Genomic DNA, 56,672 nt, shown 5'->3' on the forward strand with positions numbered 1-56,672 from the left:
CCCACACGGGGGTATGAGGAGCCGGAACCAAATAAAACATTTGGCACTGACATTCATCGACACACTATTGAGTTCTCAAAGAACACACGCACACACATTCACTCCGGCGTAAATCCGGGGCTTCAGTGAGGCAACTTGGTGAAGCTTAGCTCAGCTGACTCCCGACACAAAATCAGGAACCTTCCGAACCAGTGTGATCGTCAGGCGCTCCTCGTACTACCTCGTTTCCCAGGCCGCTGTGCTCAACGTTTCCGCTGCGCTTTGGGCTCCGGGTCGGTGTCCGTGTCGCTCTGACTTGAATAAAGTTACTTACCGCCGTGCACGATGTCAAATCGCCTGGCCAGCGGGTGTTTACAGCGAGTTCACCCAATTGCGGAGCAGCTGCGCCCCGGCATCACCGGACTTTTCGGGATGAAACTGCGTCGCCGACAGCGGACCGTTCTCTACGGCCGCCAGGAATGGGACTCCGTGTTCGGCCCAAGTGAGCTTCGGCGCGGCGAAGTGTTCACTCGGTGGCAGGTCCCATGTTTGTGCGGCATAGGAGTGCACGAAATAGAAACGGGTATCGCTCGCCATTCCGGCGAACAAGACACTGTCGGTAGGAGCCGACACCGTGTTCCAGCCCATGTGCGGGAGCACAGGTGCGGACAGGCGCTCGACCACGCCCGGCCATTCCGCACATCCTTCGGTTTCCACCCCGAACTCCACGCCGCGCTCGAACAGGATCTGCATGCCGACGCAGATACCGAGCACCGGACGACCACCGGCCAGCCGCTGACCGATGATGCGTTCCCCTTTCACTTCGCGCAGCCCCGCCATGCACGCGGCGAACGCGCCGACGCCGGGGACGACGAGTCCATCGGCGGCCAGCGCGATACCGGCGTCGGCGGTCACCTCGACATTCGCCCCGGCCCGGATCAGCGCGCGGTGCGCGGAGTGCAGATTGCCGGAGCCGTAGTCGAGCAGAGCGACGGATTTCGTTGTCACAGTGTCCCCTTCGTCGACGGCACACCGCTCACCCGCGGATCCAGCTCGACGGCGGCGCGCAGTGCCCGAGCCACCGCCTTGAACTCGGCCTCGGTGATGTGGTGCTGGTCGCGGCCGTACAGCACGCGCACGTGCAGGGCGATGCGGGCGTTCAGCGCGATCGACTCGAAAACATGCCGGTTGAGCACGGTGGAATACGGCGCACCGGGTCCGGACCCGGGAATCAGCGCGTGCAGCAGGTGATCGGGTTCACCGGTGTGCACGCAATACGGGCGACCGGAGACGTCCACCGCGGCGTGCGCCATGGTCTCGTCCATCGGAATGAATGCATCGCCGAAGCGACGGATGCCGGACTTGTCGCCCAGTGCCTTACCCAGTGCCTGGCCGAAGACGATGGCGGTGTCCTCGACGGTGTGGTGCGCCTCGATCTCGATATCGCCCTCGGCGCGGACCGTCAGATCGAAGCTGGCGTGCGCGCCGAGCGCGGTCAGCATGTGGTCGTAGAACGGGACGCCGGTGGCGATATCGGTCTTGCCGGTGCCGTCGAGGTCCAGTTCGACGACGATATTCGATTCCTTGGTGACGCGCTCCACCCGCGCGGTGCGATTCATCTTTGCTTCCTCCACAGGCGGATTCATCGGATAGTGAGGTCGGTATCGGCCAAGGTGCCGCTGACGCGCAGGAATTCGTCGTTCTCGGCGGCCAGACCGATGGTGGCGCGCAGATATCCCGGAATGCCGACGTCGCGGATCAGCACCCCACGGTCCAGGTAGTGCTGCCAGGCGCGGGGGGCGTCGGTGAAACGACCGAAGAGCAGGAAGTTGGCGTCACTGGGGATCACCTCGAAACCCATGGCGGCCAGCGCTTCCGCGACCCGGTCGCGCTGTGCCGCCAGTTCGGCGACGCTGGCGAGGGTTTCATCGGCGTGGCGCAGGGCCGCGCGGGCAGCAGCCTGGGTGACCACCGACAGGTGGTACGGCAGCCGCACCAGCAGCATCGCGTCGATCACCGCGGGGGCGGCGACCAGATAGCCGAGGCGGCCGCCAGCGAAGGCGAAGGCCTTGCTCATGGTGCGGCTGACCACGAGTTTCGTCGGGTATCGATCGATAAGGGCGATCGCGCTGGGCTCGGCGGAGAATTCGCCGTATGCCTCGTCGACGACCACAATGCCCGGTGCGGTGGACAGGATCCGGGCCAGGTCGGCCTGCGGAATGCTGTGTCCGGTCGGATTATTGGGGCTGGTCACGAAGACCACATCGGGTCGTCGCTCGGCGATGACGGTGAGCGCGTAGTCGATATCGAGGGAGAAGTCGGCATTGCGCTTGGCCTCGACCCATTCGGTATCGATGCCCTCGGAGATGATCGGGTGCATCGAATACGACGGCACGAAACCCAGTGCGCTGCGACCGGGTCCGCCGAAGGCCTGCAGCAGCTGCTGCAGGATTTCGTTGGAGCCGTTGGCCGCCCACACGTTGGCGGTGTTCACCGCGATGCCGGTTTGGCGGGTTAGGTACTCGGCCAGGTCGGTGCGCAGCGCGACGGCGTCGCGATCCGGGTAGCGGTGCAGGTCGACGGCGGCGGCGCGAATGGATTCGGCGACGTCGTCGACGAGAGCTCGGCTCGGCGGGTGCGGGTTCTCATTGGTGTTCAGTTGCACCGGCACCGTCAATTGCGGTGCGCCGTAAGGCTTCTTGCCGCGCAGGTTCTCGCGCAGCGGCAGGTCGTCCAGACCGATGTCGGAGCCGGGCACCATGATCTCGGGGGTCATGCCAGTGCCTCGAATCGTGCTTGTACGGCCTGGCCGTGTGCGGGCAGGTCCTCGGCATTGGCCAGGGCGACCACGTGACCGGCGACGTCTTTGAGTGCGGCCTCGGTGTATTCGACGACGTGGATACCGCGTAGGAAGGTCTGCACGCTCAGGCCCGAGGAGTGCCGCGCACATCCCGCCGTCGGGAGTACGTGATTGGAGCCCGCGCAGTAGTCGCCCAGGCTGACCGGTGCGTAGGCACCGACGAAGATCGCGCCGGCGCTGCGCACTCGGGCCGCGACGCCGGACGCATCGACGGTCTGGATCTCCAGGTGTTCGGCGGCGTAGGCATTCACCACCCGGAGCCCCTGCTCGATATCGTCGACGAGCACGGTGCCGGATTGCTTGCCGGACAATGCCTCCCGCACCCGGTGCGCGTGCTTGACCACCGTCATCTGGGTGGTGAGCACGGCGTCCACCGCATCGGCGAGTTCGACGCTGTCGGTGACCAGCACGCTGGCGGCGAGCACATCGTGTTCGGCCTGGCTGATCAGATCGGCGGCCACGTGGACCGGATCGGCGGTGGCATCGGCCAGGATCGCGATCTCGGTGGGGCCCGCCTCGGCATCGATGCCGACCAAGCCGCGGCACAGACGCTTGGCGGCGGTCACGAAGATATTGCCGGGACCGGTGATCAGGTCGACCGGCTCGAGCTGCGCGCCATCGGTATCGAGACCGCCATAGGACAGCAGCGCGATGGCCTGTGCACCGCCGACGGCCCACACTTCCTCGACCCCGAGCAGCTTCGCGGCCGCCAGGATGGTCGGGTGCGGCAGCCCACCGTGCTGCGCCTGCGGCGGCGACGCCACCACCAGCGAGTCGACACCGGCCGCCTGCGCGGGCACCACATTCATCACGACGCTGGACGGGTAGACGGCATTGCCGCCGGGCACGTAGAGCCCGACCCGCTCGACCGGCACCCACCGCTCGGTGACCGTGCCACCCGGGACGACCTCGGTGGTGGTATCGGTGCGTCGCTGATCGGCGTGCACCTTGCGGGTTCGCTCGATCGCGACCTCGAGCGCGGTGCGCACGGCCGGATCCAACGTCTCCAATGCGGCCTCGAGTTCGGCCGCCGGTACCCGCACGCTCGCTGGAATCACACCGTCGAACTGTTCGCTGAACTCCAGCGCCGCCGCGACCCCGCGGTCTCGGATCGCCTCCACCACCGGTCGCACCTGATGCAGCACCGAGTCCACGTCGACTCCCCCGCGCGGCAGCGCGGTGCGCAGCTCGGCAACGGAGGGAGTACGGCCGCGCAGATCAACGCGGGCGAGCTCGAGGCGGGATGTCATGAGGTCTGCGATCCTGTCTGTCCTGATCCTTGGACGCCGTGCCCGACGCCGAGCGGTCGGTATTTTCCGCCCCGCTCCAGTTACCAGCCTATCGGTCCGGCGCCGCCCGCTATCCGCTGCGGTCGCCGGATGTGTCGCGGAGTACGGCCGCCTGCCCCGGTCCGATAGTGGACCGGGGCGCGGCGGTTGTCAGGCCGAGACGAGCCGCTTGATGATCATCGGTTCGGCGAGGATCTGGTCGAGTACGTCGCGCACGTGGAAGAAGTGTGGCGTCGTGAAATGTTCGTCAAGGGCTTCGGGGGTTATCCACTCCTCCACGAGGACCATGTGGGAAGGGTCGTTGGGATCGGTGTAGGGGTGGTAGGTCAGGCAGCCGGGCTCGGCTAGGGACGGTTCGATCATTGCTTCCAGTGCCGTGCGCAGGCGGTCTTCGCGACCCGTGCTTGCGCGGAATTCGGCGACGACATGCAGTGTCATGGTGGTTCCTCGGACGTTATGCGCGGGCGGGGCCAGTGCCCGCGCCGGTTGTGGTGATGGCGGTCTCGATTGCGGCGAGGTCGTCGGTGGTGAGCGTCAGGTCACGGGCGCCGAGCCAGCCGTCGATCTGAGTGGCGTTACGCGCGCCGACAATCGCGCCGGTGATGCCGGGCCATGCGGTTACCCAGGCCAGGGCCACCTCGGCGACGGTCACATCATGGCGGGCCGCGATCGGGCGCATGGCTTCGACGAGGGCGAGCTTGGCGGACAGGCCGGTGGTGAAGTCCGGATGCGAACCGCGCCAGTCCTCGTCGGGCAGGTTACGCAGGCGCTCCTCGGTGAAGGTGCCGGTGAGCAGGCCCGATTGCAGTGGTGAGTAGACGATCACGCCGGTTCCGTTCTCATGTGCCCAGGCGATATCGGCCGCGGCCGAGCGGTTGATCGCCGAGAACGGCGGCTGGATCGCATCGACATGGGCAATGGATTCGGCAACCGCCAGTTGGGCCGCGTCGTGGTTGGACAGGCCGATGGCGCGGACCTTGCCTTCCTTCTTCAGATCGGCCATGACCTGCCAGTACTCCTCGAGCGGAGTCGCCTGGTCGTTGGCCTCGCCCTCGGCGCCGTAGACGAAGGCCGCGCCGGTATCCGGCCAGTGCACCAAATACAGATCGATGTGGTCGGTCCGCAGCCGACGCAGCGAATCCTCGATTTCCTTGCGCACCACGTCGGGCCGCATGATCCGGCGCGGCGGGCCGGAACGGTCGTCGCCTTCTTCCCAGATCAAACCGGTTTTGGTGAACAGGTAGGGCCGCTCGGCCTCCGGGATGTCGGCGAGCGCACGACCGACCACCTCCTCGGCATGGCCCACGCCATAGGCGGCTGCGGTATCGATCCAGTTGATTCCGGCGTGCACCGCGTGTCGAATCGCGGCGATCGAGTCAGCGTCATCGGTGGCGCCCCACGAGTACTCCCAACCGGATCCGCCGAAGACCCAGGTGCCGAAGCCGAGCGGGGTGATGTCCATGCCGGTGTCGCCGAGGGGGCGGGTGTTGCTCATTGTGTCCGTCTCCGTTCACCGCCGGAACCGTTCCGGCGGTGATCACTACTTTCGTCGCGGCCAGTGGCGGTAAACAGCGCCGCGCGAGCCTGGGCACGGCATGACCAGGATGCGGCCGGGCAACCGCCTGGATACTGGATGACGTGAGTCTGGATCGACGTGCCGAACTCGGCGAATTCCTGCGTTCCCGGCGGGCCCGGCTGAGCCCGGAGGAGGTCGGCCTGCCCGATTACGGCAGCCGCCGCCGGGTGCCCGGCCTGCGCCGCGAGGAGTTGGCCATGGTGGCGGGGGTCAGCGTCGATCACTATGTGCGTCTGGAACAAGGCCGCACCCTGCATTTTTCGGAGTCGGTGCTGGATGCCGTCGCGCAGGCGCTGCGATTGAATCCGGTGGAGCGCGAGCATCTCTATCGGCTGGCGCGGCCGTGGTCCGGCGAGGAGCCACCGGCCGAGCAGGAAGTCCGCCCCGGACTGCGCAGACTGCTCGACACCGCCGCCGATGTGCCCGCCTACATCGTGGGCCGTGGCACCAATGTGCTCGCCTGGAATTCCCTTGCCGCCGCGCTCATTACCGATTTCGGTGCACTACCGCCCCACGAACGCAATCTGGCCCGGCTGGTATTCCTCGATGAGGGGATGCGCGAACTGTATGAGGACTGGGCGGCCAAGGGCGCCGATGTCGTGGCGTATCTGCGCCTGGATATGGCGCGCAATCCCGGCGATGGGGCAATCGCCTCGCTCATCGAGGAATTGAGCGCGAACTCCGCCGACTTCGCCGCCATGTGGCAGCGTCACGAACTCAAGGACAAGACGCACGGACGATACACATACCTGCACCCGGTGGTCGGCCGACTCGAGCTGGGCTTCGAAACGCTGCGCCTGCCCGATGATCCGGATCAGGCGCTGATCATGCACACCACCGAACCGGATTCTCCGAGCGCGACGGCTTTGCAGTTGCTGGCGACTTGGGCGCGGACGTCGGTGCGATCCGGATCGCGCTAGGCGCTACCCGTTGCGGGACAACTCGTTCAGCGAGCGTCGCCGCTGCGGGTGTCGCTGTCAATGAGTGGGGCCCCGCTGCCAGGGTTGATCAACCGCAGCGTCACCGACCTGTTCTGGCCCGCGTAGGTCACGCTGGCCACGTTCACGTCCACCGAACCGTCTGAGTTGGTGCCCGTACCACCATCGGCGGCATCAACAGTGTTGAAGCCCGTGACCCGATTCTGCGTCCAGTAATCCTGGAAGGCCGACTGACTGCCGTAGACCCGCTGGGCAGCGGGAGTCAACTGTTTCCACGCAGCCGCGAACCTCAGATAGATGAGGTTGTTGTAGAAGTCCACCACTTGATCGATGGATTGCCGCGAGTCTGCCTGGCCGACGCTCTTCGTCTGCCCCGGCGCGCCAGCGGCGACCGTGGAACTGGTTCCCTTGGACGCGGAGGACGAAGGCGGACTCGCTTGCACCGACGGCGTATTGGTGCCCGACTGATTCAGCGCACCGATCAGGATGGCCACGACAGCCACCACCGCACCGACGGTCGCACCGACCAATACGGCCTTGCGCTTGCCACCGGACTTGCGCAGTGCCGGACGCGGCTGCGTCGCGGTCTGCGGATGCGCGGCGGTCCGCGGACGCGACGCACCCGAGTTGTTGGGACGGGCGGAATTTCGCGGCGGCGGTGCCGGACGTGGCTGCCGCGCGGTCGGCTGATGTTCCGGCGTCGGATTCGCGGGTGGGCGCAGCGCACGCGTCGCGGATTCACCGTGCCGACCGAAAGCCTCACTAGCGGGTACGAATCCGGCGTGCACCGGTGCGGAACCGGAATCGGCGAGCGCGGAAAGATGTTCGCGGGCCGCACGCATGGTCGGCCGCTCGGTGGGGTCCGGGCTCAGCAGATCCAGTAGGAAGTCGGTCGCGGGGCCCGCATGCCGCGGTTCGCTCACCTGGCCGTTCGCCGCGGCGTAGAGCACGGCGAGCGGGTTGGCGCTGGAACCGTACGGCGGTTCGCCCTCGAGTGCGTGAAAAAGCGTTGCCCCCAAGGCGAATACGTCGGCAGCGGGCGTCGGGTCGGCGCCGCGCGCCACCTCCGGTGCGAGATAGGCGGCGGTACCGCAGATCAGGCCGGTCTCGGTGAGGGTGACGTCGCCGGTGGCGCGGGAGATGCCGAAGTCGGTGATCTTCACCGTGCCGGTGTCGTCGAGCAGGATATTGCCCGGTTTGACATCGCGGTGCACGATTCCGGCGTGATGCGCGGCGATGAGCGCCGAGGCGACCTGTTCGCCGATCCGCGCGACCTGGGTCAGCGGCAGCATGCCCTGCGCGGAGATCACGCCGGCCAGGCTCTTCGACTTCAGATACTCCATCACCAGGCACGGATCGCCGTTGTGCTCGGTGATATCGAAGACCACGATCGCATTCGGATGCTGGAAGCGCGCCGCATTGCGGGCCTCACGGAACGCGCGCTGACGCACCACATCGCGCTCTGCTTCGGGCAGGCTCGGCTTGATGTGGATCTGCTTCACCGCGACCGAGCGCTGCAGGCGTTCGTCGATGGCACGCCAAACAACACCTGTGCCGCCGCTACCAATCCGCTCGACCAGGCGGTAGTGCTCCGCGATCAATTGACCGGTATCGATGGCGCCTACTCCGAACCTTCTCGAAATCGTGACATCACGCGTATTGACCATCAACGCGTTCCGCACGAGTGTAGCGGGGCGCAATCCTCGGCACGCGGCAGCGGGGGTATATTCGCCGCCCACAACACACCGAATGCTAATGCAGTGCCGATTCGACAGTGTTGCTCAATGTCGTGCACGCAGCATACGGCCTGCGGCCTCCACGGCCGGACCCGAGCTGTTCGCATCGCTGACGAATACGGCGAAGGCCAGGTCACCGTCGATGCCGACGAACCAGCCGTGCGCGTGCTTGTCATCGAGGTACTCGGCGGTGCCGGTCTTGCCGATCAGGCCCGAAATATCGCGCAGAGCGGTGGCGGTGCCGCCGGTAATGGTTTCGCGCATCATGGTTTTCAGCTGCTCTTCGGTAGTCGGCGGCAGTGCCGCCGGGGTGTGATCGGCCACACCGGGCTGTCCGTTGACGACCATCGGCAGCGGCACCGATCCACGCGCGATGGATGCGGCGACCAGCGCCATCCCGAACGGTGAGGCCGTCACCTTGCCCTGACCGATCCCGGATTCCACGCGCAGCGCCGGGGTGTCCGCGGTCGGCACCTTGCCGGTGACTGTGGTCAGACCGGGTGTGACGAAGTCGATGCCGAGGCCCAGTTGTGCCGCGGCATCGGTCAGGCCGTTCGGTGCGAGATTCACCGCGAGTTGACCCATGGTGGTATTGCAGGACTGGGCGAAGGCGGTGTGCAGCGGCACGTTGCCGAGGTCGAAGTTGTTGTCGTTGGGGATGCTGCGGCCCTCGATATTCGCGGTCGCCGGGCACGGCAGCACGGTGTCGGGTGTCACCGCGCCAGATTGCAGTGCGGCCGAGACCGTGACGGTCTTGAAGGTCGAACCCGGCGGATACAGGCCGGTGAGCGCGATCGGTCCTTGTGCGTCGGCGGCGGCGTTCTGCGCGACGGCGAGCACCTTTCCGGTGGAGGGTTGCAGTGCCACGATCGCGGCGGGCTGGGTGATCGGCGTCAACGCGCTCTCCGCGTAGCGCAGCAGATCGGTGTCGAGTGTGGTCACGATATCCGGGGTGGGTGCGGGATCCTGACCGGCGACGCGTTCGGTGCCGTCCGCGGTCTGTGCCCGCACCGCCCAGCCTGCTGCCGCGTCGGCGGAACTCTGCCAGAGTTCGGCGAGGCCGGACAGCACCGGTGATGCGAGGGATTTGTCGGTCGTGAGCAGGCGGGTCTGCGGTGCCAGGGTGACGCCCGGAACGGCGGCCAGCGCCGTCTGGATCGGGGCGATATCGGCGTCGCGCAAGGTGACCGCGGTGATCGGCTTGCCCTGTGCCGCAGCCAGATCCGATTGCAATGACTGTGTCGTGATATCGGGGGCGATGGGGGCGAGCAGGGCCGCGAGCGCGGCGGTGTCGGCACTCGGGGCGACGTTCACCAGGGTGACCATCTGCTCGGTCATCAACTCACCGCCGGATGCCTCGAGCACACGCGCGGGCTTCGGATTGGTGGTGGCGTAGTTCAGCGGGCCGCGCGCGAGACCGGGTGCGACGGTATCGGGATCCCATTTGATCTTCCAGACGCCGCCGGACTCACGGGCGGACCCGTTGGTGGTGTAGCTCCACGTGTTCTTGCCGGCCTTGCCGAACTTCCAGGTGGCGGCGAGGGCGAAGGAGTTCTTATCCGCGCTGCGGACCTCGAATTTCACATCCTTGCCGAGCCCGTCGTAAAGCTTGCCCAGCGCATCCGACGCTTTGGCCGGATCATCGGTGAGTGCGGCGGCCGCGGCGACGTCATCGCGACTGAGCGCATCGGCGAACTGCCCGGCGACGGTGTCGGGCTGGTCCGGCCCAGAGCTGCAACCAAGGGCCAGGACGGTGGCTGCGAACAGAACGAGAAGATTCCGGTTGGCACGCACCCCGCCGACTCTAGTGGCCGATCGTGACCAACTCGGGTAGCCCGCACGGAGGAAGCCGCACTTCTGTCGCGATCCGGGTGGACCGCAACAGGTGCGAATGTACGGACTTCAGGCGAGCCAAGGCCCCTGGGCGAGCGCTGTGGCGTCGGGTTCGGACAGGTCGATATCGAAGACCTCGGTGAGGACTTTCGGAAGTTCGGTGAGTTCGAGTTCGCGGGTTTCGCTGGAGCCGTTCGGATATTCGGTGATGAGGGTGAGGTTGTCCAGTACGTGGTGGACGTCCGGGAGGAAGCGCTGCACGAACGGCCGGGCGGTGAACGGTGAGCGCGGGGCGGTGGAGACGAAGTGGTTACCGACCGCGAAATCGATGCGGTACTGCGGGTTCAACGTGAAGGTATAGCGGTCGATCCAGCCGTCGCGGCCGAATTGGTGCAGCACCCACAGGTCGCTATCGAGTTCGCCGGTGGTGTGTTCGAGCCGGAAGCGCCAGTCGCCGAGTGCGAATTCGCCGCCCTCGACCAGTTCGTAGGGCGCGAGCGGGCCCGAGCCGAAGCCGACATCGCAGATCCACACGCGATCGTCATCGCCGGTGGTGACGCGCAGCAGGGCGTGGGTGGCCGGGCGCAGGCCGTCGGCTACGCCCATGGTGACCCGGCCGCTGAGACCGGTCACCCCGAAGCCGAGCCGTTCCAGCGCGGCGGCGAACAGGCCGACGTTCTCGTAGCAGTACCCGCCGCGTCGATGCCGGATCATCTTGTCCTGCAACGATTCCAGATCCAGCGGGACGGGGCGGCCGAGAATGGACTCCAGGTTCTCGAACGGGATCGTGGTGGTGTGCGCGTGGACGAGGGCGCGCAGGGCGGCCAGTGTCGGGGTGCGGTCGCCGGTGTAGCCGATGCGGGCCAAGTACGCGTCGAGGTCCAATTCCGCGCCGTTCCAGTGGTAAGCGGGGTCATTCGGCTTCATTGCACCTCTCCTTGTGTACGGTTCTGCCCGGATGAACCACACCACAGCGACAAGTGTTCCCTAGGCGGCGCATTTGGCGTCCGGCGGCGCCGCGGGAGCGACCACAGTGTCGCGGGCGACGTCGACCAGATAGTCGCGATCGGGTCCGTCGACGGGTTCGGTGCCGAGCAGCAGGCGCTCGACGACGCAGCCGCCCTCGAAGTACGCGGGACCGACGCTGTGGTCGCCAGGGACCACGGCGCCGTTCAAATCGCGGCCGGTGACGATGGTGTACATCGAGGTGGGTTTGCCCGCGGCGAGCAGTCCGGCTCGCATTTCCAGGGTCGCCGGGTACGGCACCACATCGTCGCCGGTGCCGTGGATGAGGAAGGCACGCTTCATGCTCATCCGGGCGGCGAGGAGAACGGGCGAACGTTCGGTATAGGCCTGCGGGCAGACCGTCGGGGCGCAGCCGCCCGCATCGCGTTCGATCTGAGCGGGCAGTGCGGGATCGACGCCCGCCGAGGCGAGCCACATGGTGAAATCGTCCGCGGGCCCATAGTTGTCGACCCAATAGTCGAAGAGTCCCTGCGGGCCGTGCGCCACCGCGAGTCCGCTCATTGTGCCGCCCTGACTCCAGCCCCACAGCACGGTGCGGCCGATCGTCGGATGTTCGTTCTTGTACCACTGGGTGGCGGTGACGATATCGCGCCAGCCCGCCCACAGATTCCAGTCGCCGGTGCGCCAGACGCCGGTCGTGCTGCGGGCGTCCATGGACAGAATCGGGGTCGCGGCGCGGCGGGCGATCGAGGTCAGATATTCGGCGTAGTCGGCGGAGGTGCCGTCGTGGCCGTGGACCGCGATGACCAGATCGCGCGGCGTCAGATCACCTGCCGCACAGCTATACGGTTCGTATACCCGGCCGGTGGCGTCCTCGCCGTCCACCGTCAGGGTCACCGGCCGCACGTCGACTCGGACCTCGCATTCCGGTTCGGCCGAAACCGACGGTGCGACAAGACTTGTCGTCGACACCGCGGCGAACAGCGCACAGCCGAGCATCAGCAGTAGGTGCCTCATTCTGGAATGATGACATGCGGCTATCGCTGTCCGATAAACGGGCGAGTCGCGACGAATACCGCGCCGAGCACCGCTGCCGCTCCCACAATGCCCGCGAAGGTCGTCGCGCCCGCAGGCAAACCGATTGCGTCACTGAGGAATCCGGCCGACAGCGGAAGCAATGCTGCGGGCAGGTAGCCACCGACGTTCTGGGCGGCATTGGCCTCGGCAAGCCGATCGGCGGGCACGCTCGCGCTGATGGCCGTGAGACCGCCGAACTGGCCCAAGCCCTGGCCGATCCCCGCGAGGATCGCGGCGGCGGCGAAGACCGCGATCGAAGACAACCGCAGCGCCGCGACCAAGGTGATCGTGCTGAGCAGGGTGGCTGCCGTGCCGCCGAGCAGGATCGTGCGCAGGCGCAGCCGCCGCACCGCGAATTGGACGCCGGTGGCGCCGAGGAACATGACGAAGGCCAGGCCGCCGGCGAGCACGCGGTTGGTGGCACCCAAGAGGGTCGACAGGAGCGAGGGGCCGAGCGAGAGCACGAATGATGTCGCGGTAATCCCCGGTGCGAATACCGCGATGCCGAGCAGAACTGGGGTGCGCCCACCCGATGCGACCGCGGGAATGCGAATCCATGGGCCGCGTCCGCGCGCACCCTTGGGCAGCTCCAGCCGCGCCAAGACCGCGAAAGCCGTAGCGAGCAAGACGATTTCAACGATGAATATGGTGACGGTCGGACCGGGTACGAACTGTGACAGCAGACCTGCCAGCAATGGTCCGAAGCCCGCGCCGAGCACCATGGCCGATGAGGCCGCCAGTGCGGCAAGGCGTTTGCGCTCCGGACCGCCGATATCGGTTACCGCCGCCATCCCCGCCGAAACGGCCGCGCCGACCGCTATTCCGGTGAGCAGGCGCGCTATCGCCAGCATCGCGACCGAATTCGCGGTGGCGAACAAGACGCAGGCGAGCATGGCGAGGAGCACCGCCGGCAGTAGCACAGGTTTGCGGCCGATGCGGTCCGACACCACGCCCGCCACCAGCAGCGCGCCGAGCAATCCGGCGATGTAGCAGGCGAATACGGCGGTCAGCGTGCCTGAGGAGAAGCCCAGCCGGTGCTGCCACACGACATAGAGCGGGGTAGGCGCATTCGAGAGCACGAACACCGCGAGCACGGGCCATGCCGCCAGCCAAACCGCGCCGTCGCGGCGCACCTCGGTTTCCGGTTTCGCCGCGAGCGTCGTCATGTCAACTCCTTGTTCGAAAATTCTCGTACTGGTACGACAGGAGTCGAACTTAACATCTAGTACGATAGAAGTCGAACTAAGGATTTGCCGATCCGCAGGAGACCCGATGCCATCGACCGACACCGTCGCGACCACGCTGCCCGAGCCGAAGCGTGCCGAGCTGCGACTGGAGAATGTGCTCGGCGTGCTCAGCGATCCGCTGCGGCTGAGCATGGTGCAGAAACTGCTGCTCGAATCCCCCGAGACCGATCGCTCCTGCGGCTGGTTCGAGATCGATCGGCCGAAATCGACACTGACACATCATTTCCGGGTGCTGCGCGAGGCGGGTGTCACCCGCCAGCGGCAGTACGGACTGGAGCGCCGCAGCCGGGTGCGGATCGAGGACCTCGACGCGCGTTTTCCGGGACTGCTCGATCTGGTGCGTGCTTGGCAACCGGCGTAATTCGGTGCCGTTTCGGGGGCACGCGTGTCCCGGTGGGGCCTGCTACCGTGCGCGCGATAGGCGATCCAGCGCTCGGACGCGCGCATGTGCTGCGGTAGATAGGCAAGGCGGCGGGGAAGCCACCGAGGCCGATGCGGTCCAGATCGGCATCATGATCGGCAATGCGGACGGGAATTTCGATGAGGACGAGATCGCGGCGGTGCGCGAGGCGTGCCAGGCCCTGCGGGTGGATCCGCAGTAGTTCGGCCCTGCCCGCTAGTATTCGCATATGCGTTCGATTGATGTGGCGGAGCGGCGGGCCCGGCTAGCGCGACGGCATCGGCTCACACCAGCGTGTCGCACCGATGACGTAGCCGAGATCGTCCGTTCCCTAGTCGTACTGCATGCGACCGATCCGGCGACGGCGTATCTGTCGGTGGGCGCACGCAGCCTCACCGCCGAGCCCGCGCATGTCGAGAAAGCACTGTACGACGATCGGACGCTGCTGCGCCTGCTCGCGATGCGGCGCACGATGTTCATCGCGCCGGTCGAACTGCTGCCGATATTGCAGGCGTCGTGCGCGGATGCGTTGGCGGAGAAGCAGCGTCGCACCTACGGCAGGTTCATCGAGCAGGCCGGAGTTGTCGACGGGGACGTGCGCGCCTGGCTCGCCGACGTCGAAGATGAAACGCACAAGGCACTTTTGGCACGCGGTGCGGCGACCGGCGCACAGTTGAGCAAGGACGTGCCCCGGTTGCGCACGCAGGTCAATACCGCTCCGGACAAGGCATATTCGCGTCCCAACAGCATCACCACCTGGGTGCTTGTGATCCTCGGCGTGGAGGGGCGCATCGTGCGCGGTCGACCGAACGGCAGTTGGACGAGCAGCCAATACACCTGGTCGCCGATCGAAACCTGGCTGCCGCAAGGCGTTGCGACCATGCCGGCCGATGCGGCCCGCGCCGAACTCGTCCGGCAGTGGCTCTACGCCTTCGGCCCCGCGCCAGTCACCGATATCAAGTGGTGGACCGGCTGGACGCTTACCGAAGTCCGCAAGGCCCTGGCCCAACTCGACGTGGTGGAAGTCGATCTCGACGGCAGTGCCGGGCTACTACTGGCCGACGACCAGGAACCGACCCCTGAGTCCGAACCATGGGCTGCCCTACTCCCCGCACTCGACCCCACCCCGATGGGCTGGCAGTCCCGCGACTGGTACCTCGGCCCACACACCCCGATGCTCTTCGACCGCAGTGGAAACGTCGGGCCCACCATCTGGTGGGAGGGCCGCATTGTCGGCGGCTGGGCCCAACGCAAAGACGGCGAAATCGTCTACCGCCTACTGGAAGACATCGGCTCCGAAGCAGAATCGCTCATCGAAGCCGAAGCCGCCCGCATCAGCACCTGGTACGGCGAAGTTCGCGCCATCCCTCGCTTCCGAACCCCATTGGAACGCGAACTCACCGCCTGACTGCTACATGTCCAGCCCGAGGTCGAGGACGCGCACCGAATGGGTGAGCGCGCCGACGGCCAGGTAGTCGACGCCGGTGCGGGCGTAGTCCGCGGCGTCGGCGAGGGTCAAGCCGCCGGAGGATTCGAGCTTGGTGTCAGGGGCCTGGGCGTTGCGACGTTGGACGGCAGCTTGGGTTTGCCAGAGAGGGAAGTTGTCGAGCAGAACCAGTTCGACATTTTCGGCCAGGACGGCATCGAGTTGTTCGAGGCTGTCCACTTCGACCTCGCAGGCGATATCGGGGGCCAGGTCGCGCACCGCGCGCAGGGCCGCGACCACCGAACCGGCGGCTACCACGTGGTTGTCCTTGATCAGGGCGGCGTCACCGAGGCCCATGCGGTGGTTGACGCCACCGCCGACGCGGACCGCGTACTTCTGCAGGGCACGCAGGCCGGGCAGGGTTTTGCGGCTGTCGCGGATGCGGCAGTTGGTGCCCGCGACCTCATCCACCCACGCGGCGGTGGCAGTGGCGATGCCGGAGAGGTGGCAGACCAGGTTGAGCATGGTGCGTTCGGCGGTGAGCAGGCCACGGGTCGGCGCGACCAGTCCGAGCACGGACTGACCCGGCTCGACCCGAGTGCCGTCGGCGACCCGATCGGTGATTTCGTAATTGCCCGCACCGATCACCTCGTCGAGCACGAGCAGACCGATATCGAGCCCGGCCACCGTGCCCGGCTGGCGCGAAACCACCGACGCCTTCACCACCGCGTCGGCGGGAACCGTTGCCGCCGTGGTGATATCGGGGCCGTATCGCAGATCCTCATCCAGTGCGGTGCGAATCAGGGCCAGCATTTCGTCACGATCCAGGCCGGTATCCAGTCCCATCAGTGCACTCCTCGTCCTACTATTCTCGTGCATTGCCGCGGTCATGAGGCGCTGGGGATGGCGTCCTGGGTCCAGCTGGTGAGGTCGAGACCGTCGGGGGCGGGCACGGGGTGACCTTCTGGTCCCAGACGCACTGCGCGACTACGGCGTTGGTGGTCGTCGGGGGTCGGGTGGTCGGAGCGGGTGTGCGAGCCGCGGCTTTCCGTGCGGGCTGCCGCGGAGAGCAAGAGGACCTGGGCGGTGAGGGTGAGGGCCGCGTCCTCGAATGCGGTGATGCGTTGCGCCGCGGCCGCGGCCGCATCGTTGAGATCTGCGGTCGCGTGCGATGCCTCACCCGTATTCACCGCGCCGCTGCCGTTCAGTGCGCCGCTCAGCTCCGTGAGCTCGATCGCCGCGCTCGTCGATCCCGCGAATCGCTGGTTGGCGCTGGTCAGCTCGGCACGCAAGCGACTTGCCGCACTGTGCGACACCGCATCGCGCAACCGTGCGGCCGCCTCCGCAAGCCCAGCGGCATCGCGAACCACGGAGGCATGCAATGTCATCGACTGCTGCACCAGGGCACGGGCCGCGCGCGGAATGGTGTGGAAGGAAACGTCCGTGACGTGCGCTTCCTCGTCGAGGCGTTCCGCGGCGGCCACCCCTGCGCGCTCACCGACTACCAGACCCTCGAGCAGACTGTTCGAGGCCAGCCGGTTGGCACCGTGCAGCCCGGTCCGCGCCACCTCACCCGCGGCATACAGACCGGGAACCGCGGTCCGGCCATGGGTGTCGGTCACGACCCCGCCGCATTGGTAGTGCGCGGCGGGTGCGACCGGAATGAGCTCGGTATGCGGATCGATCCCGGCGGCCAGGCAGGATGCGGTGATCGTCGGAAAACGTTGTGGGAAGCTGTCGATCGCGCGGGCATCGAGATAGACGTGATCGGTGCCGAGGGCGCGCATCCGGGCGGCGATCGCACGTGACACCACATCGCGCGGTGCCAGATCACCACGCGGGTGCACACCCGCGGTGACCGAATTCCCTTCGGAATCGACCAGTATCGCGCCTTCGCCGCGGACGGCCTCGCTGATCAAGGGCCGTCTGCCGAGTCCACCAGGGGTGTAGAGCACCGTCGGATGGAATTGCACGAATTCGAGATCGGCCACCGTCGCACCGGCCCACAGCGCAAGCGCGATACCGTCGGCGGTCGCGCCCGGCGGATTCGTGCTCAGCGCGTACAGCTGTCCGAGCCCGCCCGTGGCCAGCAGCACCGCTGGCGCGTGCACGACCCCGAATCCGTTCTCGGACACCGCGATCACGCCCTGAACTCCGGTCCGCCCGGTGACAACTTCCAGTGCCGCGGCACCGAACAGGACCGGCAGTCCGGCCGCGTTCAGCGCACGCTGCACCTCGGCACCCGTAGCGTCCCCTCCGGCATGAATGATCCGCCGCGTGCTGTGCCCGCCCTCGCGGGTACGCGAGATCTGACCGTCGCGCGCCAGATCGAAGACCGCGCCCAGATCGGTCAGCGCGGCGACGGCGGCCTGACCGCCCTCGACGATCGACCGCACCGCCGCCTCGTCACACAGTCCAGCACCGGCCTCGACCGTGTCACGCACATGCGATTCCACCGAATCCTCTTGCGGCGCAACAACAGCGATGCCGCCCTGAGCGTACTGGGTCGCGGTATCGGTCGGGCCGCCCTTGCTGAGGATGAGCACTCGCAGACCGCGCAGCGATGCCGTGCGTGCCGCGGTCAATCCGGCGACGCCACCGCCGATCACGACCAGATCGGCGGCGGCTTCCCAGTCGATCCGCGGCGCGATGCTCATGCGCCCCTGCCCTTCGCGACCTGGTCGGCAACGCAACCGCTACCGACCGCCCCGGCGATCATTCCGCACCGCCACTCCGGACGAGCGCGCACATCACGCTCCGATCGCGGCCGCTCATTCGCCACCGCCTGGATTGCCGATTTCGATCATGCGCTGCACCGAATTGCGGGCCAGCGCGGCGGTTTCCAGGTCGACGTGCACCTCATCGGTGTTCTCCACGAGCGAGCGCAGCAGCGCCGCCGGGGTGATCATCTTCATGTACTTGCAGGACGCACGATCGTTCACGGCCTGGAAGTCGATGCCGGGGGCGGCCTTGCGCAGCTGGTGCAGCATGCCTACCTCGGTGGCGACCAGGACCTGATTCGACTTCGCGGCCTTGGCGGCGTCGATCATTCCGCCGGTCGACAGAATGTGCACCCGATCGGCTGGGAACGAGCCCTCGCCCGCGAGGTACAAAGCCGAAGTGGCGCAACCGCATTCGGGGTGCACGAACAGTTCGGCATCCGGGTGGGTGCGGGCCTGTTCGGTCAGTTCGTCGCCGTTGATCCCGGCGTGCACGTGGCATTCGCCCGCCCAGATGTGGATATTCTCGCGGCCGGTGACCCGCTTGACGTGCGCGCCGAGGAACTGATCCGGCAGGAACAGCACCTCACGGTCGGGATCAATCGAGGCGACCACATCGACAGCATTCGAGGAAGTGCAGCAGATATCGGTGAGCGCCTTCACCGCGGCGGTGGTGTTCACATACGAGACGACCACCGCATTCGGGAATTCGGCCTTCCAGGCCCGCAATTCGTCGGCGGTGATGGAATCTGCCAGGGAACAGCCCGCCCGCTCGTCCGGAATGAGCACAGTCTTCTCGGGGCTGAGGATCTTTGCCGTCTCGGCCATGAAGTGCACACCGCAGAACACGATGGTGTCCTCGGGGGCCTCGGCCGCGATGCGGGACAGCGCCAGCGAGTCGCCGACATGGTCGGCCACGTCCTGGATCTCGGGCAACTGGTAGTTGTGCGCGAGAATCGTCGCGTTGCGCTCCCTGGCGAGGCGCTTGACCTCGACCGCCCACTCCGGTGTGGCCTCGACACCGGTGAATCCGGTCGGACCATCGACTACCTGCCCCATCAGCGGGGGCGCCAACTTCACACCCATGGTCGCCATGGATGGCTCCTCTCCTCGTGCGCTCGGCCCTTGTGCCTATTCACATGCCAGCCGATTCGCACCAAACCAGGTTTTCGACTTATAATCGAAAACGTGGCCCATAGTAGCACCATCCACGAAACGCTCACCGCGGTGTTCCAGGTTCGGCGCTTCCCCGACGACATCACCGCAGGTAGCAGCCCTGCGCGCATGACAGATGAGCTGATTCGGCCATGTCCACCCGGTCAGCGGACCGAACTCGCGGTGCTGCTGTGGGAGCGCGCCCTCGACCCACAGAAGGGCACCTGGTCGCTACCGGGCGGACGGCTGCGCGACGATGAAGACCTCAATGTCTCGGCCCGTCGCCAGCTCGCCGAGAAGGTCGATGTGCGCGAGCTGGCACATCTCGAGCAGCTGTCGGTATTCAGCAATCCGGACCGAGTCCCCGCACCGCGGCGGATCGCCTCGGCCTATCTGGGGCTGGTGCCGCTGACCGCGGACCCGCAACTACCCTCGGACACCACGTGGCATCCGGTTTCCCAGCTGCCGCGCATGTCGTTCGATCACGGCACGGTCGTCGAACACGCGCGCACCCGGCTCGCCGCGAAGCTCTCCTACACCAATATCGCCTTCGCCCTGGCACCTGAGCGGTTCACCATGTCCACGCTGCGCGAAATCTACTGCGCCGCGCTTGGTTACGAGGTCGACACGACGAATCTGCAGCGAGTTCTCACCCGCCGCAAGGTGATCACGCCGACCGGCGCGACCGCATCCCCCGGCCGGGCGGGTGGACGCCCCGCGGCGGTCTATCGGTTCACCGACTCCGAAATCCGAGTCACCGACGAATTCGCTGCGCTGCGCCCACCCACCTGACCTCCCCACGATCGCCTCCCCCACGATCGCCCCCTCAGTTCGGCGACCGCTCCCCCGAAGCGGTCGCCGAGCTCGAAATGGACTGTGCCGTGGCCACTGCCGTAGGGGCCACGGCATCCGAGCGTGCCCTCGTCACCATCGACCAGGGCACTCCCCTTCTACTCGGACAGCCCGCCGGGCACAGCCAGGTGCCCGGAGCTCAAAATGCACACCGGCCACAGGCACGGGAACGCGGACTCGGCCGCAGCCTCGACCCGTATGACCGTCACCTCGCCCGGCGGTTCGGCAGCCGCTTGCGCTGCGCCGGAAGTCATTCCGATCACCAGCGCGGCTCCGGTAACCGCAGATTTCCAGGACATAGCTCTCCCCCTCAGAGTCGCTGAATCCGCACGGTGTTTCACGGAGTCGAGACCGAAATCCGGCTCCGCGGTTCGATCGAATCGAACAACTCAGACGGTAGGGCTCGATCGCATCGGGCGATACCGGGTGTTGGGCAGAGTCGCCGAATATGGCTGGTCACAGTCGGATACGAGTTATCCGGTCCGGAAGCGGTCGTCTGTTCCACGTTGCGGACCGGATGAATACACAGCGGCGAGGAGCAGTGAAAGCCCTGTGGCAGAACTACTTTCGGAGCTGCCCGAAGGCACCCGCCACAATCGGTTGCCCACCGGATGCAACGTTCCTGAGCCCACTGCCGGAATCGGACTCGAGGGGCAACATCCCGTCCCCACGCGGACAGCAGAAAACCCCGCCTCCACATGCGCTCGCACGCGAAAACGGGGTCAACCGCGAACCACGGGTCACAACCTCAATCCCGCTCCCGCCCCTTATGTTTCACCTTCCGCCGATACCGCCGCCCACTGGGAATCGGCTGCGCAGCACTGGACCGCCGCAACGCATCCCGCCGCCGCCACGCCACCAGATCAGCCCGCTCGGACTCCCCAGCCTCCGGAACCAGCACGCCCTGCCCATGCCTTGTCAACACATCCTCGCTCATCGCCACCTCCTTCCCATCGCTCGGCTCGATCTCGCGCGCCAACGATATCCGCGCGATCGGCGGCGCGACTACTGATTTTCGCCAGCTAGCCGCACGTCTTCCGATATGGCAATCCCGCCAGGTGTTCCTGCCACACTTCCCGACTCAGCATCGGCTGAACGGCGACGCAGATGCGGTCGATCGCCTGCCGTGGATCCAGATCCCACAGCCGGAGTCCTCCCCCACCCGCCGCGGCCAGGTACTCGCCGTAGAAGTCGGCGCGGACCTCGATGACGACGGCGGCTGGTTCGTGTTCGCCGCGGATGGCGAGGTGTTCCAGGGCGGCCAGAAACGCCTCGCGCTCATCGTCGTTGCGGCACAGGGTGAATAGTTCCTCGAACTGCTCCACGACCAGCAGGCGATGTCGGTTCACACCCCATTCGGCCAACGCCGCTGTGATGGATTCCGTGTGAGCAGCACGGACAGCAGGGATTCGAATCACGCGGGGACATTGCGGCCAGACTTCCAGCCGCTGATGCGCTGGACCGAAGCTCCGTTCTTCTGGCCGGCCGCGCGCGCCGCCCGCATCCGCGCCGGCGCTGCGGTCGCCACCCGACGCAATGTCGGATTGCCCGCGGCCTCGAACAGCGCGGCGAATTGTTGTGCGAAAACGGTTCTCGGCGACGGTCGCACACGCGATTCCATCTGTCCTCCTGCACGTTCCGATAGCGGGAGCGAGACCCCCTGCGTGCAACGAGATTAAGCCGGGTCGCGAACGCGAACCTCGATCAGGACATACGAATACGCAGGTGGGACGGGAGAAAGAGGGTTCCAGACCGGATGGTCACGCGGTCTTCATCTGAGGTTGTGGTGGTGGTGCCGCAGTGCGCTGTCCGATGCGTGCCACGGCCCAGAACATCAACTCCATCACCCAGAACAGCCACAGGAATACCTGCACCACGACAACCGGGATCGCCAGGAACAGGATCGAGGGGATCGCGACGAGTAAAAAGCGCGCGATATCGCCGAGTGTGGCCCCGCGCAGTCCGCTGCCCAAACGCACTGCGGCCCACATCATCCACCGGCGCGGTATCGACACCCTGAACTCATGCAGGCAGCGGCGGAAAAGGCCGTCCGCGTCGGCGGTGCTCACCTCGTGCGAGCTTCGTAAATAGTCGTGCAGGATGGCGGCGCGGGTATAGGCGCCGTAGCGGGGTATCAGCCAGACCAATGCTCGTGGCACCGAGGCGAAGTCGGTGCGGAAGCCGGATGGGATGACGAATTCTTGTGTGGCACCGTGATAGACGAGCGGCTCGACGACCCGCCAGAATTTCGCGTCGAGTTCTTCGACCACCGGTCCGCTACCGACGAACGCCATGATCCGTTCCTCTCTGAACGCACAGCGTTTCCCACAATTCTAGGCCGTTCTGGTACGTCTGTGCCGCCGCGTGGGCAACGGTTCGGATAACGTCAGCGCGCGCGATCCGAACCGGACGGTCCGAAGCCGCCATAAGGCACACCGTAGGGCAGCGGCGCGCCGTTCGCAGCGCCACGATACGAATCGGCATTGTCGACGGCCGCGAATCCGCTTGCCGCAGTGAAGTATGGCCGCGAATCGCCGAACGGTCCGCTGAAGCCGGTGCCGAGATCCTCTGTCGGACTGAGCGCCGCGAGGAACAGCACGATCAGCGCGGCGAGCAGCGGTTGCACGATCAGCGCCAGCCAACTGCCAACCTCCACCGGCAGCCGCACGATCTGCCCGACCGACGGGTCGTAGGGCATCGGATGCTGCCACTGCATGATCTGCTCGCCGACCTTCGACATCACGTAAGCGCCTGCGCCGGAACCGATCAGCAGCCCCAGTTGCAGCAGCGGGCCGCGCACGCGACGCCAACGCCACACGCCGATCGCCGTCACCACACCCAGCACCGCGCCGATGCAGACGAAGATCGCCAGCGCGTCGAACTGATGCACACTCTCCCCGGTCAGCGCCGCGCCCTTGGCCGGTACCGCACCGGCGCGCACCTTGACCACCAGATACTGTTCGGTGGGTGCCACGAAGGCCCACACCACACCGCCGAGCACGCTGAGCAGTACCACCCCGACCGCGATCAGCGCGGCCGCCCGCAGCTCCCGCCGCACGCCCACCTTCGGGGCCGATCCGGGCCCCGCGGTGATGCCCTCGCCGTATTGGGCCACCACTAGCGGTGTTCCAGATTCTTCGAATCCAGCACACCGTGCCGCGAGCACTTCGCCCACCAGCCGTCGGGGCTGACCTGCACGATCATGCGCCGACCGCACTGCTCGCAGAAGCGCGGCGGTTCCAGCCCCAGTGCCGCGGCGGCCGGGACCGGATCGTCGAGCCCCGGCACGATACGTTTACCGGTGAACGGGTTGTAGCGCTCGTCCATATCCATGACAGTACTCACGGCGCCAGCCTCTTTCGTGACCGATTCAGAGTGTTTCGTTGAGCGCCTTGATCGGCATCTTCAGCTCGCCGAGCAGATCCAGGTCCGCTTCGGCGGGTCGACCGAGGGTGGTCAGGTAGTTGCCGACGATGACGGCGTTGATACCGCCGAGGATGCCCTGCTTGGCGCCGAGGTCGCCGAGGGTGATCTCGCGACCGCCCGCGAAGCGCAGGATGGTGCGCGGCAGCGCGAGCCGGAAGGCGGCGACGGCGCGCAGCGCGTCGGCGGCGGGCAGCACCTCGAGGTCACCGAACGGGGTGCCCGGACGCGGGTTGAGGAAGTTCAGCGGCACCTCGTCGGGCTCGAGTTCGGCCAGATTCGCCGCGAATTCCGCACGCTGCTCCAGGGTTTCGCCCATGCCGAGGATGCCGCCGCAGCAGACCTCCATACCGGCCTCGCGCACCATGCGCAGGGTGTCCCAGCGCTCTTCCCAGGTGTGCGTGGTGACGACATTCGGGAAGTGCGAACGGGAGGTCTCGAGGTTGTGGTTGTAGCGATGCACGCCCATGGCGGCGAGCTGGTCGACCTGCTCTTGGGTGAGCATGCCGAGCGAACACGCGACCTGGATGTCGACCTCGTTGCGGATGGCCTCGACACCGGCTGCGACCTGCGCCATCAGCCGCTCGTCCGGACCGCGCACGGCCGCGACGATACAGAATTCGGTGGCGCCGGTCTTGGCGGTCTGCTTGGCGGCCTCGACCAGGCTGGGGATATCGAGCCACGCGGCGCGCACGGGCGACTGGAACAGACCCGACTGCGAGCAGAAGTGGCAGTCCTCTGGGCAGCCGCCGGTCTTGAGGCTGATGATGCCCTCGACCTCGACCTCGGGACCGCACCACTTCATACGCACATCGTGCGCGAGGGCGAGCAGTTCCTCCAGCCGGTCGTCGCCGAGCCGGAGCACCTCGAGGGTCTGCTCCTGGGTCAGGCCTTCGCCGCGCTCGAGCACTTGCTCGCGAGCGGTCGCCAGAATATCGGTTTGGACGGGTGCCTGGGTCACTGCACGAATCCCTTCGTCCGGCCGAGGTGGCCGTGCAACTTGAACGGTGTTCAGGCTAGGGTAGCGGTAACAGTGAGTCAAAACACGCGCGGCATGAGCGACGGGGCCTGGAGGCGGCAGCGAGCGTAAGCACGGAGGGCCCCGGGAATGCCGCAATCGAATACAGCGGAAGGAAACACCGTGCAGCTGCACCGCGCGGACGTGGTCGACGGCGCCACCGCCATACTCGACCAGTACGGTCTCGCCGACCTGACCATGCGCAGGCTCGCCGGTTCACTCCAGGTTCAGCCAGGGGCCCTGTACTGGCACTTTCCCAATAAACAGGCGCTGCTCGGCGCGGTGGCCGACCGGATTCTGGCCCCGATGGAGGATCCGATCGAGGCCGAGGACTGGTCGGGCCAGATCACCGAATTGGCGCACAGGTTGCGCAGTTGTCTGCTCGCCTATCGCGACGGCGCGGAATTGGTCTCGGCGACCTATGCCTCCCGACTCACCACCAGCAAGGGGCGGGAACGACTCGTGGGTGCGGCGATCCGCGGCGGGATGCCGCGGCCGGAAGCCGAACTCGCGGCGTACACACTGCTGTACTACGTGCTGGGACAAACCGTGGACGAGCAGTCCAGAATGCAAATGGATTCGGCGGGTGCGCTCGCCGAGGACGCGTCACCGCTGAACGAAACTCCGGACGCGACAGCACGTTTCGATTTCGGTCTGCAGCTTTTCGTCGGCGGCGTGCGTCACCTGCTCGGCACCCGCGTACGCTGAGTTCTTCGTCGGCGCACATGCCCGGAAGGAACGCCCCGATGCCCATCTCTGATCCCGATGCAGCAGGGTCGCCCCAGGTGGCCGGGCGTCTGGTTTCGGCGGAGGAATGCGACAGGCTGTGGGCGGCGTGGACGCCCGCGGAAGTCGCAGAGCGGATGTCGGGTGTCACGGTTGCGTGGTGCGTGTCCGCGGGGTGGGCGCTCGAGCTGTTCACCGGAGGCGGGGCTCGCAAGCACAGCGACCTCGAAATCGCTGTCCCACAAGACAGATTCAGCGAGGTTGTCGCCGCTTTTCCTGGGTTCGAGTGGGACGTTATCGGTGACGACCGAATCTGGCCTTTTCCGGCGAAGGCGGCAGACTTCCATCAGACCTGGCTACGCGAACCCGCGACCGGGCGCTATCGGCTCGACGTGTTCCGTGAACCGCACGTCGGTGATCGATGGGTGTGCCGCCGCGACCCAACGATCACCCTGCCCTACGAAGAACTGATTCGCCACACCAGCGAGGGCATTCCGTACGCGACTCCCGAGGTCGCACTCCTGTTCAAGGCAAAGGCACGCCGCGACAAGGACGAAGCCGACTTCCGGCGCGCGCTACCCGCGATGGACCGATCCCAAAGGTCCCGGCTGTTCGAGTGGCTGTCGCGGGTGCACCCCGATCACCCATGGCTGGAAAGCATTTCGACTCACCCGGATTGACCGGTCCGAATCCCGCGGGACGATCAATGCGGTGCGCACCCCTTGTGTGCAGTACACACTGCCTATGCCGGATGCGCGGCCGACACATGGAATGCGCACCGGTGGCACCTCGTTCGAACGACCGGACTCAGACGGGTACCGTCGCGGCCTCGAGATCAACTGCCACACCCGCCCTACGACCGGGCAGTGCGAGTGCGACCACCGCGCCCAGTAGGGCAAGTGCCGCACCGACTTTGATCGCCGGACCGAATCCGTCGGTGAATTCCCGCACCGAACCGTATCCACCGGTCGCGGCGAAAACCGCTGCCGCGATCGCGATTCCGAAGACGCCGCCCAACTCACGCATCATGCTGTTCGCGCCTGCCGCCTTGCCGAGCATCGAGTGTTCGACCGCGCCGACCACCGAACTCTGCGCCGACGGCAACACCATCGAGGTACCGACGCCGGAGACGATGAACGGCATGACGAAGGAGCCGTAGGTCATTGCCGGGTCGGCGATGACGGCGATCCAGAACATGCCGCCCGCCATCAGGACCAGCCCGCTCACCATCAACGGCCGCTCCCCTATCCGGTCGGCCAACGCACCTGCGACCGGCGCGCAGAAAAACAGCGTGAGAGTCCACGGCAGCAGCCGCAATCCGGCGCCGAGTGGCCCGTAGTGCAGCACCGCCTGCAAGAACTGCGCGTAGAAGAACACCTCGCCGAACAGAGCGGCGAAGGTCAGGAAGATGGCGGTATTGCCCGCCGCGAAACCACGGTTCACGAAAAGCCGCATCGGAAACATCGGCTCGCGCGTGCGCGCCTCCCAGGCCGCGAAGGCGATCAGCAATGCGATTGCCCCGACCACCGCGATCAGCACCTCCGAACTCGACCAGCCCGCGATATTGCCGCGCACCAAACCCCACACCACACCGAATGCGCCGCCGGTGACCAATGCCAACCCGGTGCCGTCCACCGCGGTATCGGAGCCGAAGCCTTCCGGAACCCGAGCCGCTACCAGTGGCAGCGCGAGCAGCCCGATCGGCACGTTCAGCCAGAAGATCCATTGCCAGGACAACCCCTCCGCGACGGCCCCGCCGACCAGCGGACCACACGCGACCGCGAGTCCGGTGATGCCCTGCAGCAGTCCCATGGCCATACCGCGCTTCTCTGGCGCGAATGCCGCGCTGACCAGCGCCAAAGCCAGACTCATGATCAATGCCGCGCCGATGCCCTGCACCACGCGCGCGGCGATCAGAGTCGCGACGGAGGTCGATATCGCGCAGGCCGCGGACGCGGCGACGAAGATGGCGAGCCCGACCATGAACATCCGCTTGCGCCCGAAGCGGTCGCCGAGTACCGCAGCGGTCATCAGCAGGACGGCGAAGCTGAGATTGTAGCCGTTGACGGTCCATTCGAGCGTCTGCAGAGACGCCCCTAGGTCGTGCCGAATGGTGCTGAGCGCGGTGGCGACGACCAGGGTGTCCAGTGCCGCCATCAGCGACGCGACCGCGCCGAGTACTAGTACCCAGCGCTGTGTCACCGCCGAAATGATCGGTGTGCTCACGGTGGTCCTTCCTGTGGTTTCGGCGCGCCCGATGGTTCGGACACGCACAGATACCGACCGGCGGCGGCCCGAAACTCATCGCACCGATGAGTTCTGGGCGGTACGGCGGTCGATATTCAGAGGGGCCACCATTCGGTGTGCCCGGAAGGACAGCACATGTCAGACAGCGATGAATTCGCCGCCCGTACCGCGCCGTACCGGCGCGAGTTGCTCGCCCACTGCTATCGCATGCTCGGTTCGGTCGACGATGCCGAGGATCTGGTGCAGGAGACGTTGCTGCGGGCCTGGCGCGGGTACGGCGATTTCGAGGGTCGGGCTTCGATGCGGACCTGGCTGTACCGGATCGCCACCAATGCCTGCCTCAATGCGCTCGAGCATCGACGCCGCGTGCTGCCCACCGGATTGTCCGAGCCCACCGCGGATCCCACCCAGGCGGTGCACTTCGCGTCTGAAACGCCATGGCTGCAACCGATGCCGGACGTGCTGGTCACACCGGAGACTTCGGATCCGGCCGCCATCGTCGCGGCGCGCGAGGGTATGCGGCTGGCATTGATCGCGGCTTGGCAGCATCTGCCGCCGCGTCAGCGTGCGGTGTTGATATTGCGAGATGTGTTGCATTGGAGGGCCGCCGAGGTTGCCGAGCTACTCGGGACCAGCGCGGCCGCGGTCAACAGCATGCTGCAGCGCGCACATGCCGCGCTCGCGGAGCTGGAACCGGACACGCCGGTCGCCGAACCGGACGACCCCGAAATCCGCGCCCTGCTGGATCGCTATGCTGCCGCGTTCGAAGCCGCCGATATGGATACGCTCGTCACGCTGTTGCGATCGGATGCGGTGTGGGAGATGCCGCCGATCGAGGAATGGTTCCGCGGCAATACCACGATCGTGGAACTGGTTCGGTCGAAGTGTCCGTATAGGGCGGGCGAGGTCCGGATGGTGCCGATCGCCGCGAACGCTCAGCCCGGATTCGCGTTCTACCTGCGGGGGCAGGCGCAATCGCTGCAGATCCTCACGGTGACGCCGACCGGGGTCGCGCATGTCGTCTCGTATCACGACAGCTCGATGTTCGCCGCATTCGGACTGCCCACATCATTGGTGGCGACCGCGCGCCCCGAGCCGGTATTGCCATGAGCGAAGATCTGCTCGAGCGGGCGGTCGCCTATCTGCTTTCTGTGCTGCCCGACCTAGGTTCCGATCTGTCGACGCCGACAGGCTGTCGGGGCTGGAATACGCGCATGCTGCTCGCGCATGTGGACGAGTCGATTGCCGCGCTGCGAGAAGGTTTGACGGGCGGGCAGGTTGCCATGCCGGGCGCACCGCTGCCGAATTGTGCGGGAACGCTGCACATCCGGAGTCGAGCCATGGCCCTGCTCGGCGCCTGGGCGAATGAGCGCCCCCGCTCGGTGGTCGTTTTCGGAAGGCCGGTGCCCGCCCATGTCTTGGGCACCGTCGGTGCCCTCGAATTGGCGGTCCACGCCTGGGATCTCGCCGCCGCGCGATCGAACCCGCCGCCTATCCCCGACCGCCTCGCCCGCGAATTACTTTCGGTGGCACCGGAACTCGTACCGCTAGCCGACCGATCGCCGCTATTCGCTGCGCCGATCGAACCGCGGACCACCGCCCCGGGCGACCAGCTCCTCGCCTACCTCGGCCGAACCCGACCAGCATCCTGAAGTACCCGAGCGCATCGGTGCAGGGCCCTCGCATACACCGCGAACACCTCGCAGAAGGTGCATCCTATGCGCGGCACGCACCAGGTGTGCGCCAGAGATGGCCGAGCCCACCAAACGCGACCAGCGCCCTCGACCTGCCCACCAACGAGCATTCAGATATGACCGCGCACACCTCCACAAGGAGCAACCTGCGCGCGGTGCGCACCAAGTGTGCGCCATGAGTGGTCCGAGCGCTCAGTCGGTTGCCCGGGTTTCGGGACGGCGTGCGTCTGCGAACAGGGTGGGATAGGCACCGGGGAACCAGCGGTGCATGGCGAGCGCGCCTGCGAATACCGCCGCAGCGATAGCGAGCGCCGAGGCACCGAGAACTGTTGCCGCACTGATCAAGCCGACGGCAACGGGGCCGGCGAACATGCCGACGTCATGGGTCAGACGCCAGGCACCGAGGAATTCCGCACGTCGCCCCGGCGGTGCGACGCTCGCGCCGACCGTCATGATGATGCCGTTGCTGACGCCATTCGCGAGCCCGAGCAGTACTGCGGCACCGGTGAGTTCGAGCGCCGTCGAGGTGAACGGAAGCGCCGCGAAGCCCACCGCGAACAGCAACATCGACGGCACACCGGTGGCGCGACTGCCGTACCGATCGAGCAGGGCGCCGCCCGGATAGGACAGCAGCACATCCATTGCCCCGGCAATGCCGAATATCAGGCTCGTGGCGACGGCACTCGCGCCGATATGCGCGGCCCACAGCGGAAGCAGCGCGATGCGGGTCGCCCGAGCACCACCCATCAGCAGCGCCGCCAGCCCGAGTGTGCCCAGTACCCTGCGGTTTTCGACGACCACCGACCGCAAGGTGTGATCGGCGCCGTCCATATCGTCACCGTCAGCCGAGCGGATGGCGAGCATCGCCGCGCCCGCTACCACGGTTGTGCCGAACTGCAACCACAGCGCACCGCTCGGCCCCATCCCATAGACCATCCCGGCACCGATGAACGGCCCGCAGAACGACCCGAGGCGCGAGGCACCAGCCAACGCCGAGAACGCCCGACCCCGCTCCTGCGGTGTCACTACCGACACGATGTAGGACTGTCGCGCCAGACCCCATACCGCACTGGCGGTTCCATTGAGCAGCACACCAACCGCCAGCACCCCGGTATGCGGTGCGAAGATCGCGCACAGCACCCCGACCAGGCCGAGGCCCGAACCGACTGCGATCGCCCAGCGCTCGCCGATGCGTGCGACGATCCGCCCCGCGGGCAGATCCGCCAGCACCATCCCCAACCCACTCAGCGCGACAACGATTCCGGCAACACCGGCCGAAGCACCGAGGTCCAACGCGCGCAGCGCGTACATCGGTGCGGCCGCACCGGATCCGATGCCGTAGAGCACCACCGGCACGAACACCGTCCACACCAGCGTGCGCAGGCGAGCGGATTCCGTTGTGGCGCTGACCCGTTCGCTCACAGCGCCCGCGCCATGCGGAGTCGACACCGCAGCGGTGGCTGAACTTCGGCATGAACAAGAACAGGACGCTGTCCGACCGGATACGGCCTGGTACAGCCGCTCACTGCGCGAGCGCCGGTCGCCGGGCGTACCGGCTCTCCGGTCGCGGCAGACCGAAGTGGTCGCGCAATGTGGTTCCGGTGTATTCGGTGCGGAACAGCCCGCGCCGCTGCAGGATCGGGACGACCTGCTCGGCGAAGACCTCCAGGCCACCCGGGTAATAGGGCGGCATCACATTGAAACCGTCGGCGGCGCCGTTGCGGAACCATTCCTCGATGGTGTCGGCGACCTGCTCCGGTGTACCGGCGAAGACCCGATGTCCGCGGGCACCGGCGAGACGATGCAGCAGTCCGCGCACGGTGGGCCGCTCCCGCTGCACGATCCCGGCGACCACTTGCCGACGGCTGCGCTCATTATCGGTGACATCGCCCGCGTCGCTGAACAATTCGAGCGGCACCGGTTCATCCAGCGGCAGGTGGCGCAGGCTCTCACCCGCGATGCCCTCCAACTGCTTCAGCCCGTATTCGGGCACTGTGAGCTCGTTGAACTCCCGCTCCAACTGTTTGGCCGCCGCCTCGGTATCGCCGATGAACGGGCTGATACCGGGCAGGATTTTGATCTGCTCGGCGTCACGTCCGAATTCGGCGGCCTTGGCCTTGATATCAGAGTAGAACGCCTGCGCATCCTCGAGCCGCTGGTGCGCGGTGAAGATCGCCTCGGCGTACCGGCCCGCGAACGCCCGTCCGTCATTCGATGCACCGGCCTGCACGAGCACCGGATGCCCCTGCGGCGTGCGCGGAGCGTTGAACGGCCCACGCACACTGAGATATTCACCGACGAAGTCGATCGGATGGATCTTGGCCGGATCAGCGTAGATGCCCGCTTCCTGGTCCAGCAGGATGGCGTCGTCCTCCCAGCTGTCCCACAGCGCGACGACCGCATCGACGAATTCCCGTGCCCGCGCATACCGCGTCGCATGATCGGGATGTTTCTCGAGCCCGAAATTCGCTGCGGCGAGGTCGGTTCCGGTGGTGACGATATTCCAACCCGCCCGGCCGCCGGAGATGTGGTCCAGCGTGGAGAACAGCCTGGCCAGGTTGTATGGCTCGTAGTAGGTCGTCGATGCGGTGGCGATCAGACCGAGATGGGTTGTGGCCGTCGCGATCGCGGTGAGCAACGTGATCGGTTCCAGACCGGCGGCCGCATTGTGTTCGACATTGGTGCGCAGTGCGGGTCCGTCGGCGAAGAACACCGCGTCGAGTTTCGCGGCTTCGGCCGTGCGGCCGATCTCCTGGTAGTAGGCGACATCGTAGATCCGGTCGGGTCGGCTCTGCGGATGCCGCCAGGCCGCCTCATGATGTCCGGAGGGGTAGATGAACGCGTTGAGGCTGAGTTGCCGGGTCATGAGGCCTTCTTCTCATCGTGCAGGGCTGCGACATCGACGCCGAGGCTGGAAAGCAGCAGCTCGCGCAGGCGGTTGAAGTCCGGATCGATATGGCGGCGTGGACGTTCCAGATCGATGCGCTGATCGACGGCGATGCGTCCCTCGTCGAGGACGAGCACGCGGTCGGCGAGCAGCACCGCCTCATCGACATCATGGGTCACCAGCAAAACGGCAGGCTTGTGCCGGGCGCACAGATCCTGCAGCAGCACATGCATTTTGATGCGGGTGAGCGCGTCCAGCGCACCGAAGGGCTCATCGGCCAGCAGCAACTCCGGCTCCCGGACCAGCGACCGCGCCAGGGCGACGCGCTGCTGCTCACCGCCGGAAAGCTCCTTGGGCCAGGCCTTTTCCCGCCCGGCAAGTCCAACTTCGGCCAAAGCAGTGCGGCCGCGCTCGGCGGCATCGGCACCCTTCAAACCGAGAGTCACATTGTCCAGCACCCGATTCCACGGCAGCAGGCGCGAATCCTGGAAGACCACCGCACGTTCCGTCGGCACCCGCAACTCACCCGAGCCCAGCACATCACGATCCAGCTCGGCCAACGCGCGCAACAAGGTGCTCTTACCCGAACCACTGCGCCCGAGCAGGGCGACGAATTCGCCGCGTGCGATATCGAGATCGATGCCGTGCAACACCACACGATCGCCGAAACCCCTGCGCAGCGCGCGGGTTCGGACCACATTCAGTCCGCGATCGTCTGTCGCCATGACAGCACCCTCCGTTCCGTCGCGCGCACGGCGAGATCGCCGAACAGTCCGAGCAGTCCGTATATCACCAGGCCGACGACGATGACGTCGATCTGGCCGTAGGTGCGCGCCTGCGTCATCAGATAGCCGATGCCGCTGGTGGCATTCACCTGTTCGACCACGACGAGCGCCAGCCAGGAGATGGTGACCGCCAGCCGCAAGCCCGTGAAGAATCCGGGCAGCGAACCGGGCAGCGCGATCCGGCGAATGAAACTCCACCGCGAAAGACCCACCGTCGCGGCCAATTCCACATACCGGCTGTCGACGCCGCGCAGTTGCGCGTGAGTATTGATGTAGATCGGAATCGCGACACTGGTCGTGATGACGATCAGCTTCATCTCCTCGCCGATGCCGAACCACACGATGAACAGCGGAATCAGCGCCAGCGTGGGAATCGAGCGTTTGATCTGAACCGGCCCGTCCAACAGGGCTTCACCGACCCGGCTCAACCCGGCGATCAAGGCGAGCAGCACACCGATCACCACGCCGAACCCGAGACCCCAGGCCGCGCGCTTCAGCGAGGTCAGCAGATTCGACTGCAGTCTGCCGTCGGCCAGCAGATCGCGAGCCGTCTCGGCGACCGTCCACGGCGCCGGCAGTGTCTGCTCATCCAGTGCGCCCGTGGCGGATCCGATCACCCATGCCGCGATCAGCAGTACGGGCCCGATGGCAATGCCGAACGGAATCGGGCGGCCCGGCCCGAGCCGAGGCCGTGTCAGTTTGCGGCGGGCCAATACCGGCTCCGCTGCGGTGCGTGAACTTCGTCCGATCCGGCCGAGTACTCCGGCATCCAAGGTAGCCATTGCTATTTCGCCTTCGGTTCGAATAAGGCACCGCTCTCGGTGACTGCCTGGGTGACGACAGCGTCGAAGCGCAGATCGAAATCGTCGGCAGCGCGCACCTTCTTGGGCAGTTCGCCCGCCTTGTCGATCGCATCGATGGTGCCCTGCTGACGATCGATGAGCTGCTGATCCAGATGCGGGAAGGTGTAGGTACCGAGCGAGTCGACGATGCGCTTGGCGTCATCCGCGCTGACCTTCTGGTTCTCGACGTAGTACTTACGCGCCCACTCCTCCTGGTGGGTATTGACCCACTGGTAGGCGCGAACATAGGCGGCGACCACCGCCCGAGTCGCGGCCGCCTTGGCCGGATCGGTCACCGCGGCGCGGCGCGCGTAAAGATAGCCGACACCACCGTAGATGCCAGCGGTCTCCGAATCCGGGATCAGTGACGCACCCGGTGTGCGCAGCAGCCGAGTGACATTCGGTTCGACCAGCGGCGCGATATCGACCTGACCGGTGCGCACCGCGTCCAGGAATTCCGCGAGTTGCAGCCGAACCAGTTGCACATCAGTGGATTTCAGCCCCGCCTTGGCGATCGCGCGCAGCACCGCGGCCTGTTGGGCGGTCCCTTCCGCGTAGGCGATCTTCTTACCCTTGAGATCGGCCAGCGTGGTGGCCGTTTTACCCGGCGCCACCGCGAGTTTCAATGCGCTGGGATTGGACTGGTAGGCCGCGATTATCGGCACGTCCTGCCCGGCGACCTGCGCATGGATCGGCGGAACATCGCCGACGGTCGCGACATCGGCGGCGCCGGCCCGGAATGCCTCCAGAATGGCCGGTCCGCCGATGAAATTGGCGAATTCGACCTTGAACGGCAGTTTGTCCAGTTCGCCGGAGAACTGGAGGACCGACTTGAACCGCTCGGACTGGTCGGCGAGCACGAGTTTAGTGCCTGCGGGGATTTCGGTGGGCAGCGGGGCATCGGTCTTACCGACCGGCTTATCGTCGCTCGCGCAGCCGGTCACACCCAAGCTCGCAACGGTCGCCGCAGCGAGCAACGCGGCGATTGTGCGGCCGCGCAGGCCGGTCAGGAACGTACGTGGTCGGAACATAGGGTGATTGAATCAAGACCAAACCGGCACGCATACGGTTTGCCTTGGCGTGATTCCAACTGCTTTCACCCACCCCGCCGGCGGTCACCCCCTCAGCGCGGCGCCGCCGCGGAGACCGTCGCGCGCACCTGCTCCTGATACCGCTGAATGTACGGCAGGATCTGTTGGTCGATGATCTTGTTGTACTCCTCGGGGCGCTGCATCGGATTGGCGTGCCCGGTATTTCGCGGCATGACGACCAGCAGCGAGCCGTCGACGCCACCGGCCCGCTCGATGAGCACCTGATGGGAGTAATCGACATCAACCACCCGGTCGTTATTCGGATTACGCGGACGGATGAAGACGATGGCCGGGCGCGGTTTGTCCTCGGCGGGCCGCGATAGCGCGCGCAGATCGTTGATCGCACCGCCCGCCACGATGGCCAGGAACTGTGTTTCGATCAGCCCGTTGCTGGCCGCGTCTTTGGAAAAGACCTTCTCGCGCAACACTTCTCGGACAACATCACGCATTGGCTCCAGCCGAATCCCGGGCAACCCATTGGTCCCGCGATCGACGAATCGGTCACGACGCGCATAGGTTTCGACCGCCAGCCGCAGTGTGCGGCTCTCCCGCGCCCCTGGCAGCCAGCCCATCCAGCGCACCATATCCTCGCCCGCACCACGACTCTCCGGACGCACCGCATTCAAATCCACCGGTGTGCAGTCCAGAATCACCCCTACCAGGCGCAGATCGCTGTCGAGGTGGATATGCCGTGCGACCTCGAGCGCGATGACCCCGCCCATACTGTGTCCCACCAGCACGATGTTCTTCAGCCCCGACATCTGGGCGGCGCGGATGATCAGATCCGCGATCACCTTGGTGTCGATACCTTGATTGTCGTATTTGATGGCCCAGACCACGCCCATATCACTGAGAGCGGGCAGTGCGGCCGCGGTATTGCTGGCATTGAGACCGCCGAGACCCACCATATCGACGACGACGGTGTCCCAGTCGCGATCATGCGCGGGGGTGGCAATCGGCAGCACAGCGGGTTCGGTGCGCGCGAGCCGATCGCGTTCCGGGGTGACGTCGTGCACCCAGTACTGGGCGAACACGATGAGCCCAGCGAGCAATATCAAGGCGACCCGCAGCACCGCCGACCTGGTACGGCGCAACGTCTGCCACCCGTGCCCGAGACGAGTCTCCCGAAGCCGGGCCCTCCGTCGCGCGTTATCCCAGTCCGAGACGGTGGACGGGTGCCGATCGTCCAACGGCGACATCTAACCCACTGTAGGTACGGTTCGCGAGTGCTGCCAGGCGAGTACCCCCGGCCACCACCGAGGCGGAGGCGATCATCTTCGCCGACAAACCTCAGATCAGCAGGTCGAGCTCACGCGGCGTCGCAGATCCGCAAACAGCTCGAGCACTGGAATCTGGTGGCTGCGTCCAGTATTGAGCTGTGCCGGTGACGCCGGTTGCGGTCAGGGCAGTTCGCCGGTTTCGACGAGGGTGGCGAGCTTGCCGAGTCCGATTCGGGTCCGGTCCTCGCAATCGCCGCGCAGACCTACCGGCCGAGCGCAGACCAACCGGGAGTGAACCAACCGGGAGTGAACCAACCAGGCGCCGCGGCAGAGAATCGTTCGCGATCCCATCCACCGGCACCTGCGGGCACCGCACCGACCAACTCGACCCCGGTAACCCGAGGAAGATCACTGCGATTGCACTCCTCGGCAAGCCCCGGCGAACCGGGCCAGGAACCGATCACCAAACCCGCACAGCGGACACCGGCAGATGACAGTGCGCGCGTGGTCAATTCGCTGTGGTTGAGGGTCCCCAGTCCCGCTGCGGCAACAACGAGCACCGGGGCATCGAGCTTCTGCGCCAACTCGAGCAGCGTGAACTCGCCCAGGCGGACCAGCAATCCGCCTGCCCCTTCCACCAAGGTCAGATCCGCATCAGCGAGTGAGTCGATGGCGGCGGCGGTTTCACTAAGCGTCAACAGCGGCTGCCCGCACCGACGTGCGGCGGTATCCGGCGCCAGCGGATCAGGATAGCGGGCGATCTCGACCGTTCTCCGCACACCGGTGAGGCGTTCGACTTCGGCGAGATCGCCGGATTCGCCCGGTGCTACACCGGTTTGGGCCGGTTTGCACACTGCCACCGATCGCCCCGCCGCCAGTGCGGCCGCGGCCACCGCGGCGGTCACCACGGTCTTGCCGACCTCGGTCGACGTACCGGTCACGAACAGCACACTCATGCGGTCACCAATCCACGCGCCTGCGTCAGCACCTCGCCGAGAACCGTTGCGATGGTGTCGAGTTCGTCGGAGGTCAGATTCGCCCGGGCGGTGAGTCGCAACCGCGATGTCCCCTCGGGCACCGTCGGCGGACGGAAGCATCCGACGTCGAGTCCACGTGCACGGCATGCCTGCGCAGCGTCATATGCGACCTGTGCCTCACCGAGCACCACCGAGACAACTGCCGAATCCGGTTGCGCCACACCGGCAATACGTGCGATATCGGCGGCCCGCTGCAACACCCGACCCGCCAGCTCGGGTTCCCGACGCAATAGCCGCAGCGCCGCCCGCGCCGCGCCGACCGCGGCCGGTGCGAGCCCGGTATCGAAAATGAATGTGCGCGCGGCATCGATCAGGTGCGCACGCACCCGCTCGCCGGCCAACGCCACACCACCCTGTGCGGCAAAGGCTTTCGACAGGGTCGCGGTGACCACGAGATCCGGTTCCCCGGCCAGGCCGACCTCGTGCACCACCCCGCGCCCACCCGTGCCGCGCACACCGAGCCCATGTGCCTCATCCACGATCAACACCGCGCCATTCGCCCGGGTAACCCGATGCAACTCGGCCAGCGGAGCCAGATCACCATCGGCGCTGAATACCGAATCGGTAAGTACCAGTGCCCTTTCCTCGCTCCGCTCGGCCAGCAACCGCTCGACCGCCTCGACATCGCAATGCGCGGCGATCTCCACCCGCGAGCGCGAGAGTCGGCAGGCATCCACCAGCGAAGCGTGACTGCCCGCATCGGAGACGACCAGCGCGCCCCGCCCGGCTAGCGCGGTCACCACCCCGAGATTGGCGGCGTAGCCGGAGGCGAAGACCAAACCGGTCTCGGCGCCGACGAATTCGGCGAGTTCGGTCTCGAGCTGCTCGTGTTCGGCAGTGGTGCCGGTGACGAGCCGGGATCCGGTCGACCCGGTGCCCCAGCGGCGCACGGCATCGATCGCGCCCTCGATCACCTCCGGGTGACGCACCAGGCCGAGATAGTCATTGGAGGCTAGGTCGATCGACGGCGACTGTGCCGCACGCGGTCGCAGCTCACGGCGCAACCCGACGCGCACGCGCTCGGCGGCGCGTTCATCAAGCCAGCCCAACGGATCGGTAGTCACAGCTCCGCAGCATACTTGAACACCGTTCAGGGCGCCTGCCCAGGGTCGGGTACTGGTACCGTGGGAGCCACTTGTTGAAGGTCGCCACCGACCATCGGTGGCGCGGCACTTCCGCCAAAGGGAGTAGGGCCGAATGCCACGGTGGGCGATAGTCGTCGAAGAGACAACAGGTTCCGGCGATCACAAGCGTTGGTCGCCGCGGGTACTCGCGGAGGTGGTCGGCACTCGCGAACATGCCCTGACCAAATTGCACTCGCTCGTGCCCACATTCACTCCGCAGCATCCGCGACTTCCCGGCCGCCGGATCCTGCTGCGCGACGGCGATAACTATCTGCTGATCGCCCGCGGTTGGGCCGATGACTACCACTGCGTCTTCCGAGTATGGGAGATCGTCTCCGACACCGACCGTCCCGAGAGCGCGGGAGTCGAACACGGGACCCGCAAACGCGCCTGACGCGTCAGGCTTGGGCGGCGGCGACCATACCGGCGGTGATGCGTTCGATGTCCTCGGTCGTGCTGATGAACGGCGGCATGGTGTAGATGAGATCACGGAACGGGCGCAGCCAGACGCCCGCTTCGACGGCGGCATGGGTGGCCTTGCGCATATCCACCGGATGATCGAGTTGCACAACCCCGATCGCCCCGAGCACCCGCACATCCGCCACCCCGGGCAGCGAACGCGCCGGGGCCAGACCGGTTTCCAATTCCGATTGGATCCGGGCCACTTCGGCACGCCAATCCCGTTGCAGCAGTAGCTCGATCGAGGCAACCGCGACCGCACAGGCCAGCGGGTTACCCATGAAGGTCGGACCGTGCATGAGCCCGCCGTGCTCGGCGCTGATGGTCTCGGCGATGCGGGAGGTGCACAACGCGGCAGCCAAGGTCAGATATCCGCCGGTGAGCGACTTGCCGACGCACATCACATCCGGACTCACTCCGACGTGATCGGCCGCGAAAAGCGCTCCGGTGCGCCCGAATCCGGTGGCGATCTCATCGAAGACCAACAGCACCCCGTACTCATCGCTCAGGCGTCGCAGATCGGTCAGATACCGCGGATCGTGCCAGCGCATCCCGCCCGCGCCCTGCACGACCGGCTCAACGATGACGGCCGCGAGTTCGTCGGCATGCGCGGCCAACAGCTGCTCGAATTCGGCCACGTACTCGACCGAATACTCGAGCGGTGGCGCCGGGGCGAAGATCTGCTCGGCGAGCACATCGGTCCACAGTGCGTGCATGCCGCCCTGCGGATCGCACACGCTCATCGGCGTGAAGGTATCGCCGTGATACCCACCGCGCCAGGTGAGCAGCCGTCGCTTGTCCGGCTGACCCGCCGCACGCCAGTACTGCAGGCACATCTTGACCGCGACCTCGACCGATACCGAACCGGAATCGCACAGGAATACCTTGTCCAGACCGGCGGGCGTCAGCTCGACGAGTAACGCGGCCAGTCGGGCCGCCGGTTCATGGGTGAGCCCGCCGAACATCACATGACTCATCCGCTGCGACTGCGCCACCAGCGCGGCATCCAGGACCGGATGCCGGTAACCGTGGATAGCGGCCCACCACGAACTCATCCCGTCGACCAATTCCCGACCGTCGGCGAGGGTGAGCCGGGTTCCGGAAGCACCGGAAACCACCAGCGGTTCGGTCGTCGCGGGAAAGCCACCGTAGGGATGCCAGACATGTTCGGCGTCGATGGCGGTGATCTCGTCAGGGGTCAATGCCACAGGATTCCTCGCGGTCGCGTGACAGCCCAAGAGGGCTTGAACGGTGTTCAAGTTACCACTCGAGCTGCGCGCGCACGATATCGAGTCGAATTCCGCACCCACGCGAGCGCTCCGACGTATCCTTTGACTCAGTCAAAGATTGGGAGCCGCCGTGACCACCATTGCCGCCGCCGATATCGACGCCGTGCGCGAATTCAACCGCCGCTACACCCGGGTCATCGGGGTACTGCGCGAGGGCCTGCTGGACAGCGAATATTCACTAACCGAAGCGCGAATCATGTTCGAATTGGCCAATTCCGGCGCGACCGAGGTCGTCACGCTGCGACGCACGCTCGACCTGGACCCCGGCTATCTGAGCCGCATCCTGGCCCGCTTCGAAAAGGACGGACTGGTCCAGCGCAATCGCTCCGAAAGCGACGGTCGCCGCCAAGAGGTCCGGCTGACCGAACGCGGCAAGGAGATCTTCGCCGTACTCAACCAGCGCTCGAGCGCCGAAGTCGGCTACCTGCTCAATGCGCACAAACCAGCCGAGCGCGCGGCACTGATCACCTCCATGCGCACCATCCAGCGAATTCTCGACGGACCAGCCCCCGGCACACTGGTGCTCCGCGCCCCGAAATCCGGCGACTACGGCTGGGTCATCCAGCGCAATGCCGCGCTCTACGCCGCCGAATACGGGTGGGACACCAGCTACGAGGCACTCGTGGCCCGCATTGTCGCGGACTATTTGGACGACCACGACGAGCGTCGCGAATACGCCTGGATCGCCGAATACGACGGCGAACCGGTGGGCTGCGTCTTCTGTGTCGCGGAGGACGAGATAACCGCCCGCCTGCGGCTACTGCTCGTCGAGCCGACCGCGCGCGGCCTCGGCGTCGGCTCCGCACTGGTCGAGCGCTGCGTGCGATTCGCGACCGAGGTGGGCTACCGCGAGATGGTGCTGTGGACCAACGACATCCTCACCTCGGCGCGGCGTATCTATCAGCGCGCGGGTTTCGAACTCGTGGAATCGAATTCGCATCACAGCTTCGGCCACGATCTGGTCGGCCAGACCTGGCGGCTGACACTGGAGCAGTGAAACTCAGTCGATATTGCTGTGGGATTACCAGGACGGCTATATCGCGGGCGTCCTGGTCTGGCTGCGGCATGCGGTATTCGGCGCACTCGCCCGGCTGGCCACCCGGATAGGCTACCGGCGACTCTGGCCCGAAACCGGCCCCGACCAGGACTGACTCGTCCGGCCGCAACCACCCGCACGCAGCGCCATCCGGCTGGCGCTAGTGTCGTTGACATGGCTCAGCCCGACGCAGCGCCCGGTGAGGTGACACCCCTCGGTGTCTGGCCCGGAACCGCCTACCCACTGGGCGCGACCTACGACGGCGCAGGCACTAATTTCTCGGTGTTCTCCGAAGTTGCCGACGCGGTCGAGTTGTGCCTTATCGCCAGGGACGGCACCGAAACCAGAGTGCCACTGGAAGAGGTCGACACCTACGTCTGGCACGCCTATCTCCCGACCATCGGACCGGGCCAGCGCTATGGGTTCCGGGTGCACGGACCCTACGATCCCGAGCACGGATTGCGCTGCGATCCAAGCAAATTGCTGCTCGATCCCTACGGCAAGGCCTTCGACGGCGAATTCGACAACGACTCCTCGCTCTACACCTACGGCCAGGATTCGCTGGGGCACACCATGACCGGCGTGGTGATCAACCCGTTCTTCGATTGGGGCGCCGACCGTCCACCGAATCGGCCCTACCACGAAACGGTCATCTACGAGGCGCACGTCAAGGGCATGACGATGACCCACCCGGATATTCCGGAGGAATTGCGCGGCACCTACGCCGGGATCGCGCATCCGGCAATCGTGGAACACCTGAAAGAACTCGGCATCACCGCGATCGAGCTGATGCCGGTACACCAATTCCTGCACGACCGTGTCCTTTTGGATCAGGGCCTGCGAAACTACTGGGGCTACAACAGCTTCGGCTATCTCGCCCCGCACAACGAATACGCGGCCAGCCCGCGCGGCGGCGCCGCGGTCACCGAATTCAAGGCCATGGTGCGGGCATTGCATGCCGAGGGCATCGAGGTGATCCTCGATGTCGTCTACAACCACACCGGCGAGGGCAATCACCTCGGGCCGACCCTGGCCTTCCGCGGTATCGACAATGCCGCCTACTATCGCCTGGTCGACGAGGACCCATCGCACTACATGGACTACACCGGCACCGGTAACAGCCTGAACGTGCGCCATCCGCATACGCTGCAGCTGATCATGGACTCGCTGCGGTACTGGATCCTGGATATGCACGTCGACGGCTTCCGCTTCGACCTTGCCGCCACGCTGGCCCGGGAACTGCACGATGTCGACCGGCTCTCCACCTTCTTCGATCTGGTGCAACAGGATCCGGTGGTCAGCCAGGTGAAGCTCATCGCAGAGCCGTGGGATGTCGGCGAGGGCGGCTACCAGGTCGGCAACTTCCCGGGCCAGTGGACCGAATGGAATGGCAAGTACCGCGACACAGTTCGCGACTACTGGCGCGGTGAACCCGCCACCCTCGGCGAATTCGCCTCCCGGCTCACCGGATCCTCGGATCTGTACGAGGCCACCGGGCGCAGGCCGAGCGCGAGTATCAACTTCATCACCGCCCACGACGGCTTCACACTGCGGGATCTGGTGTCCTACAACGAGAAACACAACCAAGCCAATGGCGAGGGCAATCGCGACGGCGAGAGCTACAACCGCTCCTGGAACAGCGGGGTGGAGGGCCCCACCGACGATCCGGAGATACTCGCGTTGCGCGCCAAACAGAGTCGAAATCTGCTGGCCACGCTGGTGCTGAGTCAGGGCACACCGATGCTCGCGCACGGCGACGAAATGGGCCGCACCCAACAGGGCAATAACAATGTCTACTGCCAGGATTCACCGCTTGCCTGGATGGATTGGTCGCTGATGCAGACGAATTCGGACCTGTTCGAATTCACCAAGCGGGTGATCGCACTGCGCACCGAGCACCCGATATTCCGACGCCGCCGCTTCCTTGCGGGCCGGCCGATCCGGTCGAAAGATCATGCCCGCGATATCGCGTGGCTCACCCCGGCAGGTGAGGAAATGACCCCCGCGGACTGGGACAGCGGTTTCGGCAAGTCGCTGACGGTATATCTCAACGGCCTCGGCATCAACGAACCCGGTCCACGCGGCGAACGCATTACCGACGATTCGTTCCTGCTGTGCTTCAACGCCCACGACAGCGGCCTGGACTTCGCGCTGCCGAACTCCGACTACGGCGCGCAATGGGCTGTCGCACTGGATTGTTCGGTACCCGACGGTCGCGCCGATGCCACCTACCCGGCGGCGAGCACCATCGCCATCCCCGCCCGCTGTCTGCTCGTCCTCCACTGCCCCGTATAACCGAAACCGCCAATGATCGAGACGCCAAAGATCGAGACGCACAAGTCCGATATGCAGACCCACCACACCGATCCCATCTCCCGCGGCCGCACTCCCGCCCGACAGACAACGATCCGCAGCACCTACCGACTCCAGCTGCGCCCCGACGTGTTGACCTTCACCGATGCCCGATCGATCGCGGAATACCTACAGCAGCTGGGGATTTCGCATCTGTACCTGTCGCCGATCCTCACCGCGACGGTCGGTTCGACGCACGGATACGACGTCACCGATCCCACCACGGTTTCGGCGGGACTCGGCGGTCCGGCCGGACTCAAGGCGCTCGCGGACGAAGTGCGCAGCCGCGGTATGGGTTTGATCGTCGATTTGGTGCCCAACCACGTCGGCGTGGCCGATCCTCGGCAGAACCCGTGGTGGTGGGATGTGCTGCGCAACGGTCGCGAATCGCAGTTCGCGCATTTCTTCGATATCGACTGGAGTGCGGGCAATGGCGCGGGCGGTCGGCTGGCGCTGCCGGTGCTGCAGAGCGAAAATGATCCGGCCGCACTGACGGTGGACCGGTCCGGTTCGGAACCGATGCTGGCACTACACGATCTGCGCTTCCCCATCGCGGCGGGCACCGACGGCGACAATGCGCTTCGCATCCACGATAAACAGCACTACCGGCTGGTCAGCTGGAAGGCGGGGTTGTGCACCTACCGGCGATTCTTCGCGGTCGGCAGCCTGGCCGCCGTGCGCCAGGAGGATCCCGAGGTCTTCGAGATCACCCACCGCGAGCTGGCCGCATGGTGCGAACACGATCTGATCGACGGCGTCCGGGTCGACCATCCGGACGGATTGTCCTATCCCACCGCGTATTTGACGAAGCTGCGTCGGCTCATCGGCCCGCACCGGCTACTACTTGTGGAAAAGATCCTCGCCAATCGCGAACCATTGGATGCGACACTGCCGGTCGACGGCACCACCGGTTACGACGCACTGTCCGACTACGGCGGCGTACTGATCGACCCGGACGGCGAACAGGCGCTGACCGAACTGTCGCGCAAGCTCGCCGGGCACGGCAGCGACCGCGCCTGGATCGGTGAGACCGAACACCGCATCAAACGCGCGGTGGCGGAGAACATTCTGGCCCCCGAGATCCGGCGCCTGGTCGCCGCGATCAAACGCGACGCGCATGCCGAAAGCTTCGACACCATGGCATTGACCAATGCCACCATCGAGGTGCTGGCATTCATGCCGGTGTACCGGGTGGATTACGCACCGTTGGCCGGTATGACCGGCGCGGTGGTCGCCGAGGTGGAAAAGCGCAATAGCGAACTGACGGTGCCGCTGAGCGTGCTGGTGGCAGCGTTGGCATCCGACGGCGAGGCGGCCGTTCGATTCAGTCAGGTCTGCGGTGCGATCACCGCCAAAGCCGTCGAGGACACCATGTTCTATCAGGCGGCGCGGCTGGTATCACTGCAGGAGGTGGGCGGCAATCCGGCCCGATTCGGCCACTCGCTCAACGAATTCCATCTCTCCAATAGCGAACGCGCGCAACGCTGGCCCGCCACCATGACCACACTGTCGACACACGACACCAAGCGCGGCGAGGATGTGCGGGCCCGGATCGGGGTGCTGTCCCAAGCCGCGGAGACCTGGGCGCGTGCCGTCGAGTCCTGGCAGGAGATCAACCCCGGTCCCGACGGTGCGACGACATTGTTCCTGTTGCAGAACATGTTCGGCGTCTGGCCCGCCGACGGCCGCCCGGCCTCCTCGGTGGCGGGACTGCGCGAGCGACTGCATCTGTTCGCCGAGAAGGCGATTCGCGAGGCCGGTGTCCATACCTCCTGGGAGGAACCGGATGCCGAATTCGAGACGAAGGTGCACGGATGGTTGGATGCGGTGATCGACGGGCCGGTCGGTTCTGAAATCGGTGATCTGGTGCACGAACTCGCACCGCACGCCTGGTCGGATTCGCTGTCACAGAAGCTGCTGCAGCTGTGTGGACCCGGCATTCCCGATATCTATCAGGGCTGCGAGCTGTGGGAGGACACGCTCGTCGATCCGGACAACCGCCGCCCGGTGGACTTCGCGGTCCGCGCGGGACTGCTGCAATCACTAACCGGCACACCGGCGCTGGATACCACCGGCGCGGCGAAGATGTGGATTGTCGCCTATGCGCTGTGGTTGCGCCGCGAACGTCCGGACTGTTTCGTCGGCGGCACCTACCTGCCCCTGTTCGCCACGGGCGAGCAGGAGAGCAGACTGGTCGCCTATGCGCGCGGCCGGGCCGGTGAGACGCCCGAGGTGATCGTGGCCGCCACCCGGCACAGCCTCGGCCTGGCCGAAACCGGGTGGGCCGATACCACTTTGGAACTGCCGCAGGGCAACTGGACCGACCGGCTGACCGGCCACACCTTCCAGGGCCGGGCCCGATTGGAAAAGCTGTTCGCCCGGCTGCCGGTGGCGCTACTGGTGCGCTGAGGGCTCCTCCGGTGTAATGGCCGTTACCGTGCCGGTCTTCTCGATCAGCGTCTCGGGCACCATGCCGTCGTTGTCCTTCAGCCAGCGCCGGAGATTCACGGGTCGGTAGTCGGTGGCGTCGTGCACGGTGGAGGCCAGGCGCACGCCGCGGTCCCCGTCGGTGTACAGCCGCCGCCAGGAGTCCCAGTAGAACCGCGGGTTGCGCGGCCGGCGAATGGTGCGCAGCACATTGAGGATTCGGTATCCGATGCTGAGCGAGCGATGCAGTTCCATATGCTTCGGACCCGAGGCAGCACATCGCTGGGACAGCCCATCCAGCCGGTCGCGGTCGAAGACGAGCCCGACCGCCTCGGCCTGTTCGACCATCCAGCGCAGCGTGATATCGGAGAGTCCGCATTCCTTGTAGCCGCCGCCGATATCGCTGTGCACGCCCTCGAACCAGACCTGCTTCACCCGGTCGTAGTCGTGGGAGTACTTCACATCCGGCTCGATCGGCACCTCCCAGAGGCACGGTTCGAAATTGCGCCGCCGCTCATCAAGCGCAAGTGCATGCCGCGCGCAGTAGACATTGCGTCCGAGCTTCACATCGTGGAACCGGTGCCGCAGCGACGTCAGTCCGGGCACGCCGAGTGCGCCCACAGTATCGAAGACCCCGATGAAGTCGATCTTGGCCGGAGCGTCCCAGCAGTTCTGCTTGCGGAAGTCGATCCACTCCTGCGGCTCCTTGGGATCCGGATCCTCCGGGGTCCGCTGCGGCGCGGGCTGATGGTGAATCCGCAAGGCATCCGGATACTTTCCCTCGATCATGGCATCGGGCGTCATGATCCCGATGCGCCCGATCAGACCGGCCAGGCTACGCGCGGTGAACGCACCGCGACTGAAACCGAAGATGTAGATCTCATCCCCCGGTTGCCAGTTCAGTGCCAGATGCCAGTACGCCGAGGACAGATTCGCCTCGAGGCCGAGTCCGAACGCACCACCCATCAGGCGGTCAGCCAGGAAGCCGCGGGCGCCCGGCCCGGATACATAGCTGACCCACTGCTGGACCGGCTCCCCCGACCTTCCCGGCGCCTCGTACCGGATCGTCTGCGCGATCTTGATGATATTCGATACCGTGCTGCTGGATTCGGCCTTCCAGGTGCCGTCGCAGCAGACCACCAGTCGTTTCATGAGTGAATCCTCCCCGCCGATTACCGTCGAAACCTGCGTACTCGACTACCCGAATCATCGGGGCGTCCGCGGGGGATGTTAATGAAAATGTTGTCTTTCAACGCAAAGGCCCGCGCCGAACGGGATTTTCGTGGCACAGCCCGGTGTCCGATCCGTTTCCATCGAAGCATCGACGAAACGGGTGTCGGTCACTCGGGTTCGCTCGGCGGCTACGGTGAGCAAATGCTCTACGGAAGAGAAGTCGAACAAGCTCGGATCGATCGGCTTCTCGAGGCGGCTCGTGCGGGCCGCAGCGGCGCGCTCGTGGTGCGCGGGGAGCCGGGGATCGGGAAGACGGCGCTGTTGGATTATGCGGCGGCGCAGGGGATTCCGGCGGTCCGCAGTGCTGGAATCGAGTCCGAGGCGGAGTTGCCATTCGCGGGACTGCACCTGCTTATCAAGCCCGGGATGGCGCTGGTGGACGGGTTGCCCGCACCGCAGCGCGATGCGCTGCGCGGGGCGTTCGGTCTGGCGCAGCATGATCCGGCGGATCGGATGTTGATCGGTTTGGCGGTGCTGTCACTGCTGGCCGAGGAGGCGGCCGAGGGACCGCTGCTGTGTTTGATCGATGACGCGCACTGGTTGGATCGGGCGACGGCGGAGACGCTGCTGTTCGCGGCGCGGCGGCTCGATGCCGAGGGCGTGGTGATCATCTTCGCGACGCGCACCGGCGAGCAGGATTTTCCCGCGCCCGGCCTGCCCGAACTCGCGCTGACCGGCTTGGCGCAGGAGTCGGCGGCCGCGCTGGTGGACAGTCGCGGTCCGGATATTTCGCCCGCCATCCGGTACCGGTTGCTTGCCGAAGCGGGTGGCAATCCGCTCGCGCTGTTGGAGCTACCCGCGGTACTGGCGGCCGAGGGAACCGACTCCAGCGGGCCGAATCCACTGCCGCTGACGCAGCGGCTCCAGGTGGCATTTCACGGCCAAGTGTCCAGGCTGCCCGCGGCCACCCGGACATTGCTCCTGATTGCCGCCGCAGCGGGCACCAACGACCTCACCACGGTGCTGCGCGCCGCCGACGAACTCGGGGTGCGACTGCCGGACTTGCAACCTGCCGCGGATGCCGGATTGGTCGGTAGTGATGGCGTGAGCGTAAATTTCCGGCACCCCCTGCTGCGCTCGGCCGTCTACCAGGGTGCGCCACTGACGCAGCGGCTCGCGGCGCACGCCACCCTCGCCGCCGCACTGACCGAACCCGAGAATACCGACCTGCGCGCCTGGCATCTGGCCTCGGCGGCGACCGGACCGGATGAGACCGCCGCCGCAGCGCTCGAGGACACGGCCGATCGCGCGCGGCGGCGCAGCGGCTATTCCGGTGCCGTGGCCGCCTACGAGCGCGCCGCGGGTTTGAGTACAGACGCGTTCGCCCGCGTCCGGCGGCTGGTGGCGGCCGCCGAAACCGCGAGTGAGGCGGGACAATTGGAACGTGCGCGCCGACTGGCCGACCGCGCGGCCGGTTTGAGTACCGACCGAATGCTCGGGGCCCGACTGGATCTGGTTCGCGCCACCGCGGAATTCGGTGCGGGCAAACCACTCTCGGCGCACCAACTGTTACTCGCGGGAGCCGATTCGGTGCGCACCGACGATCCGGCGCGCGCAGCGCGCGTCCTCATGCAGGCAGTGCACACGGCCTGGTACCTGGGCGCACCGGAACTCGCGGAGATCGCCGCGCATATCAACGCATTGGACCTGCCCGAGGCCGAACCGATGACACCTGTCGCCGGCTACACGGTCGCGGGCATCGACGGCCGATTCACCATCGACTTGCGCGACGCGGCCGCCGCCGCCCGCCGCAACGGTGCCGACAGCCCGCGCGATCTGGTGCAGATGTGCGGCGTCGGCCTGGTCGTCGGGCAGGACGAGCAGGCCGCGGAACTGGCGCAGACCCTCATTGCCGAATGCCGCGACCAGGGTCGCATCGCACTCCTGCCGACCCTGCTGTTCTTCCGCGCCGAGACCGAACTATTCCTCGGCCGACCACGCGAGGGTCGCATCGCCGCGCTCGAAGGGCTGCGGATCGCCGAGGATATCGCGCAGCAGCATTGGATCAGCCAGATGTCGAGCTACCTCGCCTATCTGGCGGCATTGGAGGGGCGGGAACCGGATTGCCGAGAGTTGGTCGACCGTGCCCTCGCCGAAGAACTCGGTGGTGCGGCCGCGCCCGGCGCACCATGGACGCTGGCGGCGCTCGGCGTGCTCGATCTCGGGCTCGGCAAGGTCGATAGTGCCCTGTCCCGACTGGAGCTGCTGACCGTGGAACCCGCCCGCCACCACGTGATCGGTCTGCGCGCCTTACCTGACCTGATCGAGGCAGCGGTGCGCATGGGCAGCCCGGAGCGAGCGGGTGATGCACTGGACCGGCTTCGCGATTGGGCCACGGCCTCGCAACAGGAGTGGGTCGGCGCGCTCGTCGAGCGCTGTCTGGCATTGACCGGCCCGGAAGCCGAGGCGGAGGGACACTTTCAAGCCGCCCTCGAACGCGGCGGACGTCCCTTCGAACAGGCCAGAACCCAATTGCTTTTCGGTGAATGGCTACGCCGCAACCGTCGAAAGTCCGAGGCGCGCACCCAACTTCAGCCCGCCGTGGAAACCTTCGACCGCCTCGACGCCACCCCCTGGGCCGACCGCACCCGCACCGAACTCGCCGCCCTCGGCATCGGCACCACAAGCCGCCCCACCACCGGCGTCCTCGCCCGGCTCACCCCGCAAGAACTCCAGATCGTCCGCCTCGCCGCCCAGGGCATGTCCAACCGCGACATCGCCGCCCAACTCTTCCTCAGCCCCCGCACCGTAAGCCACCACCTCTACAAGGCCTACCCCAAACTCGGCGTCCTCTCCCGCACCGAACTCCCCGCCCTCCCCCTCGACGTCGCCTGAGTCTCGATCAAGATCAGGTGGCACTGGGGGCAGTGGCTACTCGGGCGATGCCGCCCCGGATTCCACCTGATCTTGAAGCGGGCGTCGGCGGAGCTACGCTCGGCGGCGCGCGGCGACTTGGCCGACGACCCAGCGGCCGGTTCCAACTCCTGCGGCAACCAGGACCGCTACCTGGAGCGACCCGGTGATCAGCGCGAGGACAAGGCAGATGACCACGGCGAGGGCGATCGCCTCGAGTTTGTACATCGGCCACGCGCTGCCAGCGATATCTATCACCGTGCGGCGGGCCTGAAGGGGGACCACTGCCATGCCGTCAGGTTACACGGATAGAGAAGTTCGGGCTACCTAACATTTGAGCGGGAACAGAGGTGGGCTCCGCGGTGTTGCGGTTGTCATGCCATTGACAGGTGAGTACGCACCGAGCACATCCGATTGGGCCCGTGAGCAGGCCGAGCTGATCGAGAATTCCGGCGGCACCGAGGGCCTGACCCTGCAGGGCAAGCCCGTCATCGTCCTGACCACCAAGGGCGCGAAGACCGGGCTACTGCGCAAGACCGCGCTCATGCGGGTCGAGCACGACGGCGAATACGCGGTCGTCGCCTCGCTGGGCGGCGCGCCGAAGCATCCCGTCTGGTACTGGAACATCAAGGCCGAGCCGCATGTCGAGCTGCGTGACGGCGCCGTGAACAAGGACTACACCGCGCGCGAGGTCTTCGGCGAGGAGAAGGCGCTGTGGTGGGAGCGGGCAGTCGCGGTCTGGCCCGATTACGCGAATTACCAGACCAAGACCTCCCGCGAGATTCCGGTTTTCGTCCTGACCCCGCAGTAGCTCCGGCCGCGAAACCGCTCGTCCGACGCCCACCCGACGCGTCCACCCGACGCGGCGGGTGGCACCATATTCCAAGTGTCCAATCCGCTTGAGCTTCTCGACGACCAGTCCACATCTCGTCCCGCGCTGACCGCGGACGAGATCGATGCCGCCGCCAAGCGAATTGCCGACATTATCGAGCCCACCCCGCTGCAGCACAGTCCCCGGCTTTCCGCGCTGACCGGGGCGCAGGTCTACCTCAAGCGCGAAGACCTCACCGCCGTGCGTTCCTACAAGCTGCGCGGCGCCTACAACCTGATCGTGCAGCTCACCGATTCCGAGCGGGCCGCGGGCGTGGTCGCGGCCAGCGCCGGTAATCACGCCCAGGGCGTAGCCTTCGCCTGCAATGCGATGGGCATCAAGGGCCGCATCTTCGTACCGACCACCACGCCGAAGCAGAAGCGCGACCGCATCCGGGTGCACGGCGGCGAGTTCGTCGAGCTGATCGCGGTCGGGGAAACCTATGACGCCGCCGCGGCCGCCGCCGCCGAGGATGTCGAGCGCACCGGCGCGACCATGGTGCCGCCGTTCGACGATCCGCGGACCGCGGCGGGACAGGGCACCATCGCGCCCGAATTCCTGGAACAGCTCGGCGGTCGGACTCCCGATCTGGTGGTGATCCCGGTCGGCGGCGGGGGTTGTCTGGCGGGCATCGGCACCTACCTGCGCGAGCGCTCGCCGAGCACCGGCATCCTCGGTGTGGAACCGGCGGGCGCGGCCTCCATGACCGCCGCGCTGGTAGCGGGCGGCCCGGTGACGCTGCCGGAGATCGATCCGTTCGTCGACGGCGCCGCGGTGCGCCGGATCGGTCAGCTGCCGTATACCGCGGTCGCCGGATTCGGCGGCCGGGTGGTCTCGCACGGTTCGCTGCCGCTGCTGATGGCGACCGAATCACCAAGGGGCGCGGGCGCTTTCCGCATGATGCAGGTCGACGAGGGCGCGATCTGCACCACCATGCTCGAGCTGTACCAGAACGAGGGCATCATCGCCGAACCCGCGGGCGCGCTGTCGGCGACGGCGCTGGCCGAAATCGCGATCGAACCCGGTTCGACGGTGGTGTGCCTGGTGTCCGGCGGCAATAACGATGTGTCTCGGTATGGCGAGATCATCGAGCGCTCACTGGTGCACCGCGGTCTGAAGCACTACTTCCTGGTGGACTTCCCGCAGGAGCCGGGCGCATTGCGACGCTTCCTCAACGAGGTGCTCGGTCCCGATGACGACATCACCCTGTTCGAATACGTCAAGCGCAATAACCGGGAAACCGGTGCCGCGCTGGTCGGTATCGAACTCGGTGCGCCGGAGGGGCTCAGCTCGCTGCTACATCGGATGGAAGAGTCGCCGATCCAGTGCGAGCGGCTGGAACCCGATTCCCCGGCCTACCGCTACCTCACCTGAGCGCCACTCCGATCCGAACCGGCCGCGCAGACACTGTCCGCGCGGCCGGTCCGTGCAGAATTCCAGCTACCGGCCGATATCCGGAACCCTCGAACGACCGCCGGAATCGCCACACAGGCAGAATCACAGTGCCGAGAGAATCGTCAGTGCCAGCCGCCGAAATCCCCGGCGCTGGCACTTGCTGGCGGATTGTGGATTACGCGGCTTCAGGCGTCTCGATCATGGGAGCAGTCCGGCGGGTCGCGCGTAGGCCCGTCATGACCATCGGCAATAGCCAACCGGCCGCGGCCTGGTCGAAGCTCAGCTGCGCGGCCGAGAGGCGGTTGTGCACGAATCCGACGGATAGGCCGAGGCGGGGTTCGGCCCAGCCGAAGGAACCGCCGAGGCCGATATGACCGAAGCCGCCGTGTGCACCGGGCATCGGCAGGGAGTGGTAACCGAGGCGCCAGAGCATGGGGGCGTAGAACAGCGCGCGGTCGAGCCGGTAGGTCCGAATTCGACTGAGCGCCTTGATGGTTCGCGGTGTCAGGTACGGCACGCCGCCCGCCATACCGCCATTGGCCAGCGCGCCGTACATGGTGGCCAGGGCGGGTGCGGTGCAGACACCGTTGCCCGCACCGAGTTCGGTATCGAGAATTCGCGGGAGTTCGCCCTCCAGGATGGTCTCCAATCCGGGCAGGAACAGGCACCGCGCCGCAGCCCCGAGCGCACCCGGCAAACCATAGCTGCGACCCAAAACCCTTGTGCTGACCGGCTTTCCGATCAGGCTGAGCTGAGAGCCCGCCAGCGGCGCATAGACGGTCGACGATTGCGCGGACGGCTTGCCCAGATGCAGGCCGTCGATGCCGAGCGGTTCGGCGACCTCGGTGCGAAATAGCTCCGCCATCCCCTGTCCGGTAATGGCGCGGGCCAATCCGGCCAGCAGCCAACCGAAGGTCAGTGCGTGATAGGCAGGGGTGCCGAGCAGACGATCGGGTTTCGCGGCGGCGAGACGCTGCTCCATCAGCTGGTGGTCGAGCACATCCTCGAGTCCGGCCGCGATCGGATTGAGGCCACCGAGTCCGGCGCTGTGCGTCATCACCTGACGAATGGTGATATCGCCCTTGCCGTTCTGGCCGAACTCCGGCCAGTACTCGGCCATCGGCGCTTCATAGTCGAGCAGACCACGATCGGCCAGCCGGTGGATGACCGTCGCGGTGATGCCCTTGGTGGCGGAGAAGATGATCGCGCCGGTGTCCTGGCTCCAAGGCTTGTCGCCCGCGCTCCCGGTCCAGATATCGACCAGCGGCTCACCGTGCAGATGTACGGCCAACGCGCCGCCCGCCCCCCGGCGGTACCCGAAGACCTTCGCGAATGCGCGTACCAATGGTGCGAATTCGGCGGCGGCGCTGCCACCCATCCCATCGGGGAGATTCGCTAGGTCCCCGGGTGAAGCCACGTTGCTCATATTCCAAAGGTAATGGCGCTGGTCACACTCGGCAATGTTGTGTCTCGGACAGTTACATTCAGCGGGTTTTCGGCAATCGCGATCCGAGCTGGGGTTCGGCTACGCGCCCGCGAGTATCACGAACGAATGGCCCGGTATCTCCGTCGTGGAAACGCCTTCGGTCACGGGTTCCCACGACAGCAGCGAAAGACCAACGATAGGCACGCTGACCTGCCCTTCGGAGAGATTGCACAGCAAAGTCAGCGGGCCCCGGCGCACCGCGATCCAGCGGGCATGCTCGTCATAGTCAACAGATACACGCGTGAGCCACGGGTCCGTTATTTCGGCCCGCTCACGTCGCAAACCGATCAGCTTTCTATAACAGGACAGTAGCCGTATGTGGCGAGCATGTTCGAGTTCGGACCAATCCAGCTTGGACCGGAGGAAGGTTTCGGGGTCCTGCGGGTCCGGAACCTCGTCACTGTCCCAGCCGTGTTCGGCGAATTCGTTCTTGCGGCCGGTGGCGGTGGCGGCCGCGATCACCGGATCGGTATGCGAGGTGAAGAACTGGAACGGGGTGCGCGCACCCCACTCCTCCCCCATGAACAGCATGGGCGTGTATGCCGAAAACAGCACCAACGCGGCCTTGATCGCCAACTGTCCGTCGCTCAGGTAGGCGCTGGGACGGTCACCGATCGCCCGATTGCCGATCTGATCATGGGTGCAGGTGTAGGCGAGCAACGCGCTCGCCGGGACAAGTCGCGTGTCGATCGGACGGCCGTGGATGCGGCCGCGGAAGCTGGAATACGTTCCGGCGTGGAAGAATCCGCGCGTCAGTGTCTGGGCAAGACAGCGCAGCGAACCGAAATCGGCGTAGTAGCCCTGATGTTCACCGGATACCGCGGTGTGCACCGCGTGATGCAGGTCGTCGTTCCATTGGCCGGTAAGGCCGTAACCACCCGCCGCGCGCGGGGTGATGAGCCGCGGATCGTTGAGGTCGCTCTCCGCGATCAACGTCAGCGGTCTACGCAGATGTGCGGCAAGGGATTCGGTGTCGGTGGCGAGTTCGGCGAGCAGATGGGTGGCGGTGCGATCGACGAGTGCGTGCACGGCATCCAGGCGCAGTGCGTCGATATGGAAATCGCGCAACCAGCGCAAAGCGTTCTCGATTATGAAACGGCGCACCGGGTCCGAGGCAGGGCCATCGAGATTGAGGCTCTGACCCCAGGTATTGCGGCCCTCGGTGAGATAGGGCGCGAAGCGGGGCAGATAGTTGCCGGAAGGGCCGAGATGGTTGTAGACGACATCAAGGGCGACCGCCAAACCCTTTGCATGGCAGGCATTCACGAAGCGCTGCAAACCATCGGGCCCGCCGTAGGGCTCGTGCACCGCATACCAGAGCACGCCATCGTAACCCCAATTGTGGCTGCCGTCGAAGGCATTGACCGGCATCAACTCGACCATGGTGACGCCGAGTTCGACCAGGTGGTCGAGGCGCTCGACGGCGGCGTCGAAGCTGCCCTCGGGGGTGAAGGTGCCCAGATGCAGTTCGTAGATGATCGCACCCGCCAACGGGCGACCGTTCCAGTCCGCATCGGTCCACCCGGCGGGATCGAGGGCGTGCACCGCCGAGCGGCCGTGCACGCCGTCGGGCTGCCGAGCCGAGCGCGGATCGGGCAGGACGGTCGGGTCGTCGTCGAGCAGGTAGCCGTACCGCGTGCCTGGCACGGCGAGCACTTCGGCCCGCCACCAACCGTCGCCGGACCGCGTCATCGGATGCACGGCGCCATCGACCTCGATACGCACCCGTTCCGGTCGCGGGGCCCACACCTCGAACAAGGTCACCGAGCCAGCATCGCATGTCGCCGGTCATGCGGCCCGTCGACATCGGAACGCGCCCTTTCGACCAGCTGACCATTGCCTGCGGCGCGCGGACCCTGACAGAGTGAGTGGATGGGCATCTATAACGATCAGGTCGTGCCGCGACTGGTGAATCTGGTCTGTGGGGCCAAGATGAACAATCCGCAGCGGGAGCGCGCCTGCGCCGGGCTGCACGGGCGCGTGCTGGAAATCGGCTTCGGATCGGGGCTGAATATCCCCTTCTATCCGGCCGCCGTCGAGTCGGTCAGCGCCGTGGAGCCCGCCGACCTCGGCTGGCGCCTGGCGGATAAGCGGCTGACCGGGGCCACCGTGCCGATCGAACGCGCCGGGCTCGACGGTCAGTCGCTGCCCTTCGCAGATAACAGCTTCGACTCCACACTCTCGACCTGGACGATGTGCACCATTCCGGATATCGCGGCCGCGCTGGCCGAGGTGCGCAGGGTGCTCGTCCCGGGCGGGACCCTGCATTTCGTCGAACACGGGCTTGCGCCGGATCCGGGCGTCCAGGCGTGGCAGCACCGGTTGAATCCGATCGAGAAGGCGATCGCGGGCGGATGCAATCTCGATCGCAATATCCGCGGCACCGTCGAGAGCGCGGGATTCGAGATCCGCGAGCTCGACGAGTTCTACGCGGACGGACCCAAATTTCTCGCGGCCCTTTCGCTCGGAGTCGCGATCTCGCCGTAGCCCAGCCATATTGGACCAGTTAGTTCAAAACGTGCTAGCGTCAACCCATGGCACGACCTAAGGCATTCGACGAGGACCGGGCGGTGGACGCGGCCATGCGGGCGTTCTGGTCCGCGGGCTACGAGGGCACCTCAACCCAAGACCTCTGCGATGCAACAGGTTTGGGCCGCAGCAGTATCTACAACACCTTCACCAGTAAGCACGAGCTGTTCGACCGGGCACTGCGGCGGTACATGAATAGCAAGAACGCCTCGATCTTCGAAGTGCTCGACGGCGACCTGCCCGCGCGGGCGAAGATCCAGACGCTATTGCGTCAGACCATCGACGCACCGGCCGACGACCCCGTCGGCTGCCTGGTGGTCAACTCGACGGTCGAGTTGGCACCGCGCGATCCAGCCGTGGCGGCGACATTGCGCGCCGACCTGGAGCGCAGGCTCGACGCACTGACCGCGGTTATCCGGGCAGGTCAGCGGTCCGGCGAGATCGATGCGGGCAAAGATGCTCGCACGCTAGCCCATTTCGTGATCACCACGATCAGCGGTATGCGCGTCGCGGCGCGCGGCGGAGCCGATAAGGACACCCTGGAGGCCATCGCCACAACCGCATTGCGCGTGCTCTGAGACCGACCTCGGCCAC

Annotated in this window: 54 protein-coding genes and 1 pseudogene; 19 read left to right on the forward strand and 36 right to left on the reverse strand. The window is 66.2% G+C overall.

Features of this window, described 5'->3' with window-relative positions; genetic code table 11:
* Window positions 1-351 precede the first annotated feature (351 nt).
* The 6 genes from hisH to AB0J47_RS29275 all read right to left on the reverse strand — a co-directional run bounded on the left by hisH (window position 352) and on the right by AB0J47_RS29275 (window position 5,623).
* Window positions 352-987, reverse strand: coding sequence for an imidazole glycerol phosphate synthase subunit HisH (hisH, locus tag AB0J47_RS29250; RefSeq protein WP_364352993.1), 636 nt, complete (start codon window positions 985-987; stop codon window positions 352-354).
* Window positions 984-1,598 carry an imidazoleglycerol-phosphate dehydratase HisB gene (gene hisB, locus AB0J47_RS29255; RefSeq protein ID WP_364352996.1) on the reverse strand — a complete coding sequence of 205 codons (615 nt, stop codon included), beginning with the start codon at window positions 1,596-1,598 and terminating at the stop codon, window positions 984-986. The genes hisH and hisB overlap by 4 nt, the downstream gene beginning before the upstream one ends.
* A gap of 23 nt (window positions 1,599-1,621) precedes the next feature.
* Complete coding sequence (locus AB0J47_RS29260) at window positions 1,622-2,755, reverse strand: histidinol-phosphate transaminase (protein WP_364352999.1); 1,134 nt, start codon at window positions 2,753-2,755, stop codon at window positions 1,622-1,624.
* Complete coding sequence (gene hisD / locus AB0J47_RS29265; protein ID WP_364353002.1) at window positions 2,752-4,089, reverse strand: histidinol dehydrogenase; 1,338 nt, start codon at window positions 4,087-4,089, stop codon at window positions 2,752-2,754. Before hisD ends, AB0J47_RS29260 begins: the two co-directional genes overlap by 4 nt.
* A gap of 189 nt (window positions 4,090-4,278) precedes the next feature.
* A complete protein-coding gene (locus AB0J47_RS29270) occupies window positions 4,279-4,566 on the reverse strand; it encodes a putative quinol monooxygenase (protein WP_364353005.1) in 288 nt (95 codons plus the stop codon).
* A gap of 16 nt (window positions 4,567-4,582) precedes the next feature.
* Window positions 4,583-5,623: an aldo/keto reductase gene (locus AB0J47_RS29275; protein ID WP_364353008.1), complete on the reverse strand. Its 1,041-nt coding sequence runs from the start codon at window positions 5,621-5,623 to the stop codon at window positions 4,583-4,585.
* Window positions 5,624-5,766: 143 nt separating this feature from the next.
* Between AB0J47_RS29275 and AB0J47_RS29280 the strand changes: the two genes are divergently transcribed.
* The gene (locus AB0J47_RS29280) at window positions 5,767-6,624 is read left to right on the forward strand and encodes a helix-turn-helix transcriptional regulator (RefSeq protein ID WP_364353011.1); all 858 of its coding nucleotides are present in this window, start codon (window positions 5,767-5,769) and stop codon (window positions 6,622-6,624) included.
* 26 nt (window positions 6,625-6,650) lie between these two features.
* On the opposite strand, the gene AB0J47_RS29285 is transcribed toward AB0J47_RS29280, so the two are convergent.
* The 5 genes from AB0J47_RS29285 to AB0J47_RS29305 all read right to left on the reverse strand — a co-directional run bounded on the left by AB0J47_RS29285 (window position 6,651) and on the right by AB0J47_RS29305 (window position 13,420).
* A complete protein-coding gene (locus tag AB0J47_RS29285; protein ID WP_364353014.1) occupies window positions 6,651-8,309 on the reverse strand; it encodes a protein kinase in 1,659 nt (552 codons plus the stop codon).
* Between the two features lie 114 nt (window positions 8,310-8,423).
* Window positions 8,424-10,172, reverse strand: a complete 1,749-nt coding sequence (locus tag AB0J47_RS29290) for a penicillin-binding transpeptidase domain-containing protein (RefSeq protein ID WP_364353016.1) — start codon at window positions 10,170-10,172, stop codon at window positions 8,424-8,426.
* 108 nt (window positions 10,173-10,280) lie between these two features.
* Window positions 10,281-11,138 carry an arylamine N-acetyltransferase gene (locus tag AB0J47_RS29295; RefSeq protein WP_364353019.1) on the reverse strand — a complete coding sequence of 286 codons (858 nt, stop codon included), beginning with the start codon at window positions 11,136-11,138 and terminating at the stop codon, window positions 10,281-10,283.
* A 60-nt stretch (window positions 11,139-11,198) separates the two neighbouring features.
* Entirely contained in the window at window positions 11,199-12,194 is a 996-nt protein-coding gene (locus AB0J47_RS29300) for a prolyl oligopeptidase family serine peptidase (RefSeq protein ID WP_364353022.1), read from the reverse strand.
* Between the two features lie 20 nt (window positions 12,195-12,214).
* Window positions 12,215-13,420, reverse strand: a complete 1,206-nt coding sequence (locus AB0J47_RS29305; protein WP_364353025.1) for an MFS transporter — start codon at window positions 13,418-13,420, stop codon at window positions 12,215-12,217.
* A 106-nt stretch (window positions 13,421-13,526) separates the two neighbouring features.
* Here AB0J47_RS29305 and AB0J47_RS29310 point away from each other — a divergent pair, with 106 nt between their 5' ends.
* The 3 genes from AB0J47_RS29310 to AB0J47_RS29320 all read left to right on the forward strand — a co-directional run bounded on the left by AB0J47_RS29310 (window position 13,527) and on the right by AB0J47_RS29320 (window position 15,309).
* Complete coding sequence (locus AB0J47_RS29310) at window positions 13,527-13,862, forward strand: ArsR family transcriptional regulator (RefSeq protein WP_364353028.1); 336 nt, start codon at window positions 13,527-13,529, stop codon at window positions 13,860-13,862.
* A 151-nt stretch (window positions 13,863-14,013) separates the two neighbouring features.
* Entirely contained in the window at window positions 14,014-14,103 is a 90-nt protein-coding gene (locus tag AB0J47_RS29315; protein ID WP_364353031.1) for a TerB family tellurite resistance protein, read from the forward strand.
* Window positions 14,104-14,130: 27 nt separating this feature from the next.
* On the forward strand, window positions 14,131-15,309 hold the full coding sequence (locus AB0J47_RS29320) for a winged helix DNA-binding domain-containing protein (RefSeq protein ID WP_364353034.1): 1,179 nt from the start codon (window positions 14,131-14,133) through the stop codon (window positions 15,307-15,309).
* Between the two features lie 3 nt (window positions 15,310-15,312).
* On the opposite strand, the gene nadC is transcribed toward AB0J47_RS29320, so the two are convergent.
* The 3 genes from nadC to nadA all read right to left on the reverse strand — a co-directional run bounded on the left by nadC (window position 15,313) and on the right by nadA (window position 19,142).
* Window positions 15,313-16,173, reverse strand: coding sequence for a carboxylating nicotinate-nucleotide diphosphorylase (gene nadC / locus AB0J47_RS29325; protein WP_364353037.1), 861 nt, complete (start codon window positions 16,171-16,173; stop codon window positions 15,313-15,315).
* Window positions 16,174-16,214: 41 nt separating this feature from the next.
* The gene (locus AB0J47_RS29330; RefSeq protein WP_364353040.1) at window positions 16,215-17,984 is read right to left on the reverse strand and encodes an L-aspartate oxidase; all 1,770 of its coding nucleotides are present in this window, start codon (window positions 17,982-17,984) and stop codon (window positions 16,215-16,217) included.
* A gap of 114 nt (window positions 17,985-18,098) precedes the next feature.
* A complete protein-coding gene (gene nadA / locus AB0J47_RS29335; RefSeq protein WP_364353043.1) occupies window positions 18,099-19,142 on the reverse strand; it encodes a quinolinate synthase NadA in 1,044 nt (347 codons plus the stop codon).
* 93 nt (window positions 19,143-19,235) lie between these two features.
* Between nadA and AB0J47_RS29340 the strand changes: the two genes are divergently transcribed.
* Window positions 19,236-19,994 carry an NUDIX domain-containing protein gene (locus AB0J47_RS29340; protein WP_364353046.1) on the forward strand — a complete coding sequence of 253 codons (759 nt, stop codon included), beginning with the start codon at window positions 19,236-19,238 and terminating at the stop codon, window positions 19,992-19,994.
* Window positions 19,995-20,152: 158 nt separating this feature from the next.
* Here the strand turns inward: AB0J47_RS29340 and AB0J47_RS29345 are convergent, their stop codons facing one another.
* The 8 genes from AB0J47_RS29345 to bioB form a co-directional block, all read right to left on the reverse strand.
* A complete protein-coding gene (locus AB0J47_RS29345) occupies window positions 20,153-20,353 on the reverse strand; it encodes a hypothetical protein (protein ID WP_364353049.1) in 201 nt (66 codons plus the stop codon).
* 449 nt (window positions 20,354-20,802) lie between these two features.
* Window positions 20,803-20,991 carry a hypothetical protein gene (locus AB0J47_RS29350; protein WP_364353052.1) on the reverse strand — a complete coding sequence of 63 codons (189 nt, stop codon included), beginning with the start codon at window positions 20,989-20,991 and terminating at the stop codon, window positions 20,803-20,805.
* An 85-nt stretch (window positions 20,992-21,076) separates the two neighbouring features.
* The gene (locus AB0J47_RS29355) at window positions 21,077-21,472 is read right to left on the reverse strand and encodes a hypothetical protein (protein ID WP_364353055.1); all 396 of its coding nucleotides are present in this window, start codon (window positions 21,470-21,472) and stop codon (window positions 21,077-21,079) included.
* Window positions 21,469-21,675, reverse strand: coding sequence for a hypothetical protein (locus AB0J47_RS29360; protein WP_364353058.1), 207 nt, complete (start codon window positions 21,673-21,675; stop codon window positions 21,469-21,471). Before AB0J47_RS29360 ends, AB0J47_RS29355 begins: the two co-directional genes overlap by 4 nt.
* Before the next feature lie 139 nt (window positions 21,676-21,814).
* Window positions 21,815-22,348 (reverse strand): DUF1353 domain-containing protein, encoded by a 534-nt coding sequence (locus tag AB0J47_RS29365; RefSeq protein ID WP_364353061.1) that lies wholly within the window; start codon window positions 22,346-22,348, stop codon window positions 21,815-21,817.
* Between the two features lie 92 nt (window positions 22,349-22,440).
* Window positions 22,441-23,172: a DUF2567 domain-containing protein gene (locus AB0J47_RS29370; protein WP_364353064.1), complete on the reverse strand. Its 732-nt coding sequence runs from the start codon at window positions 23,170-23,172 to the stop codon at window positions 22,441-22,443.
* On the reverse strand, window positions 23,172-23,387 hold the full coding sequence (locus tag AB0J47_RS29375) for a hypothetical protein (protein WP_174415049.1): 216 nt from the start codon (window positions 23,385-23,387) through the stop codon (window positions 23,172-23,174). The genes AB0J47_RS29370 and AB0J47_RS29375 overlap by 1 nt, the downstream gene beginning before the upstream one ends.
* A gap of 37 nt (window positions 23,388-23,424) precedes the next feature.
* On the reverse strand, window positions 23,425-24,438 hold the full coding sequence (gene bioB, locus AB0J47_RS29380) for a biotin synthase BioB (RefSeq protein ID WP_040688747.1): 1,014 nt from the start codon (window positions 24,436-24,438) through the stop codon (window positions 23,425-23,427).
* 180 nt (window positions 24,439-24,618) lie between these two features.
* Here bioB and AB0J47_RS29385 point away from each other — a divergent pair, with 180 nt between their 5' ends.
* Window positions 24,619-25,203 carry a TetR/AcrR family transcriptional regulator C-terminal domain-containing protein gene (locus AB0J47_RS29385; RefSeq protein ID WP_364353068.1) on the forward strand — a complete coding sequence of 195 codons (585 nt, stop codon included), beginning with the start codon at window positions 24,619-24,621 and terminating at the stop codon, window positions 25,201-25,203.
* Between the two features lie 38 nt (window positions 25,204-25,241).
* Window positions 25,242-25,901: a hypothetical protein gene (locus AB0J47_RS29390; protein WP_364353071.1), complete on the forward strand. Its 660-nt coding sequence runs from the start codon at window positions 25,242-25,244 to the stop codon at window positions 25,899-25,901.
* A 127-nt stretch (window positions 25,902-26,028) separates the two neighbouring features.
* Here AB0J47_RS29390 and AB0J47_RS29395 read toward each other — a convergent pair whose 3' ends face one another.
* Window positions 26,029-27,447 carry an MFS transporter gene (locus tag AB0J47_RS29395; RefSeq protein ID WP_364353074.1) on the reverse strand — a complete coding sequence of 473 codons (1,419 nt, stop codon included), beginning with the start codon at window positions 27,445-27,447 and terminating at the stop codon, window positions 26,029-26,031.
* A 156-nt stretch (window positions 27,448-27,603) separates the two neighbouring features.
* Between AB0J47_RS29395 and AB0J47_RS29400 the strand changes: the two genes are divergently transcribed.
* Together AB0J47_RS29400 and AB0J47_RS29405 are read left to right on the forward strand one after the other, a co-directional pair.
* On the forward strand, window positions 27,604-28,578 hold the full coding sequence (locus tag AB0J47_RS29400) for a sigma-70 family RNA polymerase sigma factor (RefSeq protein WP_364353077.1): 975 nt from the start codon (window positions 27,604-27,606) through the stop codon (window positions 28,576-28,578).
* Window positions 28,575-29,120: a maleylpyruvate isomerase family mycothiol-dependent enzyme gene (locus AB0J47_RS29405; RefSeq protein WP_364353080.1), complete on the forward strand. Its 546-nt coding sequence runs from the start codon at window positions 28,575-28,577 to the stop codon at window positions 29,118-29,120. The genes AB0J47_RS29400 and AB0J47_RS29405 overlap by 4 nt, the downstream gene beginning before the upstream one ends.
* Window positions 29,121-29,354: 234 nt before the next feature.
* Here the strand turns inward: AB0J47_RS29405 and AB0J47_RS29410 are convergent, their stop codons facing one another.
* The 8 genes from AB0J47_RS29410 to AB0J47_RS29445 form a co-directional block, all read right to left on the reverse strand.
* Window positions 29,355-30,584 carry an MFS transporter gene (locus AB0J47_RS29410; RefSeq protein WP_364353083.1) on the reverse strand — a complete coding sequence of 410 codons (1,230 nt, stop codon included), beginning with the start codon at window positions 30,582-30,584 and terminating at the stop codon, window positions 29,355-29,357.
* A 100-nt stretch (window positions 30,585-30,684) separates the two neighbouring features.
* Entirely contained in the window at window positions 30,685-32,028 is a 1,344-nt protein-coding gene (locus AB0J47_RS29415) for an LLM class flavin-dependent oxidoreductase (protein WP_364353086.1), read from the reverse strand.
* Window positions 32,025-32,774 carry an ABC transporter ATP-binding protein gene (locus AB0J47_RS29420; protein WP_364353089.1) on the reverse strand — a complete coding sequence of 250 codons (750 nt, stop codon included), beginning with the start codon at window positions 32,772-32,774 and terminating at the stop codon, window positions 32,025-32,027. Before AB0J47_RS29420 ends, AB0J47_RS29415 begins: the two co-directional genes overlap by 4 nt.
* Window positions 32,750-33,616 carry an ABC transporter permease gene (locus AB0J47_RS29425; RefSeq protein WP_364353092.1) on the reverse strand — a complete coding sequence of 289 codons (867 nt, stop codon included), beginning with the start codon at window positions 33,614-33,616 and terminating at the stop codon, window positions 32,750-32,752. The genes AB0J47_RS29420 and AB0J47_RS29425 overlap by 25 nt, the downstream gene beginning before the upstream one ends.
* Before the next feature lie 2 nt (window positions 33,617-33,618).
* The gene (locus tag AB0J47_RS29430) at window positions 33,619-34,707 is read right to left on the reverse strand and encodes an ABC transporter substrate-binding protein (protein ID WP_364353095.1); all 1,089 of its coding nucleotides are present in this window, start codon (window positions 34,705-34,707) and stop codon (window positions 33,619-33,621) included.
* Window positions 34,708-34,799: 92 nt separating this feature from the next.
* Entirely contained in the window at window positions 34,800-35,966 is a 1,167-nt protein-coding gene (locus tag AB0J47_RS29435) for an alpha/beta hydrolase (protein ID WP_364353098.1), read from the reverse strand.
* A 284-nt stretch (window positions 35,967-36,250) separates the two neighbouring features.
* Window positions 36,251-36,943, reverse strand: a complete 693-nt coding sequence (bioD, locus tag AB0J47_RS29440) for a dethiobiotin synthase (protein WP_364353101.1) — start codon at window positions 36,941-36,943, stop codon at window positions 36,251-36,253.
* Window positions 36,940-38,088, reverse strand: coding sequence for an 8-amino-7-oxononanoate synthase (locus AB0J47_RS29445; RefSeq protein WP_364353104.1), 1,149 nt, complete (start codon window positions 38,086-38,088; stop codon window positions 36,940-36,942). Before AB0J47_RS29445 ends, bioD begins: the two co-directional genes overlap by 4 nt.
* Window positions 38,089-38,221: 133 nt before the next feature.
* On the opposite strand from AB0J47_RS29445, the gene AB0J47_RS29450 reads away from it, so the two are divergent.
* Window positions 38,222-38,542, forward strand: coding sequence for a hypothetical protein (locus tag AB0J47_RS29450; RefSeq protein ID WP_364353107.1), 321 nt, complete (start codon window positions 38,222-38,224; stop codon window positions 38,540-38,542).
* A gap of 4 nt (window positions 38,543-38,546) precedes the next feature.
* Here the strand turns inward: AB0J47_RS29450 and AB0J47_RS29455 are convergent, their stop codons facing one another.
* Window positions 38,547-39,815, reverse strand: coding sequence for an adenosylmethionine--8-amino-7-oxononanoate transaminase (locus AB0J47_RS29455; protein WP_364353110.1), 1,269 nt, complete (start codon window positions 39,813-39,815; stop codon window positions 38,547-38,549).
* A 151-nt stretch (window positions 39,816-39,966) separates the two neighbouring features.
* Here AB0J47_RS29455 and AB0J47_RS29460 point away from each other — a divergent pair, with 151 nt between their 5' ends.
* From AB0J47_RS29460 to treY, 4 genes and pseudogenes are all read left to right on the forward strand, one after another.
* Window positions 39,967-40,893: a bifunctional helix-turn-helix transcriptional regulator/GNAT family N-acetyltransferase gene (locus AB0J47_RS29460; protein WP_364353113.1), complete on the forward strand. Its 927-nt coding sequence runs from the start codon at window positions 39,967-39,969 to the stop codon at window positions 40,891-40,893.
* Between the two features lie 13 nt (window positions 40,894-40,906).
* Window positions 40,907-41,047 (forward strand): hypothetical protein, encoded by a 141-nt coding sequence (locus AB0J47_RS29465; RefSeq protein ID WP_364353116.1) that lies wholly within the window; start codon window positions 40,907-40,909, stop codon window positions 41,045-41,047.
* Window positions 41,048-41,151: 104 nt separating this feature from the next.
* Window positions 41,152-43,227 (forward strand): annotated as a pseudogene (gene glgX / locus AB0J47_RS29470) (glycogen debranching protein GlgX); the annotation flags it as partial.
* 51 nt (window positions 43,228-43,278) lie between these two features.
* Window positions 43,279-45,693 carry a malto-oligosyltrehalose synthase gene (gene treY, locus AB0J47_RS29475; protein ID WP_364353356.1) on the forward strand — a complete coding sequence of 805 codons (2,415 nt, stop codon included), beginning with the start codon at window positions 43,279-43,281 and terminating at the stop codon, window positions 45,691-45,693.
* On the opposite strand, the gene AB0J47_RS29480 is transcribed toward treY, so the two are convergent.
* Window positions 45,679-46,863 carry a DUF2235 domain-containing protein gene (locus AB0J47_RS29480; protein ID WP_364353119.1) on the reverse strand — a complete coding sequence of 395 codons (1,185 nt, stop codon included), beginning with the start codon at window positions 46,861-46,863 and terminating at the stop codon, window positions 45,679-45,681. The genes treY and AB0J47_RS29480 overlap by 15 nt on opposite strands.
* Window positions 46,864-47,085: 222 nt before the next feature.
* On the opposite strand from AB0J47_RS29480, the gene AB0J47_RS29485 reads away from it, so the two are divergent.
* Entirely contained in the window at window positions 47,086-49,779 is a 2,694-nt protein-coding gene (locus tag AB0J47_RS29485; protein WP_364353122.1) for an AAA family ATPase, read from the forward strand.
* A 93-nt stretch (window positions 49,780-49,872) separates the two neighbouring features.
* On the opposite strand, the gene AB0J47_RS29490 is transcribed toward AB0J47_RS29485, so the two are convergent.
* Window positions 49,873-50,088: a hypothetical protein gene (locus AB0J47_RS29490; RefSeq protein WP_364353125.1), complete on the reverse strand. Its 216-nt coding sequence runs from the start codon at window positions 50,086-50,088 to the stop codon at window positions 49,873-49,875.
* 85 nt (window positions 50,089-50,173) lie between these two features.
* On the opposite strand from AB0J47_RS29490, the gene AB0J47_RS29495 reads away from it, so the two are divergent.
* Together AB0J47_RS29495 and ilvA are read left to right on the forward strand one after the other, a co-directional pair.
* The gene (locus tag AB0J47_RS29495; RefSeq protein ID WP_364353128.1) at window positions 50,174-50,608 is read left to right on the forward strand and encodes a nitroreductase family deazaflavin-dependent oxidoreductase; all 435 of its coding nucleotides are present in this window, start codon (window positions 50,174-50,176) and stop codon (window positions 50,606-50,608) included.
* A gap of 75 nt (window positions 50,609-50,683) precedes the next feature.
* Complete coding sequence (gene ilvA, locus AB0J47_RS29500) at window positions 50,684-52,042, forward strand: threonine ammonia-lyase IlvA (RefSeq protein ID WP_364353131.1); 1,359 nt, start codon at window positions 50,684-50,686, stop codon at window positions 52,040-52,042.
* A gap of 196 nt (window positions 52,043-52,238) precedes the next feature.
* On the opposite strand, the gene AB0J47_RS29505 is transcribed toward ilvA, so the two are convergent.
* Together AB0J47_RS29505 and treZ are read right to left on the reverse strand one after the other, a co-directional pair.
* A complete protein-coding gene (locus tag AB0J47_RS29505; protein ID WP_364353134.1) occupies window positions 52,239-53,489 on the reverse strand; it encodes a serine hydrolase in 1,251 nt (416 codons plus the stop codon).
* 99 nt (window positions 53,490-53,588) lie between these two features.
* Window positions 53,589-55,313 (reverse strand): malto-oligosyltrehalose trehalohydrolase, encoded by a 1,725-nt coding sequence (treZ, locus tag AB0J47_RS29510; protein WP_364353137.1) that lies wholly within the window; start codon window positions 55,311-55,313, stop codon window positions 53,589-53,591.
* A 108-nt stretch (window positions 55,314-55,421) separates the two neighbouring features.
* On the opposite strand from treZ, the gene AB0J47_RS29515 reads away from it, so the two are divergent.
* Both AB0J47_RS29515 and AB0J47_RS29520 read left to right on the forward strand, forming a co-directional pair.
* Window positions 55,422-56,036 carry a class I SAM-dependent methyltransferase gene (locus AB0J47_RS29515; protein ID WP_364353140.1) on the forward strand — a complete coding sequence of 205 codons (615 nt, stop codon included), beginning with the start codon at window positions 55,422-55,424 and terminating at the stop codon, window positions 56,034-56,036.
* Between the two features lie 47 nt (window positions 56,037-56,083).
* A complete protein-coding gene (locus tag AB0J47_RS29520) occupies window positions 56,084-56,656 on the forward strand; it encodes a TetR/AcrR family transcriptional regulator (protein WP_364353143.1) in 573 nt (190 codons plus the stop codon).
* The last annotated feature ends 16 nt before the right edge of the window (window positions 56,657-56,672 follow it).

The sequence above is a fragment of the Nocardia sp. NPDC049737 genome (assembly GCF_040674755.1).
Taxonomy (GTDB): domain Bacteria; phylum Actinomycetota; class Actinomycetes; order Mycobacteriales; family Mycobacteriaceae; genus Nocardia.

What these genes read in the sequence shown, in the direction of transcription:
- hisB (WP_364352996.1), bottom strand. Translation starts at nt 1,598, where the DNA reads ATGAATCGCACCGCGCGGGTGGAGCGCGTCACCAAGGAATCGAATATC.
- AB0J47_RS29260 (WP_364352999.1), bottom strand. Translation starts at nt 2,755, where the DNA reads ATGACCCCCGAGATCATGGTGCCCGGCTCCGACATCGGTCTGGACGAC.
- hisD (WP_364353002.1), bottom strand. Translation starts at nt 4,089, where the DNA reads ATGACATCCCGCCTCGAGCTCGCCCGCGTTGATCTGCGCGGCCGTACT.
- AB0J47_RS29270 (WP_364353005.1), bottom strand. Translation starts at nt 4,566, where the DNA reads ATGACACTGCATGTCGTCGCCGAATTCCGCGCAAGCACGGGTCGCGAA.
- AB0J47_RS29275 (WP_364353008.1), bottom strand. Translation starts at nt 5,623, where the DNA reads ATGAGCAACACCCGCCCCCTCGGCGACACCGGCATGGACATCACCCCG.
- AB0J47_RS29285 (WP_364353014.1), bottom strand. Translation starts at nt 8,309, where the DNA reads ATGGTCAATACGCGTGATGTCACGATTTCGAGAAGGTTCGGAGTAGGC.
- AB0J47_RS29295 (WP_364353019.1), bottom strand. Translation starts at nt 11,138, where the DNA reads ATGAAGCCGAATGACCCCGCTTACCACTGGAACGGCGCGGAATTGGAC.
- AB0J47_RS29300 (WP_364353022.1), bottom strand. Translation starts at nt 12,194, where the DNA reads ATGAGGCACCTACTGCTGATGCTCGGCTGTGCGCTGTTCGCCGCGGTG.
- AB0J47_RS29305 (WP_364353025.1), bottom strand. Translation starts at nt 13,420, where the DNA reads ATGACGACGCTCGCGGCGAAACCGGAAACCGAGGTGCGCCGCGACGGC.
- AB0J47_RS29310 (WP_364353028.1), top strand. Translation starts at nt 13,527, where the DNA reads ATGCCATCGACCGACACCGTCGCGACCACGCTGCCCGAGCCGAAGCGT.
- AB0J47_RS29315 (WP_364353031.1), top strand. Translation starts at nt 14,014, where the DNA reads ATGATCGGCAATGCGGACGGGAATTTCGATGAGGACGAGATCGCGGCG.
- AB0J47_RS29320 (WP_364353034.1), top strand. Translation starts at nt 14,131, where the DNA reads ATGCGTTCGATTGATGTGGCGGAGCGGCGGGCCCGGCTAGCGCGACGG.
- nadC (WP_364353037.1), bottom strand. Translation starts at nt 16,173, where the DNA reads ATGGGACTGGATACCGGCCTGGATCGTGACGAAATGCTGGCCCTGATT.
- AB0J47_RS29330 (WP_364353040.1), bottom strand. Translation starts at nt 17,984, where the DNA reads ATGAGCATCGCGCCGCGGATCGACTGGGAAGCCGCCGCCGATCTGGTC.
- nadA (WP_364353043.1), bottom strand. Translation starts at nt 19,142, where the DNA reads ATGGCGACCATGGGTGTGAAGTTGGCGCCCCCGCTGATGGGGCAGGTA.
- AB0J47_RS29345 (WP_364353049.1), bottom strand. Translation starts at nt 20,353, where the DNA reads ATGTCCTGGAAATCTGCGGTTACCGGAGCCGCGCTGGTGATCGGAATG.
- AB0J47_RS29350 (WP_364353052.1), bottom strand. Translation starts at nt 20,991, where the DNA reads ATGAGCGAGGATGTGTTGACAAGGCATGGGCAGGGCGTGCTGGTTCCG.
- AB0J47_RS29360 (WP_364353058.1), bottom strand. Translation starts at nt 21,675, where the DNA reads ATGGAATCGCGTGTGCGACCGTCGCCGAGAACCGTTTTCGCACAACAA.
- AB0J47_RS29365 (WP_364353061.1), bottom strand. Translation starts at nt 22,348, where the DNA reads ATGGCGTTCGTCGGTAGCGGACCGGTGGTCGAAGAACTCGACGCGAAA.
- AB0J47_RS29375 (WP_174415049.1), bottom strand. Translation starts at nt 23,387, where the DNA reads ATGGATATGGACGAGCGCTACAACCCGTTCACCGGTAAACGTATCGTG.
- AB0J47_RS29390 (WP_364353071.1), top strand. Translation starts at nt 25,242, where the DNA reads ATGCCCATCTCTGATCCCGATGCAGCAGGGTCGCCCCAGGTGGCCGGG.
- AB0J47_RS29400 (WP_364353077.1), top strand. Translation starts at nt 27,604, where the DNA reads ATGTCAGACAGCGATGAATTCGCCGCCCGTACCGCGCCGTACCGGCGC.
- AB0J47_RS29405 (WP_364353080.1), top strand. Translation starts at nt 28,575, where the DNA reads ATGAGCGAAGATCTGCTCGAGCGGGCGGTCGCCTATCTGCTTTCTGTG.
- AB0J47_RS29415 (WP_364353086.1), bottom strand. Translation starts at nt 32,028, where the DNA reads ATGACCCGGCAACTCAGCCTCAACGCGTTCATCTACCCCTCCGGACAT.
- AB0J47_RS29420 (WP_364353089.1), bottom strand. Translation starts at nt 32,774, where the DNA reads ATGGCGACAGACGATCGCGGACTGAATGTGGTCCGAACCCGCGCGCTG.
- AB0J47_RS29425 (WP_364353092.1), bottom strand. Translation starts at nt 33,616, where the DNA reads ATGGCTACCTTGGATGCCGGAGTACTCGGCCGGATCGGACGAAGTTCA.
- AB0J47_RS29430 (WP_364353095.1), bottom strand. Translation starts at nt 34,707, where the DNA reads ATGTTCCGACCACGTACGTTCCTGACCGGCCTGCGCGGCCGCACAATC.
- AB0J47_RS29435 (WP_364353098.1), bottom strand. Translation starts at nt 35,966, where the DNA reads ATGTCGCCGTTGGACGATCGGCACCCGTCCACCGTCTCGGACTGGGAT.
- bioD (WP_364353101.1), bottom strand. Translation starts at nt 36,943, where the DNA reads ATGAGTGTGCTGTTCGTGACCGGTACGTCGACCGAGGTCGGCAAGACC.
- AB0J47_RS29450 (WP_364353107.1), top strand. Translation starts at nt 38,222, where the DNA reads ATGCCACGGTGGGCGATAGTCGTCGAAGAGACAACAGGTTCCGGCGAT.
- treY (WP_364353356.1), top strand. Translation starts at nt 43,279, where the DNA reads ATGCAGACCCACCACACCGATCCCATCTCCCGCGGCCGCACTCCCGCC.
- AB0J47_RS29480 (WP_364353119.1), bottom strand. Translation starts at nt 46,863, where the DNA reads ATGAAACGACTGGTGGTCTGCTGCGACGGCACCTGGAAGGCCGAATCC.
- AB0J47_RS29485 (WP_364353122.1), top strand. Translation starts at nt 47,086, where the DNA reads ATGCTCTACGGAAGAGAAGTCGAACAAGCTCGGATCGATCGGCTTCTC.
- AB0J47_RS29490 (WP_364353125.1), bottom strand. Translation starts at nt 50,088, where the DNA reads ATGGCAGTGGTCCCCCTTCAGGCCCGCCGCACGGTGATAGATATCGCT.
- AB0J47_RS29495 (WP_364353128.1), top strand. Translation starts at nt 50,174, where the DNA reads ATGCCATTGACAGGTGAGTACGCACCGAGCACATCCGATTGGGCCCGT.
- AB0J47_RS29505 (WP_364353134.1), bottom strand. Translation starts at nt 53,489, where the DNA reads ATGAGCAACGTGGCTTCACCCGGGGACCTAGCGAATCTCCCCGATGGG.
- AB0J47_RS29515 (WP_364353140.1), top strand. Translation starts at nt 55,422, where the DNA reads ATGGGCATCTATAACGATCAGGTCGTGCCGCGACTGGTGAATCTGGTC.
- AB0J47_RS29520 (WP_364353143.1), top strand. Translation starts at nt 56,084, where the DNA reads ATGGCACGACCTAAGGCATTCGACGAGGACCGGGCGGTGGACGCGGCC.